General features: G+C 62.2%; 48 protein-coding genes (1 of these 48 running past the window's edge). 19 read left to right on the forward strand and 29 right to left on the reverse strand.

Annotated elements, in window-relative coordinates; all coding sequences use genetic code 11:
• Window positions 1-145: 145 nt before the first annotated feature.
• Window positions 146-607 carry a hypothetical protein gene (locus HFK74_RS18360; protein WP_180204676.1) on the reverse strand — a complete coding sequence of 154 codons (462 nt, stop codon included), beginning with the start codon at window positions 605-607 and terminating at the stop codon, window positions 146-148.
• Between the two features lie 380 nt (window positions 608-987).
• On the opposite strand from HFK74_RS18360, the gene HFK74_RS18365 reads away from it, so the two are divergent.
• From HFK74_RS18365 to HFK74_RS18395, 7 genes are all read left to right on the forward strand, one after another.
• Window positions 988-1,524 carry a glyoxalase superfamily protein gene (locus HFK74_RS18365; protein WP_180204677.1) on the forward strand — a complete coding sequence of 179 codons (537 nt, stop codon included), beginning with the start codon at window positions 988-990 and terminating at the stop codon, window positions 1,522-1,524.
• 201 nt (window positions 1,525-1,725) lie between these two features.
• The gene (locus HFK74_RS18370; RefSeq protein WP_180204678.1) at window positions 1,726-2,541 is read left to right on the forward strand and encodes a winged helix-turn-helix domain-containing protein; all 816 of its coding nucleotides are present in this window, start codon (window positions 1,726-1,728) and stop codon (window positions 2,539-2,541) included.
• Complete coding sequence (locus HFK74_RS18375; RefSeq protein ID WP_180204679.1) at window positions 2,538-3,020, forward strand: hypothetical protein; 483 nt, start codon at window positions 2,538-2,540, stop codon at window positions 3,018-3,020. The genes HFK74_RS18370 and HFK74_RS18375 overlap by 4 nt, the downstream gene beginning before the upstream one ends.
• A gap of 110 nt (window positions 3,021-3,130) precedes the next feature.
• Window positions 3,131-3,388, forward strand: a complete 258-nt coding sequence (locus HFK74_RS18380; protein WP_180204680.1) for a hypothetical protein — start codon at window positions 3,131-3,133, stop codon at window positions 3,386-3,388.
• A 123-nt stretch (window positions 3,389-3,511) separates the two neighbouring features.
• On the forward strand, window positions 3,512-3,847 hold the full coding sequence (locus tag HFK74_RS18385; RefSeq protein ID WP_180204681.1) for a hypothetical protein: 336 nt from the start codon (window positions 3,512-3,514) through the stop codon (window positions 3,845-3,847).
• On the forward strand, window positions 3,847-4,737 hold the full coding sequence (locus tag HFK74_RS18390; RefSeq protein WP_180204682.1) for a helix-turn-helix domain-containing protein: 891 nt from the start codon (window positions 3,847-3,849) through the stop codon (window positions 4,735-4,737). The genes HFK74_RS18385 and HFK74_RS18390 overlap by 1 nt, the downstream gene beginning before the upstream one ends.
• Window positions 4,738-4,955: 218 nt before the next feature.
• Window positions 4,956-5,456, forward strand: coding sequence for an outer membrane beta-barrel protein (locus HFK74_RS18395; protein WP_180204683.1), 501 nt, complete (start codon window positions 4,956-4,958; stop codon window positions 5,454-5,456).
• Here the strand turns inward: HFK74_RS18395 and HFK74_RS18400 are convergent.
• From HFK74_RS18400 to HFK74_RS18415, 4 genes are all read right to left on the reverse strand, one after another.
• Entirely contained in the window at window positions 5,443-7,047 is a 1,605-nt protein-coding gene (locus HFK74_RS18400) for a DHA2 family efflux MFS transporter permease subunit (protein ID WP_180204684.1), read from the reverse strand. The two genes, HFK74_RS18395 and HFK74_RS18400, sit on opposite strands and share 14 nt — an antisense overlap.
• On the reverse strand, window positions 7,044-8,141 hold the full coding sequence (locus tag HFK74_RS18405) for an HlyD family secretion protein (RefSeq protein ID WP_180204685.1): 1,098 nt from the start codon (window positions 8,139-8,141) through the stop codon (window positions 7,044-7,046). The genes HFK74_RS18400 and HFK74_RS18405 overlap by 4 nt, the downstream gene beginning before the upstream one ends.
• Before the next feature lie 96 nt (window positions 8,142-8,237).
• Window positions 8,238-8,651: a cupin domain-containing protein gene (locus HFK74_RS18410; protein ID WP_180204686.1), complete on the reverse strand. Its 414-nt coding sequence runs from the start codon at window positions 8,649-8,651 to the stop codon at window positions 8,238-8,240.
• A gap of 41 nt (window positions 8,652-8,692) precedes the next feature.
• The gene (locus tag HFK74_RS18415; protein ID WP_180204687.1) at window positions 8,693-9,445 is read right to left on the reverse strand and encodes an SDR family oxidoreductase; all 753 of its coding nucleotides are present in this window, start codon (window positions 9,443-9,445) and stop codon (window positions 8,693-8,695) included.
• 205 nt (window positions 9,446-9,650) lie between these two features.
• Between HFK74_RS18415 and HFK74_RS18420 the strand changes: the two genes are divergently transcribed.
• Window positions 9,651-11,228: a winged helix-turn-helix domain-containing protein gene (locus HFK74_RS18420; protein WP_180204688.1), complete on the forward strand. Its 1,578-nt coding sequence runs from the start codon at window positions 9,651-9,653 to the stop codon at window positions 11,226-11,228.
• A gap of 18 nt (window positions 11,229-11,246) precedes the next feature.
• Here HFK74_RS18420 and HFK74_RS18425 read toward each other — a convergent pair whose 3' ends face one another.
• From HFK74_RS18425 to HFK74_RS18495, 15 genes are all read right to left on the reverse strand, one after another.
• On the reverse strand, window positions 11,247-12,389 hold the full coding sequence (locus HFK74_RS18425; protein WP_180204689.1) for an acyl-CoA dehydrogenase family protein: 1,143 nt from the start codon (window positions 12,387-12,389) through the stop codon (window positions 11,247-11,249).
• A gap of 12 nt (window positions 12,390-12,401) precedes the next feature.
• The gene (locus HFK74_RS18430; protein ID WP_180204690.1) at window positions 12,402-13,595 is read right to left on the reverse strand and encodes an acyl-CoA dehydrogenase family protein; all 1,194 of its coding nucleotides are present in this window, start codon (window positions 13,593-13,595) and stop codon (window positions 12,402-12,404) included.
• A 142-nt stretch (window positions 13,596-13,737) separates the two neighbouring features.
• Entirely contained in the window at window positions 13,738-14,820 is a 1,083-nt protein-coding gene (locus HFK74_RS18435) for a Zn-dependent alcohol dehydrogenase (protein WP_180204691.1), read from the reverse strand.
• 27 nt (window positions 14,821-14,847) lie between these two features.
• Window positions 14,848-16,200, reverse strand: coding sequence for a coniferyl aldehyde dehydrogenase (locus tag HFK74_RS18440; protein ID WP_180204692.1), 1,353 nt, complete (start codon window positions 16,198-16,200; stop codon window positions 14,848-14,850).
• A gap of 130 nt (window positions 16,201-16,330) precedes the next feature.
• Window positions 16,331-18,511 (reverse strand): LuxR C-terminal-related transcriptional regulator, encoded by a 2,181-nt coding sequence (locus HFK74_RS18445; RefSeq protein WP_180204693.1) that lies wholly within the window; start codon window positions 18,509-18,511, stop codon window positions 16,331-16,333.
• Between the two features lie 135 nt (window positions 18,512-18,646).
• Window positions 18,647-20,014 (reverse strand): DUF1329 domain-containing protein, encoded by a 1,368-nt coding sequence (locus tag HFK74_RS18450; RefSeq protein ID WP_180204694.1) that lies wholly within the window; start codon window positions 20,012-20,014, stop codon window positions 18,647-18,649.
• 26 nt (window positions 20,015-20,040) lie between these two features.
• A complete protein-coding gene (locus HFK74_RS18455; RefSeq protein ID WP_180204695.1) occupies window positions 20,041-21,873 on the reverse strand; it encodes a DUF1302 domain-containing protein in 1,833 nt (610 codons plus the stop codon).
• 167 nt (window positions 21,874-22,040) lie between these two features.
• Window positions 22,041-22,829, reverse strand: coding sequence for a crotonase/enoyl-CoA hydratase family protein (locus HFK74_RS18460; protein ID WP_180204696.1), 789 nt, complete (start codon window positions 22,827-22,829; stop codon window positions 22,041-22,043).
• Window positions 22,830-22,837: 8 nt separating this feature from the next.
• Window positions 22,838-23,833: an acyl-CoA dehydrogenase family protein gene (locus HFK74_RS18465; protein ID WP_180204697.1), complete on the reverse strand. Its 996-nt coding sequence runs from the start codon at window positions 23,831-23,833 to the stop codon at window positions 22,838-22,840.
• A 24-nt stretch (window positions 23,834-23,857) separates the two neighbouring features.
• Window positions 23,858-25,015 (reverse strand): acyl-CoA dehydrogenase family protein, encoded by a 1,158-nt coding sequence (locus HFK74_RS18470; RefSeq protein WP_180204698.1) that lies wholly within the window; start codon window positions 25,013-25,015, stop codon window positions 23,858-23,860.
• Window positions 25,012-26,220 carry a lipid-transfer protein gene (locus tag HFK74_RS18475; RefSeq protein ID WP_180204699.1) on the reverse strand — a complete coding sequence of 403 codons (1,209 nt, stop codon included), beginning with the start codon at window positions 26,218-26,220 and terminating at the stop codon, window positions 25,012-25,014. Before HFK74_RS18475 ends, HFK74_RS18470 begins: the two co-directional genes overlap by 4 nt.
• Window positions 26,221-26,243: 23 nt before the next feature.
• Window positions 26,244-27,383, reverse strand: a complete 1,140-nt coding sequence (locus HFK74_RS18480) for an acyl-CoA dehydrogenase family protein (RefSeq protein ID WP_180204700.1) — start codon at window positions 27,381-27,383, stop codon at window positions 26,244-26,246.
• A 253-nt stretch (window positions 27,384-27,636) separates the two neighbouring features.
• On the reverse strand, window positions 27,637-29,238 hold the full coding sequence (locus HFK74_RS18485) for a long-chain fatty acid--CoA ligase (RefSeq protein ID WP_257230358.1): 1,602 nt from the start codon (window positions 29,236-29,238) through the stop codon (window positions 27,637-27,639).
• 15 nt (window positions 29,239-29,253) lie between these two features.
• The gene (locus HFK74_RS18490) at window positions 29,254-30,057 is read right to left on the reverse strand and encodes an enoyl-CoA hydratase/isomerase family protein (protein ID WP_180204702.1); all 804 of its coding nucleotides are present in this window, start codon (window positions 30,055-30,057) and stop codon (window positions 29,254-29,256) included.
• 35 nt (window positions 30,058-30,092) lie between these two features.
• The gene (locus HFK74_RS18495) at window positions 30,093-31,247 is read right to left on the reverse strand and encodes a CaiB/BaiF CoA-transferase family protein (protein WP_180204703.1); all 1,155 of its coding nucleotides are present in this window, start codon (window positions 31,245-31,247) and stop codon (window positions 30,093-30,095) included.
• A 196-nt stretch (window positions 31,248-31,443) separates the two neighbouring features.
• On the opposite strand from HFK74_RS18495, the gene HFK74_RS18500 reads away from it, so the two are divergent.
• The 7 genes from HFK74_RS18500 (at window position 31,444) to HFK74_RS18530 (ending at window position 41,051) form a co-directional block, all read left to right on the forward strand.
• On the forward strand, window positions 31,444-34,257 hold the full coding sequence (locus HFK74_RS18500) for a LuxR C-terminal-related transcriptional regulator (RefSeq protein WP_180204704.1): 2,814 nt from the start codon (window positions 31,444-31,446) through the stop codon (window positions 34,255-34,257).
• Window positions 34,258-34,574: 317 nt separating this feature from the next.
• Window positions 34,575-35,675 (forward strand): acyl-CoA dehydrogenase family protein, encoded by a 1,101-nt coding sequence (locus tag HFK74_RS18505; RefSeq protein ID WP_218953733.1) that lies wholly within the window; start codon window positions 34,575-34,577, stop codon window positions 35,673-35,675.
• 28 nt (window positions 35,676-35,703) lie between these two features.
• A complete protein-coding gene (locus tag HFK74_RS18510; RefSeq protein ID WP_180204706.1) occupies window positions 35,704-36,888 on the forward strand; it encodes a lipid-transfer protein in 1,185 nt (394 codons plus the stop codon).
• Window positions 36,889-36,917: 29 nt separating this feature from the next.
• A complete protein-coding gene (locus HFK74_RS18515; protein WP_180204707.1) occupies window positions 36,918-37,358 on the forward strand; it encodes a MaoC family dehydratase N-terminal domain-containing protein in 441 nt (146 codons plus the stop codon).
• 14 nt (window positions 37,359-37,372) lie between these two features.
• Window positions 37,373-37,789, forward strand: coding sequence for a MaoC family dehydratase (locus HFK74_RS18520; RefSeq protein ID WP_180204708.1), 417 nt, complete (start codon window positions 37,373-37,375; stop codon window positions 37,787-37,789).
• A gap of 30 nt (window positions 37,790-37,819) precedes the next feature.
• A complete protein-coding gene (locus tag HFK74_RS18525) occupies window positions 37,820-38,644 on the forward strand; it encodes an SDR family NAD(P)-dependent oxidoreductase (protein ID WP_180204709.1) in 825 nt (274 codons plus the stop codon).
• 823 nt (window positions 38,645-39,467) lie between these two features.
• Complete coding sequence (locus HFK74_RS18530; protein WP_180204710.1) at window positions 39,468-41,051, forward strand: arylsulfatase; 1,584 nt, start codon at window positions 39,468-39,470, stop codon at window positions 41,049-41,051.
• Window positions 41,052-41,099: 48 nt separating this feature from the next.
• Here the strand turns inward: HFK74_RS18530 and HFK74_RS18535 are convergent, their stop codons facing one another.
• From HFK74_RS18535 to mexE, 3 genes are read right to left on the reverse strand one after another with little or no spacing between them, the layout of a single operon-like run.
• On the reverse strand, window positions 41,100-42,518 hold the full coding sequence (locus HFK74_RS18535) for an efflux transporter outer membrane subunit (RefSeq protein WP_180204711.1): 1,419 nt from the start codon (window positions 42,516-42,518) through the stop codon (window positions 41,100-41,102).
• A complete protein-coding gene (locus HFK74_RS18540; protein WP_180204712.1) occupies window positions 42,515-45,694 on the reverse strand; it encodes an efflux RND transporter permease subunit in 3,180 nt (1,059 codons plus the stop codon). The genes HFK74_RS18535 and HFK74_RS18540 overlap by 4 nt, the downstream gene beginning before the upstream one ends.
• A 12-nt stretch (window positions 45,695-45,706) precedes the next feature.
• On the reverse strand, window positions 45,707-46,966 hold the full coding sequence (mexE, locus tag HFK74_RS18545; RefSeq protein ID WP_180204713.1) for a multidrug efflux RND transporter periplasmic adaptor subunit MexE: 1,260 nt from the start codon (window positions 46,964-46,966) through the stop codon (window positions 45,707-45,709).
• 242 nt (window positions 46,967-47,208) lie between these two features.
• On the opposite strand from mexE, the gene HFK74_RS18550 reads away from it, so the two are divergent.
• Entirely contained in the window at window positions 47,209-47,766 is a 558-nt protein-coding gene (locus HFK74_RS18550; RefSeq protein WP_180204714.1) for a TetR/AcrR family transcriptional regulator, read from the forward strand.
• Window positions 47,767-47,851: 85 nt separating this feature from the next.
• Here HFK74_RS18550 and HFK74_RS18555 read toward each other — a convergent pair whose 3' ends face one another.
• Genes HFK74_RS18555 through HFK74_RS18565 form a run of 3 tightly spaced genes read right to left on the reverse strand, consistent with a single transcriptional unit; the run spans window position 47,852 to window position 51,386 of the window.
• Window positions 47,852-49,084 carry a nucleoside permease gene (locus tag HFK74_RS18555; RefSeq protein ID WP_180204715.1) on the reverse strand — a complete coding sequence of 411 codons (1,233 nt, stop codon included), beginning with the start codon at window positions 49,082-49,084 and terminating at the stop codon, window positions 47,852-47,854.
• A gap of 44 nt (window positions 49,085-49,128) precedes the next feature.
• Window positions 49,129-50,181 carry a sugar phosphate isomerase/epimerase gene (locus HFK74_RS18560; RefSeq protein WP_180204725.1) on the reverse strand — a complete coding sequence of 351 codons (1,053 nt, stop codon included), beginning with the start codon at window positions 50,179-50,181 and terminating at the stop codon, window positions 49,129-49,131.
• A 38-nt stretch (window positions 50,182-50,219) separates the two neighbouring features.
• Complete coding sequence (locus HFK74_RS18565; protein ID WP_180204716.1) at window positions 50,220-51,386, reverse strand: Gfo/Idh/MocA family protein; 1,167 nt, start codon at window positions 51,384-51,386, stop codon at window positions 50,220-50,222.
• 190 nt (window positions 51,387-51,576) lie between these two features.
• On the opposite strand from HFK74_RS18565, the gene HFK74_RS18570 reads away from it, so the two are divergent.
• Window positions 51,577-52,581: a LacI family DNA-binding transcriptional regulator gene (locus tag HFK74_RS18570; RefSeq protein ID WP_180204717.1), complete on the forward strand. Its 1,005-nt coding sequence runs from the start codon at window positions 51,577-51,579 to the stop codon at window positions 52,579-52,581.
• Window positions 52,582-52,795: 214 nt separating this feature from the next.
• On the opposite strand, the gene HFK74_RS18575 is transcribed toward HFK74_RS18570, so the two are convergent.
• The 3 genes from HFK74_RS18575 to HFK74_RS18585 form a co-directional block, all read right to left on the reverse strand.
• Window positions 52,796-54,778 carry a methyl-accepting chemotaxis protein gene (locus HFK74_RS18575; RefSeq protein ID WP_180204718.1) on the reverse strand — a complete coding sequence of 661 codons (1,983 nt, stop codon included), beginning with the start codon at window positions 54,776-54,778 and terminating at the stop codon, window positions 52,796-52,798.
• A 235-nt stretch (window positions 54,779-55,013) separates the two neighbouring features.
• Complete coding sequence (locus tag HFK74_RS18580; RefSeq protein WP_180204719.1) at window positions 55,014-55,352, reverse strand: hypothetical protein; 339 nt, start codon at window positions 55,350-55,352, stop codon at window positions 55,014-55,016.
• A 118-nt stretch (window positions 55,353-55,470) separates the two neighbouring features.
• On the reverse strand, window positions 55,471-55,989 hold the full coding sequence (locus HFK74_RS18585) for a helix-turn-helix domain-containing protein (RefSeq protein WP_180204720.1): 519 nt from the start codon (window positions 55,987-55,989) through the stop codon (window positions 55,471-55,473).
• Window positions 55,990-56,088: 99 nt separating this feature from the next.
• Between HFK74_RS18585 and HFK74_RS18590 the strand changes: the two genes are divergently transcribed.
• Complete coding sequence (locus HFK74_RS18590) at window positions 56,089-56,712, forward strand: isochorismatase family cysteine hydrolase (RefSeq protein WP_180204721.1); 624 nt, start codon at window positions 56,089-56,091, stop codon at window positions 56,710-56,712.
• Window positions 56,713-56,720: 8 nt separating this feature from the next.
• Window positions 56,721-57,671: the 5' portion of an aldehyde dehydrogenase (NADP(+)) gene (locus HFK74_RS18595; RefSeq protein WP_180204722.1), read on the forward strand. The gene runs 615 nt beyond the window's last position; only the first 951 of its 1,566 coding nucleotides appear in the window; the start codon lies at window positions 56,721-56,723; the stop codon falls past the right edge of the window.

Genomic DNA, 57,671 nt, shown 5'->3' on the forward strand with positions numbered 1-57,671 from the left:
CATCAAAAACAGTATTGCAGAAAAGGGGGTAACCATAGATGTAAGAGCGAAACCATAAGAGGCTGTGACCGCAGGAATGGATATGTACACAAAAAAACCTCCCCAGGAAAATCCCAGGGAGGTTGTTCACCGCTACAACGCGTAATCAGCTCTTGGCCTTGCTCATCTGGGTAAACAACTCCGTAGGCACTTTCTTGCCATTGGAGGTGAACTGGTTGGTGCGGAATTTGTAGACCTCGCCTTCGGAGAGGAAACCGTCTTTATTGGTGTCCATGGCCTTGAACTCTTCACCGCCCTGCGGGGCTACGGTCAGCAGTTCCTTGAGCGAAACGCGGCCGTCGTGGTCGGCGTCGGTACGGGCGAACGAAGCATCGCCGCACTTGCCTTCACCGCACTTGCCTTCGCCGGCCTTGGTCACCTTGGCGCCGGACTCTTCAGCGCCACACTTACCTTCGCCACACTTGCCTTCACTGGTTTTTTCCGCCGAGGCCAGTTGGTAGCCCTGCGGCAGCGCGTCTGCGGCAAAAGCGTTCGAAGCAAGGTTGAGGCTGCCGGCCAGTGCAACAGCGATCAGGCCAATACGGGATTTGTTCGACATACGGGACATGGTGATTCTCCGGATACTGTGTGCGGCCGAGCCGCGAAGGTCTATGCCACAAGGGCGATAAGCCGTGGTGCGAGGCGCGGTTGCTTTCTCGCTAAGGCAGGGCTATTTGACTGCAACCGTGTATCCCGGATGTATCCGGTTGCCGGGGCATTTGTAAGCCAGTCTGCGTACGACGGGCCTGGATACACAGCGATACACAGGCGCAGGTCTTCCCGTCGCTGGAGTGGCTATGTACTATCGGCAGCGGGCCAATGCTGCCCGCCGCTCGCTCCCGAAGGGAAAGGTGAAAGCATCGCTTCCTCATACGAACCCTGTCGTATCTCTTGACGGTCGAGGTTTGGCAACGCGGGCACCAAGGCATCTCGGCTACAGGAGCAACGATGTTTTCAATCGAACAAGCCAAGCAGATGGCCAAACAGTTGCGCGCCTCGCTGGAGGAACGCAATCAGGGCCTGTCTCACTCCACCGCGCTGGAACTGGTCGCGCAGCAATTGGGCTACAAGGACTGGAATACCGCGTCTGCGATGCTTGCCCCGGCAGCCCCCCAGCCCACGCCCACGGTGACCTTCGACAAGCCCATTCCCATATTGCGGATGTTCGACGAAGCCAAGGCCCGTGAGTTCTATCTCGATTTCCTGGGCTTTCACGTCGAATTCGAGCACCGGTTCGAAGCCGACCTGCCGTTGTACCTGGGCATCAGCCGCGACGGCCTGCAACTGCACCTTTCCGAGCATCATGGCGACGCCAGCCCGGGTTCGACGGTGTTTGTCCCAATGAACAATATCGAACTGCTTCGCGATGAATTACTGGCCAAGCGCTATGGCTATGGACGCCCGGATATTGTCCAGCAGGGCTGGGGGCAAGTCCTGGAAGTCTACGATCCGTTCGGCAACCGGATCCGCTTCTGCCAAGGCTGATCGACGCAGCCCTGAGACCTGCAAGGCTGGGCTTTTAACCGCCCTGCCTTGCAGTTTTCGGATAGCGCAGAGCGCCCGATCCGAGCATTATCGCCGCCCCCGCTTATAGCCGTTCACCCCCGACTAGCATGCCCTGCGTCAAATCCGGTCAGTCAAAACCGTCTCTATACTCAGCCAGAACCACCTGAACGGAGGATACCCATGCGCTACGCCTTCACATTGAAAAATGGTGCCATGGCCCTTTTCGATCCAGATACCGCCTTGCTTACCATCACATCAACCCATGGAGAAGTTCAAAGCACTACGATAGGCAGGGCCGAATCGCGTCTACTGGACCTGCTGCTCATGGAGCCCGGCCAGACCAAAAGCCGCGAGGAGATCATCGACTACACCTGGAATGACCGCGTCGTTGCCTCCGGCAGTTTGAACCAGGCCGTTTTCTCTCTTAGAAACCTGCTCAACGACAGTCGTGATCACGAAATAGTGATGACGGTTCCGCGCAGAGGCTATTGCTTCAACCGCCTCTATGTAGTGGATGCGCATACAGACTTGCCAACGTCTTCAGATGAAGCCATGCCTGCGCCTGCCACTGAAGAGCCGGCGCCACAGGGCAATGATGATCTGCCGGTGCCTGCAGCAATAACCAGAACATCAACTTACATTACAAAAGCCCAGTTGATCGGCTACGTCGTGACCTTGGGAGTATGCGCCTTCACCGGTTTCCACTCTGGCTTCGACACAACGAAAATAGAAGTTTCCAGCGCAAAACATCATGAACTGGCCATCCATGCGGTAGGTCAAAGCGTGGCAGAGGCCGATGCGCTGAGGGATCTTTCGGTTACGCAGGCGCAACAACTTCCGGCCAATTTAAAAGGTGATGTCTGGCTGAACCTGTTTAAAACAAACTACTCGATTTCGTGCATTCGCCCGGATCAAAGTACTGCAAACCTGCAATTGAACAGCGAACAAAAAGACCTTGCACTGATGATCCGGCAATGTCTGGAAGCCACCCTATGAAGTCAATGACATCTTCAACCGCGCACTGGATTGCACTTGCAATCATCAATGCCGCCTGTGTCTTTTCCTTGATGTACTCGCCCTCTCACTACATGGAAAATATCAGTTATCAAACCATTACCCGACAATGGCTTGAGGACTCGAATCAACTCAACACTGAAGAGTACCTGACCATCGGGCACGGTCGACTGACACAAACCACCTTGGAAAGCCTGAACGGTAAAATCCGTAACGCGACCATTTCGGCGCAGGTGATCCGGGAAAGCAATCATCATGTGCAGATAAAAATCAACAACGTCAAACTGAGCCAGGACAACGAATTATTCGCCATTGAAAAAACGCCGGACCTGTTTTTCAGGCGTCAATTCGTTCTACAGGAAGGCACTATCCTGAACTACGAACTACTCCCTACCGCCGACAAGAACAGCGTCTGTTTTTATGTGCATGACATTGGCCGTTTGCGCTGCATGAATCACTGAGGCATCCGCATCAAATCACGTCACAATAAAAATAATAATTACTGATTTGAATCAAACACCCCTCCCCCATCAGGATCCCGCCTTTATAGTGTTCGCGAGCCGTCAATTCAATGATGACCAAGATCCTGGCAGTTCTATTTCTAGCCGCCATACCCTTCCATTCAATGGCGCACAATGAGCACGCCATCGGCAGCACGGAAATCGAGTTCTACGAAATAGAAATGAGTCCGAACGAAAACATCAAATTGAAACACCTGAAAATCTATTCCGAGAATGAGCGCAATGAAGGTGAAGGGGCGCTTGATAACGCATTGCCTCCCCCACCACAAAACAACGAGAGCGATGAACTTTCGCTGACGCCCGTTTGAAAATATGGATTATTGACTTCAACAAGCCTCGTGAGCACAGGACTATCCGATGGCCACGCCGTGACAGTGATGCGGCTGACACACTGCACTGCCTGAAAAATCATCAACAAGGAAAGCACCTCAATGCTGCTTAAAAACCTCGCAAGCGTATCCTTTGGTGTATTGCTTTCACTCAAGGCCTGGGCCGATGACAAGGCACTTTATAGCGCCGACCTGACGCACATTGAAAGCAACGAAAACAAGCTGATCGATGAACAATCCAGTTACAAGATTTGCACCGATTATCGCGTCGATGATTTTTTTGCCTTTGACGCCGCAGCCCTCGGCCCGGCAAACCAGACAGCCATCTTTGGCTCGAAAATAGCGCCGTGCAAACTGCAGAGCCTGGTGGAGTTAACCACGAGCGACACGTACGTCTTTGCTGCGGCATTGGAGCTCATGCGGGAGTCATCGACGTGATGAGCCTCGCCCCCGCAAACCACGAAGCCAGCTTTCGCCAGCAAAAACTCATTGATGGTTGCAGGCGCCCATGCAGTCGACTGCAGTTTGATTCAGCCGTCACGCTGATCGGCTCTGTTCCTCAAGGCTGTGTAACCTTGGCCATCTCCCGGACTTCTGTCGGTCGACCCACTGTCAACAACCATCAATTGCGGCCTAACGAAATCATCGTGTTGTATAGCGGTGAGCCCGTGCACTACACCTGCGAGCCGAATGAAACTCTTTTCACCCTGACCACGACGTTAGAACATTACGCACAATGCGTGAAAAACCACTCATTGATCGACGTACTTGCCCATCGACAGGCGCACCACTTCCAGGTGGCCAATTTCAAACTGGTAAAATCTGCGATTGACGTCTTCAACGCTCATTTGATCGACATTAATGAGCCTGATATGAATCAACGCGACCACCATGAACAATCAGCCGCTGACGGTGAATTGCTGGTTGCCCTGTTACGGGCCCTGACACCTATTGGACGCTGCGCGCTCAAGCCCCCGACCAGAAGAAAGATCGCGACCGAGGCCATTGAGTACATCCATCAAAACACCAACAGGCCACTGAACATGAAGGTGCTGGTAAAACAACTGAAAACCACCACTCGCAGCTTGCATCATGGTTTCGTTGAAACATTTGGAACTTCGCCGATCGCCTACATCAGAAACCTCAGGCTCGCCCATGTCCGCCGAGACTTGGTCCGCAATACCTGGCCGACGGTCACTGAAACCGCTATGTATTGGAATTTTCATCATCTGAGCCGGTTCTCCAAGGTGTATCAGGAAGCTTATGGTGAAACACCCTCGGAAACGGCCAGGCGCAACAGTTCCAAACTGGCAGCGGTCAACAAATAACAATCAATGACTTTCAGTTCACTCGCTGCATGGCCAGGATTGTTCAGGTCTACCCAAGGGGAAAAGCATGCGCTATCGATTAAATACGCTGCCACTCAAACAGAAAATCATCCTGTGCCTTGCCGCTTATTTATGTGGCGTCGCGCTGGCCTGGATGATCGACGCCTATTAACACCCTACACCTGATAACCAACAACCTGTACAAGGATCCACCTCACATGTTACTTCGAAACATTGGCTTCGTTTCGCTGCTCTCGCTGCTGTCTTTTCAGGCGCTCGCCGATGACAAGGGTTTATACCTTGGCGCTGGCGTCAGTAACATTGAAACCGACAAAACCCATTTGAACGATGAAGACAACAGTTATAAGGTTTTTGCAGGTTATCGTCTCAACAGCTATCTGGCCTTTGAAGGCGCTTTCGTGGATCTTGGCCAGTTCAAGGACAAGAATCTGGACTTCGACGGTAAATCTGTCCAGGCCAGCGCGCATCTCGGTATTCCTCTGGGAGAGCGGGTACGAATCTTCGGCAGTGTCGGTGCCCATGCCTGGGATGCGGACGGCAATGCCGCCGATGATGATACGGGCGTCAACCTGACCTACGGTGCCGGTGTTGAAGTTGATGTATTTCGCAACATCGGTGTCCGCGCTGAATATGAAGTACTGGAAGTCGGCAACATCAACCTGAATCAAACAACGGCCTCTGCTTTTATTCTGTTCTAATACCCACTTCAATTGAGCGGCGATGCCGGTCGTAGCGACCCAAGGCAATCTTGATGCCGACCAGCATGGGCGCGGCCACGACAAACAGCAGGGCCACGGTGAAAAACGCCGTATCGAAGGCGATCACCGTGGCCTGCGCCGACACCGCCTTGCCCAGCAGGCTGGTCGCGCCCCGGGCGGCGGCCAGTTGATCCATGCCCTTGCCCGCCAGCATCGCCGTGCTGGCGATCATCCGTTCGATCAACGCGCTTTCCCCAGGGGTGACGTTGGCGCCGAGTACCGCGGCATTGCTGACGATGTGGTGCTCGATCAGGGTCTGCAGCCCGGCGACGCCCATCAAGCCACCCAATTGCCTTCCTGTATTGAACAGGCCGATGCCCGCGGCAAGATTGCGGCTGTTGAGGTTGCTGAACGCGATCAGGGTGATCGACAGGAACAGCAAGCCCAGGCCCAGGCCGCGCAGGAGGATAGCCGCCATCATGTCGTCGCTGCCGCTTTCGCTGGTGGAACCGGACAGCATCCACATTGCCGCCATGATCAGCAGGATGCCAAAGGGCACGGTCGCAACCGGAGGAACGCGTGCGAATTTGAAGGCAATGGCTGCGATCAGCAGCGAGCCGACAAACAAACCGCCGCTGGGCAACAGCAGCAGGCCGGCATCGGTCGGCGTGAACGCGAGCACCGACAGGGCGAACGCCGGAATCAGGTACGCGCTGCCAAACAACGCGGCACCGGCGACGAAACTGACGAAAAAGGCAAAGGTGAAATCGCTGGACCTGAACACCGTGAAATCGAACAGACCCCGGCCTTCGGCCAACACTTGCTGGCCGAGAAAGGCCAGCAGCGCAGCGCTGCCGATGACCGTCAGCCACTGGATGCGCGGTTCCTCGAACCAGTCCCATCGGCTGCCCTGGCTGAGCACGTAGGTGAAACAGAACAGGGTCACGGCGATCAGGCACAAGCCCGGCCAGTCAAAGCCCGGTTGCCGCACTTTGGCGGGCATGGGGTGGTCGGCGATGAGCAAGAGACCGCTCGCCGCCAGTGCCAGCGGCACCACACTGAAGAAAATCCAGGTCCAGGACTGGCTGTCGATCAACCACCCTTGCAGGGCCGGTGCGAGGGTGCCGGGCGCGACCACGGCGCCCATGGCGAACAGCGCTTGCAGGATCGGCTGCAGCGAATGCGGATAGGCGCGAAAAATGATCGCCTGCCCCGCCACCAGCAGGGCGCCGCCGGCGAACCCTTGAATGAGGCGCAGCGCGATCAGCAGCTCCAGCTGAGCCGTGAACGCAGCCATGCAACACGCCAGGCCCATGGCCAGGGTGGCGCCGATGAGCACGTGACGGGCAGAAAACCGTTGCATCAGCCAAGGCGCAGTCATGAACCCGATCAGCTTGAGCGCAATGTAGCCAACATCCAGCCAGGCGAATTCGTCAGGCGTGGCATAGGTGTCGCCAAGAATGTCGCTACGCCCGAGCGCGAGCACCGTTCCGGCGATCGCCTCCGTCAACGCGGCCAGCACGATGCCCAGCATGAGCAGGATGCCGGTGGGGGTCCTGCTGTTCAAAGTGGCCTTGGCGAGGGTGTTCATGAACCTTCCCCTTGCGCCACCTCCACCCGCGCGGACAGGCCCGGCACGATGCGCCCGGGCAGCGGATTGTCGGCCAGGCGGATCTTCACCGGAACCCGCTGCACGACGCGCACGAAGTTGCCGGTAGCATTGTCCGGTGGCAGCAAGCTGAACGCCGCGCCACTGCCCGGTGCGAAGCTGTCGACCACGCCGGCCAATGCCGCGTTGGGGTAACCATCGACCGTGATGCGTACGCGCTGGCCGGGGCGGATATGTTCGAGCTGGGTTTCCTTGAAGTTGGCCACGATCCACACATCCTTGACCGGCACGATATCGAGCAGGGCCCCCCCCGGCGTCACGAAGCGGCCGAGACGTATCTGCCGGTTACCGACCACGCCATCCACGGGCGCGCGCACCACGGTGTGCTCAAGATCGATCCGGGCAAGCTCTCGTGCCGCCTCCGCCTGGGTCACGGCCGCCACGGCCGCCTCTCTTTGCGCGACAAACACGGCGATGTGTTGCTGCTGCGCCTCAACCGTCGCCGCCGCTGCCGATACCGATGCCGCGGCCCTGGATTGTGCGGTGCCGGTTTCATCCACCAGGGCCTGGCTGACCGCGTTGCTGACGATCAGCTTGCGGCTGCGCTCGTGGGTCTTGGTGGCCAGGTTCATGTCGGCGCTAGCCGAACGGCGCTGGGCCTCGGCCTGGCGGATCAACGCCCGTTGCAGCTGGATCTGCGCATCGACATGGCTCAGGCGCGCCTGGGCGGCGCTGACATTGGCCACCGCTTGCGCGAGTTTGGCGCGATAGTCGCGGTCATCGATGCGAAACAGCACGTCACCGGCGCGCACGGTCTGGTTGTCCCCGACCTCCAGCGCCGTGACATAACCGGCGACCTTGGCAGCGAGCGAGGTGACGTCGCCACGGACATAGGCGTTATCGGTCGAGGTCACGCCGCTGGAAAATGCCTGGGCGCCCCACGCCGCCACGACCACCACAGCCCCCACACACAACAAGATACCGAGGGTCTTGCGCTTGCTACGCCGCGCCACGACGACAGGGGGCGCGGTACTTGCGCCGGCGGCGATGGCGGACTTGTCCTGGAGCGCGTTCATTTTTTCATTTCCTCTGTGATGCCTGGAACTGCGCCAGCCACGGGGCGGCAGCGGTGTGCCGCCCGGCTGTCGAGGATGCCTGAGCGGGTAACCGGCTCACTTTTCAATGGGTGTCACCAGGGGCGTTTTATCGGTGTCGAGGACGAACACGGCCAACAGGCGTGCAGGTTCGGTGGCGCTGGCGTTGGCGCTGACTTCGTGCACCGAGCCCGGCTCCTCTACGAAGTTTTCGCCGACCTTGTAGATCTTTTCTGGCTGGCCTTTGATTTTGATGCGAAACGCACCTTCCAATACCGTTGCATAGATAAAGGCAGTTTGCGGATGGGTGTGGGCCGGTGAAGCGGCGCCTGGCCCGTACTCGACGACCACGCCCTTCATGCTCTTGCCAGGAATGTTGGGGATGGGCCGGTCGAACACCACCGTCACCTTGCCGGCGGGTGGCTCGGCGGCCGACACGGCGCTGGCCATCAGCGCTGCGAAAACCGCGGCCAAAACAAATCGGGTAACCATGGCATTGCTCCTTCTTGATTGGGGATGGGTGGCGCGAACCGTTAGCGGATCGTCGACCGGGCGAGCCAGTCTTCGAAGCGGATCGCGCCCAGGCGTGCGTCCTTGCCGGCGGTCAGCGATCGATCGTCGAGCACCGAGCCGAAATAGCGCGCGTTGACGTCCGGCACGACCTTGCGCTGGTCCTGGGTTACCTGCATGAAGCGCCTGGCCAGGTCGTCGGTCGGCATGGCCTCGGGCCCTGCGACTTCGACCGTGCCATTGACCGGCGCTGCCAGCACCACATCGGCCAGCGCCGCCACCACGTCGTCGGAGGCGATGGGCTGGATCAGCGCCGGCGAAACGCGAATCTCCTCGCCGACGGCGAACGACTGGACGATGCCGCCGACGAATTCGAAGAACTGCGTGGCGCGCAGCAGGGTGTAGGGAATGCCGGAGGCCTTGATGAGGTTTTCCTGGGCGACTTTGGCCCGGAAGTAGCCGTTCTCCGGCAGGCGTTCAGTGCCGACGATCGACAGGGCCACGTGATGGCGAACGCCGGCCGCGGCTTCGGCGGCCAGCAGGTTGCGGCTCGAGGTTTCGAAGAAATCCAGCACGGCCTGGTCTTCCCAGGACGGCGCGTTCGCGACGTCGACCACCACATCGGCGCCATCCATCGCTTCGGCCAGGCCTTCGCGAGTGATGCTGTTCACCCCCGTGCTCGGGCTGGCGGCGAGTGCCTCATGACCGCGCTCGCCAAGGGTTTTCACAAGTTTCGATCCGATGAGGCCGGAGCCTCCGATGACGACGATCTTCATGGGCTTTCTCCACTTGTCGACGGCAAACATTGCGTCGGTGTAGAGAGATTGCCTGCGCGCGTGAGGCAAGTCCTTGCGCCGGGCTTGGGATTGCCTTGGCGAAATCCTTAATTTACGTCCAAAGCTGCCGTATGATCGGCATCTGGTACTAATCACCAGTCGCCTGGGACACGGAGTTGAAGGCGCTTCGCCAGGGGATTTCACCTTGCCATTCGCGTTTGAAGACTACGTGCTCGATCAGGAGCGCCGGGAGCTGACCTGGCGCGGGCAGGTCGTGGCCGTCGGACCGCAGGTCTTCGATCTGTTGCTGCTGTTCGTCAGCCAACCCGAGCGCGTGGTCAGCAAGGACGACTTGCTCGAGGCGGTGTGGAGCGGCCGGATCGTCTCGGAATCGACGATCACCAGCCACATCAATGCGGTGCGCAAGGCCATCGGTGATAGCGGTGAAGAACAGCGCCTGGTGCGCACGGTCGCGCGCAAGGGCTACCGTTTCGTCGGGCAGGTCAGGGTCGACCCTGGCGACCAGGCGCGGCCACCTGACACCGAGCAACCCGCTGTCCTGAAGCCTGCGCCAGCCCTTGTCCTGCCGGACAAACCCTCGATCACTGTCCTGCCCTTCCAGAACCTGAGCGGCGATCCCGAGCAGGAATACTTCGCCGACGGCGTGGTGGAGGACATCATCGCCGCGCTGTCGCGGATCCGCTGGCTGTTCGTAATCGCGCGCAACTCGAGCTTCACCTACAAGGGCCAGGCGGTGGATGCCATGGGTGTCGGCCAGGCACTGGGCGTGCGCTACGTGCTCGAAGGCAGCGTACGCAAATCGGCGAACAAGGTGCGCATCACCGGGCAGCTCATCGACGCCACGAGCGGCACGCATATCTGGGCGGAACGTTTCGAAGGCCTGCTCGACGATATCTTCGAGCTGCAGGACCAGATCGCTGAAAGCGTCGTCGGTGCCATCGCGCCGCAACTGGAACGGGCAGAAATCGAACGCGCAAAACGCAAGCCGACGGAAAGCCTGGACGCCTACGACTACTACCTGCGCGCCATGGCGAAGCTGCACAGCGGCAGCCGGGAAGCCATCGAGGAGGCGCTGCCGATGTTCTACACGGCCATCGAACTCGATGCGGAATTCGCTTCGGCCTATGGCATGGCTGCCTGGTGCCACTTCTGGCGCAAGCTCAACGGCTGGATGGGCGATCGCCCGGCCGAAATCGCCGAGGGCATACGGCTGGCGCGCCTGGCGATATCACTCGGGCGCGATGATGCCGTCGCGTTGACCCGCGGCGGCCATGCACTGAGCCACCTGGCCGGCGAAGTCGACGCCGGCATTGCGTTGCTCGACAGGGCGCGCCTGCTCAATCCCAATCTCGCCCCCGCCTGGTACCTGGGCGGCATCCTGCGCGCGCTGCACGGCGAAACGGATGCCGCGATCAAGGACTTGAACCATGCCCTTCGCTTGAGTCCCCTCGACCCGGAAATGTTCAGGATGCAGGTCGGCATGTCCCTGGCGCACTTCTTTGCCGGGCACTTCGATGCGGCAGCGGACTGGGCGGAAAAAGCCCTGGGCAACCTGCCCAGCCTGCTCCCCCCGGCAGTCCTGGTGGCGGCCAGTCATGCCCTGGGCGGACGCATGGACAAGGCCAGGCTGGCGATGCAACGCCTGCACGAACTCGCCCCCTCGTTACGCGTCTCCAACCTCAAGGACTGGCTGCCGATCCAGCGGCCCGAAGATTTCGCCCGGCTCGCCGATGGCCTGCGGCTGGCCGGGTTGCCGGAGTAACGGCAGTCGCAACCCGGCTCACGCCACCTGCATCAACTTCGCATAAGCCTGCAGATGGTGATCGTCATCGCCCATCTGACGGGCCACCATCAGCAAGTGTTTGGCATGGTGCGACAGCATGTATTCCCAGGTCAGGCCGATGCCGCCATGCAGCTGGATAGCCTGGTCCGCGACGAAGCGGCTGGCGCGGCTGACGATGAATTTGGCGGCCGCCAGCCTGCGACTGCGTTCGTCACTATCGGCCTGATCGGCCACACACGCGGCCAGCAGGGTCATGGAGGTGGCCTGGTCCAATTCGATGCGCATGTCGACCATGCGGTGTTGCAACACCTGGAACTTGCCGATCGGCTGGCCGAACTGTTGGCGGGTCTTCAGGTAGTCGAGGGTCAAGGCGCAGGCGGCTTCCATGCTGCCGACGGCTTCGGCGCACTGTGCAGCGATGCAACGACCTTGCTGGTAACGCAACGCGGGCAAAGCCTGTCCCGGTTCGCCGAGTAGCGCGCTGGCGTTGACGAACACGTCCTCAAGGTACAGCTCGCAGGCCTTGCGCCCGTCCATGGTGGCGAAATCGCGCCGAGACACACCGGCCTCCTGCGGGTCGAGCAGAAACACACTGATGCCCTGCTCGTCACGCACCCCGTGGCTGGTGCGCGCCGACACCAGGAGCAGCCCGGCACTCTGGCCGCCGATGATCACCGACTTGCGGCCATTGAGCTTCCAGCCCCCGGTCACCGGCTCGGCGCGGGTCTGCACATCATTGAGCCGGTAATGACTCTGCGGCTCGTCAAGGGCGACCGCCAGTTGCAGGCTGGCGTTGCCGACCTGGGGCAACAACCGGTCTTTCTGGGCTTCGCTGCCCAGTTGGGCGAGCAGGCCCCCGGCAAAAATCACCGATTGCAGATACGGCTCAAGGCACAGGCCCCGGCCCAGCTCGGTCATGACCAGCATGTTCTCCACGCCGCTGCCACCGTAGCCGCCATAGGCTTCGGCGAAGGGCACAGCGCACAGGCCAAGTTCGCCCAACTGCTGCATGAACCGGGCGCTGAAGCCCTGTTGGCTCTGGCGATATTGCTCACGCCGCTCGAAACCGTAGACGTCACGCACCAGGCGCGCGGCGGTTTCCTGCAGCATCAGTTGTTCTTCTGTCAGTTTGAAATCCATGATCGTGGCGCCTTACAGTTCGAGGATCATTTTCGCGATGATGTTCTTCTGGATTTCGTTGGCCCCGCCATAAATCGAAGCCTTGCGCGCATCCAGGTACTGATAGGTGGCCGTGCTGCCGTAGTCGGTGTAGAGCGACGGTTCGCCGCCATAACCGAGTTCATCCTCGATGAACGGCAAGGCATACGGGCCCACCGCCTTGCTGATCAGGTAGGTGATGGCTTGCCGGATTTCAGTGCCCTTGATCTTCAGGAACGAGCTTTCGGCACCGGGTGCATCACCGTTGCGGGTGGCGGCCAGGGTGCGCAGGCTGCTCATCTCGGCGGCCAGCAACTGCATCTCGACTTCGGCGATCTGAGCGCGAAACAGCGGGTCTTCGATCAATGGCTGGCCGTCACGGAGCTCCTGGCTGGCAATGCGCTTGAGCCGGTCAAGCAATGCCTTGTTGTGGGCAATCCCGCCGATACTGGTGCGCTCGTGGGTCAGCAAGTACTTGGCGCAGGTCCAGCCTTGATTCTCTTGCCCCACCAGATTCGCCACGGGCACCCGGACGTTGTCGAAGAACACTTCGTTGACTTCATGTTCGCCATCGAGGGTGATGATCGGGCGCACGGTGATGCCCGGGGTTTTCATATCGATCAACAGAAAGGAAATACCCCGCTGCTGACGGGCCTCGGGGTCGGTGCGCACCAGGCAGAACATCCAGTCGGCATAGTGCGCCAGGGTGGTCCAGGTTTTCTGGCCGTTGACCAGGTAGTGATCGCCCTCACGCACGGCGCGGGTTTTCAACGACGACAGATCAGAACCCGCGCCGGGTTCGGAGTAGCCCTGGCACCACCAGTCTTCGCAGGAAAGAATGCGCGGCAGAAATTGCGCCTTCTGCTCGGTGGTGCCGAACTTGATCAGCACCGGCGCGACCATCTTCAAGCCGAACGACACGACTTTCGGCGCCCCTGCCGCAAAGCACTCTTCGTCGAAAATATGCTTTTGCACAGCGCTCCAGCCGGTGCCGCCCCATTCCTCGGGCCAGCCCGGCGCCAACCAGCCTTGCCGGTTGAGCGTCTGCATCCATTGCACCTGATGTTCCTTGCTCAGGCGTTTGCCCAGGGATATCCGCTTGGACAGTTCACTCGGCAGGTTGTCGCGCAGGAACGCCCGGACGTCCTGGCGGAAGGCCAATTCGTCCGTGGTGAAATCAATATCCATCGATCAACTCCAAAAGCAATTGGGCATACCTCCCCCTGTAGGAGCCAGGCTTGCCGGCGAACCGGGCGCTGCGGTCTATCTGCCGCACCGCGTTATCGTTCTTCGCGGGCAAGCCTCGCTCCTACAGCGAGGATGGCGGGGTTTATTCAAAAACGATGACCGAGCGCGCCAGTTCACCGTGGCGCAACTCATCAAACGCCTCGTTGATCTGCTCCAGGCGGATGCGTTGGGAAATCATTTCGTCGAGCTTGAGCTTGCCGGCCATGTAGAAATCCACCAGGCGCGGCATGTCCACCGGGAAGCGGTTGGAACCCATCAGCGAGCCCTGGATGCGGCGCTCATGCAGCAACTGCAGTGGATCGAGCTCGATTTTCAAGCCCGGCTTGAGCATGCCGATCACGGTGGCGGTGCCGCCGCGGGCCAACATGGCGAACGCCTGCTCGGCGGTCTGCTTGAGGCCGATGCATTCGAAGGCATGGTGCACACCGCCACGGGTCAGCTCCAGCACCTGCTTGGCCGCATCACCGTCCCGGCCGTTGATCAGGTCGGTGGCGCCGAACTGTCGGGCCAGATCCAGTTTCGAGTCGAGCATGTCGATGGCGATGATGCGTCCTGCCCCGGCCAGCGCCGCGCCGTTGATGGCGGCCAGGCCGATGCCGCCGCAGCCGATCACGGCCACGGTCTCGCCCGGACGCACCTTGGCGGTGTTGAATACCGCACCGGTGCCGGTGGTGACGGCGCAACCGAGCAGTGCGGCGCGGTCCAGCGGCATGTCACGGCGGATCGCCACGCAGGCGTTTTCGTGCACCAGCATCTGCTCGGCGAAACCGGACAGGTTGACGAATTGCGGCATCGGTTTCTGCACGTAGGTCAGGCGCGGCTCATCGTCTTTGTCGCGTTTGGTTTCCGGGGACACGCAGCGCGCCAGATGGCCGGTCACGCAATGTTCGCAATGACCGCAGAACACCGTCAGGCAGGTCACCACGTGATCGCCGGGCTTGACCGAGCGCACTTCGCAGCCGACCTGCTCCACCACGCCGGCGGCTTCATGGCCCAACACCATGGGACCCGGGTAGGGAAAGGCGCCGTCAATGACGTGCAGGTCCGAATGGCACACCCCCACCGCTTTGGTGCGGATCAACACTTCACGCGGACCCGGTTTGCTGATGCCCACGTCCTCAATGACCAGCGGGGCTCCAACCTGATGGAATACGGCAGCTTTCATGGCATATCTCTCAATGATGATCGGGGTTCAGGCCGGGTTGGCCGCAGTGCGCAACACCGCTTTGGCGTGACTGAAGGTGCGGAAACCATCGATGCCGTGATAGGCGCCCATTCCGCTCTGACCCACGCCACCGAACGGTAGGCCTTCAGTACTGGCGTGGCTCAATACGCCATTGAGGGTCACGCCGCCGGAACAGGTCCGGGTGAGCACCATGGCCTCTTCGGCGGCATCGTTACCGAAGTAGTACAGCGCCAACGGCCGCGGCCGGGCGTTGATCTGGGCGATCACGTCCGTAATCGAGTCGTAGGGTTTGATCGGCAGCAGCGGGCCAAAGATTTCGTCCTGCATGACTTGCAGATCGTTCGCCGGATCGCGCAACAGCGTCGGCACGATCTTGTTCAGCGTGGTCTGGCTGAAATCCTCGTCGGAGGCGTTGAGCTCGATCAGTTCGACTCCGGCCTCGCGCGCTTCACGCAGATAGCCCTGCAACCGCTCGAAATGCCGGGCGTTGATGATCGAGGTGTATTCGGGGTTGTCCCTGAGCGTCGGGAAGAATCTGGCTACCACCGCTTGAGCTACGCCGATGAAGGCGTCGACCGATTCGCGCGGAACAAACACATGGTCCGGCGCCACGCACAACTGACCGGCATTGAGCAGTTTGCCGATGACCACCTTGGCCACCGCCTCGTTGAAGTCCGCCGTGCGCGAAATGATGGTGGGCGACTTGCCGCCCAGCTCCAGGGTCACCGGCACCAGGTTTTGCGCCGCCGCGCGCAACACGTGCTTGCCGATGCTGGTGGCGCCGGTGAACAGCAGGTGATCGAAAGGTTGAGCACAGAAGGTCTGGCCAACGTCCGCGTCACCCAGCACCACCGCCACTTCGTCTTCGGCATAGACCGAGCGAATTAGCCGGGCGATCAGCGCCGAGGTGTGCGGGGTGAATTCCGAGGGCTTGATCATCACCCGGTTGCCGGCCGCCAAGGCACCGGCCAGGCCGCTGAACACCATGTAGCCGGGTACGTTCCAGGCGGTGACGATGCCCACGACGCCCATCGGCTGGTACTGCACCCAGGCTTCGCCGGCCCTGGCCTGACGTGGTTCAGGACGCATCCATTGGGCCAGTTCGGCCTTGGTCTGCTTGAGCGTGGCCAGCGGCGACAACACTTCACTACCTCTGGAGAACCCCGGGCTGCGATGGCCGAAATCAGCGGTCAGGGCATCGATTATGGACTGTTCGTGGTCGACCAGCAGGCCGATCGCCCGGTCGAGCAACTCACAGCGTTCTTCGAGGGTGAAAGGTTCGCGAGCGAGGAAGGCTGCTCGCTGTTTTTCCAGGAGGGTGCGGATGTCGGTACTCGGTGAACTCTCGATGGCGCTCATCACTGGCTCTCTTGTCATTGTCAGGACGCGCCGTGCTCTGGAAGCGACGCGTGGGTCTGGCTGCATGGTTGACCATCACCGGCGTGACGCCGCCACCCGGATCAGGTGGCTGGCGGCAGTCGGCAGGGTCTCAGGCGAGAATGCCCATCGCCTTGGCGCAACTGATCGCCTGGGTGCGGCGGCAGGCACCAAGCTTGACGTTGATGTTCTTGGCGTGGGACTTGACCGTGTTCTCTGAAATGCACAGGCGACTGCCCACTTCGCGCACGGACATGCCCTCGGCCAGCAGCTTCAGGACAGAGACTTCGCGGGGTGTCAGGTCATCCTGGTAATCCGGTACGCCGCTCGAGCGCGCCGGCGCCTTGGCGCTCTCCAGCGTTTTTTCGCGCTGCACGATCCGGGCTTTTTGCGCGGCGATTGGCCCCTGGTAACACGCGCGGTCGATCTTGCCCCAATGCATGCGCCGCTCGGCTTCGTAGAGCATCAGGTGAGCCTTTTTCGGATCCTGATTGCGCGAGGCAATTTCGGACAACAGCAGATACCCGTGGAGGACAAAGGGCGCGCAGCAGTCGCGCACTTGCACAAACCCGGCCTGGGCAACCTGCTCGGCTTCGCCGGTTTGTCCCTGCTGCAAGAGCCATTCGCCGTGCAGGAACAGCAGTCGCCCGAGCAATGGACAAGGCTTCGCCCGGCGACCGCCCAGCCGCGCAAGCTCGGTGCACAACAGCGAATGCGCCTGGTCCGGATCGCCCTGAAGCATCATCAATCGCACCCTGTCGATGTTCACCAGCACTTCAGATTCGTGGCAGCCCTGGCGTCGGGCGAGCTCCAGCGAATGCTGCAAGAGCGCCTGGGCCTCGGCCAGGTCAGCGGTTTGCATGGCGATGCGCGCCAGGATGCAATGACACAACAGTACTGACAGCCAGTCTTGGGCACTCAGGTCCTGCAGGGCCGCACGGCAATGCAGGCGTGCCTGTTGCGTGTTGCCGCGCAGGGCTTGCAAGGTGCCGAACAAGCCCTGCCAGTTGGCCAGCAAGCGTCGATTGCGTTGCGGATCGGGTAGCGGCAGGAAGTGTCCCAGGCCTTGCAGGCAGGCCTGGGCTTCATCCAGCCGACCGCTGAACAACAACGCCTTGGCGCACAAGTAGATCAGGCGCGGGCTGCTCTGCAGCAGCTGCGGCTCGATGCGTTCGCGCCAGTCCATGAACCGGTCCAGATGGCGCTCGCTCAAAATCCAGCTCAGCCACAACCGTTCCATGTAGGTCGCGGCTACCTCCGGTTGATCAGCACTGAGTGCCTGCTCGACAGCGTCATCAACCTGACCCAAAACATTGAGCAACTGACAGGCGCGCAAGCGCAGCCGATTCAACGGCGCGCCGCTGAGTCGGCCCTGCAAGGCCTGCGCAACGGCCGGCAGCAAGCGATACCAGCCGGGCTGATTGTCGATCGGCAAGAGAAAGGCCTGGTTATCCAGCAGGCACCTGAACACCCGGCCCCCCTGCTGCCCTTCCCAGAGTTGCTCGCAAAGGTCGGCACTGGCCTTGGACAAATGCGCCAGCCCAAAAAGGACTTCCTGCTGCTCTTCGCTCTGACGCGTCAGCAGTTCGCGTTCAAGGTAGGGGCTGAGCAATGACGAAGGTAGCAAGCGGACACCCGCGCACCATCCGCCGGTCTGATGCCACAAGGTTTCGCGTGAGGCGGTATCAGTCTCGGGCGCGAGCAGACTGACCAGCGATTCGAATTCATCAGGACGCAGTGCCAGTTGCCGCGCATCCAGCTCCAGCAGTTGGTTGGTGAGCAGCAGGTGCGGGAGGTTCCAGTCTGGGCGTCGGCGGCAGGTGACCAGTACTTGCAGGTTCGGGTTTTGCAGGGCCAGGAGTTGATCGAACCAGTGGTTCAGGTCTGTCGGCATTTGCGCTGGCAAATCATCGAAGACCAGGCGCAGCATTAGATCTTGATTGTCTGGACGGGCCTCATCGCTGGCAAGCCAGCTCCTACAGGGGAACGCGGTCAACTGTAGGAGCTGGCTTGCCAGCGAATGCGATTGGCCAGTCTCCAAATTCCTTGAATCGAGCATTGCCAGCAAGACATCAGGTTCTGTATCTGCTGCCAACCCAAGTGCACAGGCCAGCATGCCACTCAAACCGTCCAACGTTTGCGGCAACCCAGCCAGGCTTAACCAAATCGCCTCGCCCCGCAAATACTCGCGCAGCAACGCGGTCTTCCCATAACCGGCAGGTGCACAAAGCAGTTGCAAGCGGCGTTGTTCACGCTTGAGCAGATCGCTCAGATGCGGCCGTGGCACATACATGACGGACCTCCTGGGTGAAGAGAGGACTGCATCATTGGGCCAGGCGACCGGATAGGCGCCACCCGCATCAGGTGGGTCACTCGCAAACGCACAACGCCCTGCGAACAGGGCGTTGTTTCCAGCCAGGGCGAGCCCTCAGCGGATACCGGCGTTACGCAAGGCTGACGGGGTGAAGTCGGTCATCTTAGCGGTCATGCCATAGGTCGTGGCATGCTTGGCCTGGTTGGTCATCGCCAGCACGTTGTAGCGACCGGCGATCAGGTCATAGATCCCGAGCATGGCGAAGTTGGGTGCGCCGCGCTCGTAATCGTTGATCGCATACCCTTCCGCCACCCGCCACAGCTGGCCACGACCGTCATAGTGATCGACTTCGGCCAGTTGCCAGGTGTCCTCGTCGAAGTACATGTCACGTTTGGCGTAGACATGACGTTGGCCTGGCTTGAGCGTGGCCTCGACATGCCAGACACGGTGCAACTCGTAGCGGGTCAGGTCCTGGTTGATGTGCCCTGGCTTGATGATGTCGTCGTACTTCACTTTCGGCGACTGCAGGCGATAGTTGTTGTACGGGATGTACAGTTCCTTCTTGCCCACCAGCTTCCAGTCATAACGATCCGGCGCGCCGTTCATCATGTCGGTGTTATCGGCGGTGCGCATGCCGTCGGAGCCGCTGCCCGGGCCGTCGTACGCCACCTGCGGGGCGCGCCGCACCCGGCGCTGGCCGGCGTTGTAGACCCACGCCAGGCGCGGTTCCTTGACCTGGTCGATCGTCTCGTGGATCAGGATCACACTGCCGGCCATGCGCGACGGCGCGGTGATTTCCTGCTTGTAGTAGTACAGGACGTTGTCGCCCTCGCCCCCCGATACGCCTTCCATCAATTGCGGGAACGCCAGCTTGTCGTCGTACTCGACGATGGAATAGGAACCGTTGGCTTGCGGTGCCGCCTGCGCCGCCTGGCGCTCCATGTTGCCGCCGCGATAGCGGTTGGTGTGGTTCCAGTAGACCTCGACGCCGCTCTTTGGAATCGGGAACGGGTAGTAGCGGGTTTGGTTGAAATTCAGCAGGCCATTGCCGTCGGGGGTCAACTCGGTGGTCACCGCGCTCTTTTTCGCCAGGTCGTAGATGTTCTGCGGCGCCGCGGCGCTGCGCTGGGTCTTGTACACGGGGATCTTGTAGCTGTCCGGGTAGCGCTTGAACATCGCCAGCTGGCCCGGGGTCAGCTTGTCCTTGTACTGCTCGGCGTTGGCCGCGGTGATCACCAGTTGCGGCTTTTCGCCGACAAACGGATCACCGAGAAAGCCGTTGTCGAGGGCCGCCGCGCCGGGCTTCAGGCCACCGCTCCAGGCCGGAATGCTGCCGTTGGCATTGCCTTCTTTCTGAGCGCCCAACGGGGTCAGAGTGGTGCCCAGCTGGGCAGCCTCCTGCGGCGAAACGGCGGCCATCACACCACTGGCCAGCAACGACAGGCTCAGTGCGCTGGCGCGAAGAATAAAACGTGCGTTCATGTTCAGTTTCCTCTGGCAGGGTTGCATCAGAAATTCACGCCGAAGCTGAGCGCAACGTAGTCACGGTCAACGTTGGTGTTGAAATCGCCACCGAAGTAATTGGTGTAACTGAGGCTGGCGTTGTAGGTGTTCAGGTAATCGGCATCCACCCCGACGCTGACCGCCTTGGACCCTTCATCGAAGTTCGGGCCGTAGCCTTCCACGTCATGGGACCAGGCCAGGTTCGGCGACAGGTTGATGCCGGCGATCACGTTCGGGTAATCGAGCTTGCCGCGCAGGCGATAGCCCCAGCTGTTGCTGGTGTAGAAGCCATCGTCATTGCATTCCTGCGCCGGGTTGCTGGCGGTCGGCGTGCCCACGGCGGTGCCTCGGCACGTGGCCGCGCCCGCGGCGCCCTGCAGTTCACCGGAACCGAACGCCGGGCTGCGACCAAAGCGCAGGTCGCTACCGTCGGCCTTGCCCAGGCCATTGATGTGGTTGTAGCCCACCTCGCCGACCACGGTCAGGCGACTGGCCCCCAGCACCTGATCGAAGAACTGGGTCGCGGTCATTTGCGCCTGGGTCACCGGCATGCGCTTGTAGCCGTTGACCTCGGCCCCCAGGTTGCGACCGGCGAAACCGGTGGTGATCAACGGCGAGGTGGCGCCGAACGTCGCGGCAGACAGCAGGTCAGCGGTGTTCAGTTGCAATGGCATGTTCGGCCGGTAGCTGACCTCGCCGCCCAGTGACACGCCGGCAACGTTGGTCTGGAAGCTCAGGCCATACAGGCGGATATCTTCCGGATAGTCGATGAAATACCGCACGCTGCGCGCCGAGGTCACACCCCCTGCCGCACTGGTCATCTGGTTGATGCTCAGGTACGGGCTGCGGCTGTGGTAGTTCATCGCGTAGGCACCGAACTCGGTGTCGTTCGCTTCCGGCACGTACCAGCGCAGGGCGACGCCATACTGGCCGCTGTCGCTGGCATCGTTGTCCTTGAGGCGCGGAATGAACGCATCGTCAGTCCCGGCGGCGATGGCGGCCAGGCCACCAGTATTGCGCGCGGCACCCGGTGGCAGGTCGAGACCGGCGACCACCAGCCGGTCGTTGCAACCCTGGGGTACGCCGTCGCTGCCGAAGAAGGTGCCGCAGTTGTCGACCACCGACTTGTCCCACTCCAGCTGGTAAAACGCTTCGGCGGTGATGTTGTCGGCCAGGCCTTGGGATACGTAGAGCAGGTTGACCGGAATCAGGCCTTCCTTCACTTCCGCACCCGGACGGCGCAGCGCGGCGACGTCGACCGGGTTGATGCTGTTGATCGAGTTGCCGATGAACGTACTCTCGCCCCAGCTCACCACTTGCTTGCCCAGGCGTACGTTGCCCACCTGGTCGCCGATCGTGTAGTTGTGGTAGACGAAACTGTCGAGGAACATCGCCCCCGACGACTTGGCCGCCCGGTCACGCCCCGCGTCGTCGATGTCGTAGAACGGACGGCTTTCGTCCATCAGCTCGAAGTCATACCAGTACTTGCCGCGCACGAAGGCACCGCTGTCGCCGTACTTCAGCTCCAGGTCATGCACACCCTTGAAGATTTTCGAGAAGGTTTCACCTTTCTTGAAGTTCAGCCGGTTGTCGTCGGTGGTCCGCGAGGACGACTCGCCACCAGTCACGCCCTGGGAGTTGAAGTTGGAAATGAACTGCTTGTCCGGATCGCTGGTAGACCAGCTGGCGCCGACCGACAACGATGAATCGAAGCTGCCCTGAATCTCCCCGATGTTGAAATCAACAGCGTTTGCCTGATTGCTCGCACAGGTGGCAAGCATCACGGCGACGGCCAGCAGACTTGGCTGGAAGACTCCGCGCATTGTTGTTTTTGTCATGCGGTTTCTCCGGTTAAGGATAAGTGTTGGAGAGCCCATGCTAGCGAGGCTCTCGTGGGGTACTGACACCCGAACGGGTGATTTGAAACGGTGAAATCGGTGAGGATTTGCCTGGCGTAACAACCCGGTTTGAGCACGGCTCGCCGGGCGTTACGCTCGGTGACACCTCACCCGGTAAAGCTCGGTACTCGCTTGTCGATGAAGGCCGCCACGGCTTCGCGGTGATCCGCGGTCTGGTGCGACAACACCTGGAAGGTCGCGGACATTTCCAGCAGCGTGTCGAGTCGCGTGTGCAGGGCTTCGCGCAACAGGCGCTTGGCCAGGCGCACGGCATGGGGCGGGTTGGCGGCAATCGATGCTGCAAGGTCGCGCGCCGTGTCCAGCAGTTGTTCGGCCGGCACGACCCGCGACACCAGGTTCCATTGTTGCGCCTGGTGCGCGTCGATCATTTGCCCGGTCAGGGTCAGCTCGCTGGCGCGGGACAAACCGATGATCCGCGGCAACAACCAGGCACCACCGTCGCCGGGAATAATCCCCAACTTGACGAAACTCTCGGCAAACTTCGCCTGCTGCGACGCCACGCGGATGTCGCACATGCACGCCAGGTCGAGACCGGCACCGATGGCCGCGCCATTGACCGCAGCGATCACCGGTACTTCCAGATTGAACAGCGCCAGGGGCAAGCGCTGGATGCCGGTACGGTATTCCTGGCGCAATTGCATGCCCGACATCCGGGCATAGCGGTCCATGTCGCGGACGTTGCCGCCGGAGCAAAACGCGCTGCCGGCACCGGTGATGATCACCGCGCGCACACTGCTGTCGCATTCGATTCGCTCGATGGCTTCGAGGAACTCGGGCACCGCGCTATTGCCGGTCAGCGGGTTGCGCCGCTCGGGGTCGTTCATGGTCAGGGTGACGACGTGACCGTCCTGTTCGTACTTCAGAAACTGGCTCATGGGAGTCCTCAAGCGATGTGGGATGAGGCGCGCGCGAACTCACTGGCGCAGGCATCCGGCAGCGCCAGGAACACCTGGCCGACGATGCCGTTCCAGTAGTGTTCCGAGCCTTCGCTGATGCGCCATTCGTGCAGGCGTCGAGTGAACAATTGCAGGTCGAGTTCTTCAGTCACGCCGATGGCACCGAACAGCGCATGGGCGGTGGCAGTCACCTGGGGCACCGCCATGCTGGTACGCGCCTTGGCGATGGCCGCCGCAATCAGCTGCGGCACTTGAGCGTCGCCGGCAAACGCCAGTTGCGCGGCGATGCGCGAGGCGGCGACCTGCTCCGCCATCACGCTGAGTTGATGCTGGACGGCCTGGAACTTGCCGATGGCCTTGCCGAACTGGACCCGGTCGTTGCAGTACTCGAGGGTCATGTCGAGCACCCGTTCCATGGCCCCGGCCATGGACGCTGCGTGGATCGCGGCGCTGAACCGGCGAACTGCTTCGCCGTTTTTGCCAACGGCGGCCCCCACGGCTTGCGCGGGCCAGTACAAGGTGGCGCACTGGCTGGCGTTTACACCGACAGGCTGGCGACGCGCGACGCTGCAATCGAGCAGCAACATATCGCCATCCAGGTTGACCAGGGCAACGTCAGCCAGCAGCCCGAATGCCACGCGTGGTGCGCAGAACACGCCATCGGCTTGTCGATAAGCCGTACCGGCCAGGGTCAACATGCCGGCCGGCGGCACGTGTGGACAGTCACGCAACAAGGCCCGGGCAGCGATGCTTTGGGCGGCCGGAACCGGCAGCGCATGGCGGCCGAACGCGAGGCAGATCGGGAACAGTGCCGCGAGCGACAGCCCCGCGCCATCGGCCTCTTCCGGAGTCAGCAACTCCAGGAAGCCGCCGTCCTCCAGCGCCCGCCACACCCGAGCGGCGTCGCCACCGCTTTCTACCGCGCGGACCAACGCCGGCGTGCACAAGTCCGTGAGAATTTTTTCAATGGCTTCAGTGAACATGATGGGGTTCCTATTCGAGGTGCATCAGCGCAGGCCGAGGCCGCGGGCGATCATGCCGCGCAGGATTTCCCGAGTGCCGCCGCGCAACGAGAAGGTCGGAGCGACCTGGTTCAGGTACGCGACGGTGCGGTACAGCTCCTCGTCGACCGGTGCATCCGGATGGGCGCTGATCGACGCGGCAATTTGCGCCGGGATCGCCTGTTCGAACTCGGTGCCGATGTCCTTGACCAGCGCCGCTTCCACCACCGGGCTTGCGCCGCGCGCAAGCAATGCCGTCAGTGCCAGCGAAAGGTTGCGCAGGCAGGTGAGTTGGGTGAGGAAGCTGCCGAGCAACGACGTCTGCGCAGCGCAGGCGCCGTTGCGGCGCAAGGTATTGGCCCACAGGTCGAGCAAGACCACGCTGGAGTAGAAACGCTCCGGCCCGCTGCGCTCGAAGGCAAGCTCGGCATTGACCTGTTTCCAGCCGCTGCCCTCCTCGCCCACCAGCGCATCCTCGCCTAGCAATACATCGTCGAAGGCCACTTCGGAAAAATGCGCATCACCGGCCAGATCGACGATGGGACGCACGCTGATACCGGGCTGCCTAAGGTCGATGATGAATTGCGAGAGCCCGTTGTGACGGTCTTCCGGAGCGCCACTGGTGCGCACCAACGCGATCATGTAGTCGGCGTGATGGGCATTGGTGGTCCAGATCTTGCGCCCGCTCAGGCGCCACCCTTCAGGGCAACGGATGGCACGGCTGCGCACGCTGGCCAGGTCCGAGCCGGCGTTCGGTTCGCTCATGCCAATGCAGAAAAACGCTTTACCGGCGCAGATGCGCGGCAGGTAGAAGTCCTTCTGGGCATCGCTGCCGAATTTCAGGATCAGCGGCCCGCTCTGGCGGTCGGCGATCCAGTGCGCCGCCACCGGCGCACCGGCAGACAGCAACTCCTCCACCAGCACAAAGCGACTGAACGCATCGAGCCCGGCGCCACCGTAGGCGGCAGGCAAGGTCAGGCCGACCCAGCCACGTTGCGCGAGTTTGCGACTGAACCCCGCATCGAAACCGGTCCAGCTGCGGGCGCGCACATCGGCCGCCCCCTGCGGCAGGTGTTCGGCGAGAAAGCTCTTTACGTCGGAACGAAAGGCCTCGGCGTGTGCCGGCAGTGCGGTCAAACGGAAGGCGTCGAGCAGGCTGCTCACTGGGCACCTCCGTTGACTCTGCCGTACAACGTCACCACGCAAGCGCCACCCAGGCCGAGGTTGTGCGCCATGGCCAGGCGTGCACCGTCGACCTGACGCTGATCGGCATTGCCGCGCAGTTGCTGGGTCAGTTCATAACATTGCGCCAGGCCGGTGGCGCCCAGTGGGTGCCCCTTGGACAACAGACCACCGGACGGATTGATCACGACTTGCCCGCCGTAGGTGTTGTCGCCGTCCATGACGAACTTTTCCGCGCCGCCCTCGGGGCAAAAACCCAGCGACTCATAGCAGATCACTTCGTTCTGGGCGAAACAGTCGTGCAATTCGCAGACATCGATGTCCTGCGGGCCGACACCCGCCTTCTCATAGACCTGGCCCACGGCGGCGTGGGTCATGTGCGTGCCGACCCAATCGAGTAGCGACGGCTTGTCGAAGTTGAAGGATTGCGGGGTGTCGGTGGTCATCGCCTGGGCGACGATCTGCACGTCGCGGCGCAGGCCATGCTTTTTGGCGAAACGCTCGGACACCAGGATCGCTGCAGCGCCTCCACAGGTCGGCGGGCAAGCCATCAGGCGGGTCATGACGCCTGGCAGGATCACCGGGTCGTTCATCACGTCTTCGACGCTGAGCACCTTGCGAAACAACGCGAGCGGGTTGTTGGCTGCATGACGGCTGGCCTTGGCGCGGACAGCGGCGAAGGTTTCCATTCTGGTGCCGTATTTGTGCATGTACTCGCGCCCGGCACCACCAAAGGTACGGATGGCCTGAGGCATGCCATCCATATCGGCAGTGAGGCCGCGCAGGATCGGCAGGAAACGCTCGCGGGTCGGCGGGCGGTCGTCCCAATGGGATTTCAGGGCGCCGGCCTGCATCTGCTCAAAGCCCACCGCCAGCACGCAGTCGGCGGAACCGGATTCGATGGCCTTGCGCGCCAGGTACAACGCGGTGGAGCCGGTGGAGCAGTTGTTGTTGACGTTGACCACCGGGATCCCGGTCATGCCGACTTCATACAGCACGGTCTGGCCACTGGTGGAATCGCCGTAGACGTAACCGGCGTAAGCCTCCTGGACCAGGCTGTAGTCAATCCCCGCATCGGCCAGGGCGCGGCGCACCGCTTCGGCGCCCATCTGCACGTAGGTCGGGCTCTCGCTGGGCTTGCGGAACGGGATCATGCCGACGCCGGCCACCAGTACTTTTTCGCTCATGGAATCACCTGAAAGATAAGAGGTCACAACTGGCGCGCGATCAGCTCGCGCAACACTTCACTGGTGCCGCCGAAAATCCGCGTCACGCGCATGTCGACGAAGGCCCGGGCGATCGGGTACTCCATCATGTAGCCGTAGCCGCCATGCAGCTGGACCATGTCGTCGATGCACTTCCATAGGGTTTCGGTGGCCAGGAGCTTGGCGATGGCCGACTCCTGCACCGTGAGGCGACGACGCATGTGTTCGCCGATGTAGTGATCGATGGTCAGGCGCACGGCGGTGGCCTGGGCCTTGATGTCGGCGAGCTTGAATTTGCTGTTCTGGAAGTCCCACACCGTCTGGTTGAAGGCCTTGCGGTCCTTCACGTACTCGACGGTCTGTTCCAGCAGGCGTTCGAGCTTGGCGGCGCTGTACAACGCGATCACCAGGCGCTCCTGGGGCAGCTCTTCCATCAGGTGCATGAAGCCTTTGTTCTCTTCGCCCAGCAGGTTGCCCACCGGCACGCGCACGTCATCGAAGAACAGCTCGGCGGTGTCGGCGGCGTGCTGGCCGACCTTGTCCAGCTTGCGCCCGCGACGGAAACCTTCACGGTCGCACTCGACCATGATCAGGCTGCAGCCCTTGGCGCCGGCACTGGGGTCGGTCTTGCAGACGACCACCACCATGTCGCAGGTCAGGCCATTGCTGATGAAGGTCTTGCTGCCGTTGATCACCCACTCGTCACCCTCACGCACGGCGCTGGTGCGGATCGCCTTGAGGTCGGAACCGGTGCCCGGCTCGGTCATCGCGACGGCCAGGACGGTTTCGCCGGAGCAGATTTTCGGCAGCCATTTGTGCTTCTGCTCTTCAGTGCCCAGGCGCACGATGTACGGCGCGACGATGTCGGAGTGCACGCCCAGGCTCCAGCCTGAAACCCCGGCGCGGTACAGTTCTTCGATCAACACCGCCGAGTGTCCGAAATCGCCGCCACCGCCGCCGTATTCGGTCGGCACGGTGAGGCACAGCAGGTTATGGCGTCCAGCCTTGAGCCAGGTCTCGCGGTCGACCTGCCCGGCCTCGTCCCACTGCGCCTGCTTGGGCAGGCATTCACGTTCGAAAAAACGCCGCGCGGTTTCACGCAGCATTTCGTGGTCTTCGCGGTAGACGGTACGGTTGATGTGCATCGGACTCTCCAGTGGATGGCCAGGCAAGGCTTGCGCCTGGTTCGTGAGTCCAATGTATTGAGCGGGGTGGGGATTCTCGCCACCCGGATCGGGTAGCGAATGGCTGAAGAAAAAACCTGTGCGGGAAGCACGCAAAACCCTGTAGGAGCGAGCCTGCTCGCGATGGACTCGAGAGCGCCGCGTTAACCGGTAAGCACGCGTAATCGTTCACGACCATCGCGAGCAGGCTCGCTCCTACAGGGCTATTGCGGTGTCAGCTCACGCCTCGGTCCCTGTCGGCCCAGAACGGTTCGCGCAGGTCACGCTTGAGCACCTTGCCCGCACCCGACAAGGGCAAGGCCGTGCGGAACTCCACCGACTTGGGGGTCTTGTACCCGGCGATCTGGCGCCGGCAGTGTTCGATGATCTGCGCGCCGGCGACTTCGTTGTCCGGCTTGAGCACGACCACGGCGTGCACCGCCTCGCCCCACTGGGCACAGGGAATGCCGATGACCGCACAGGCGGCAACGGCCGGGTGACTGGCAATCGCGCTTTCGACCTCCCCGGAATAAACGTTCTCGCCACCGCTGACGATCATGTCCTTGAAGCGGTCGACGATGTAGAGATAGCCGTCATCGTCCATGTAGGCGCCGTCGCCGGTGTGCATCCAGCCGCCACGCAGGGCCTGGGCGGTTTCTTCGGGCTTGTTCCAGTAGCCGAGCATGATGTTCGGGCCACGGACCAGGACTTCGCCGACCGTACCGCGCGGAACCTCGTTGTCATGTTCGTCGACGATGCGCACCGTGACGCCCAGCCCAGGGCGCCCGGCCGAACGCAGGAGACCATTGGCGATGCCCTCGGCGCTGTGGTTTTCCGGGCCGTTGGCGCTGATCGGCGGCGCGGCTTCGGTCATGCCGTAGCCCTGGGTGAACTCGACGTTCGGCAAGGCTTTAAGGGCCAGTTCCAGCAACGGCACGGCAATCGGCGAGGCGCCATAGGTCAGGCTGCGCAGGCAGCCAAGATCGTGCCTGGCAAACTGCGGGTGCATGATCAACGCCTGCAGCATGGTCGGCACGATCAGGATGTCGGTGATCCGCTCACGCTCGATGGTTTGCATCACCGCCAGCGCATCGAAGGCCGGGACAAAGATGTTCGGTAACCCCAGAAGCGAGATCAGGATCACCCGCGACAGCGCCGCGAGGTGAAACATGGGTGCGATGTGCAGGGTCAGCGCATCCGCCGGTACCGGCACATCGGCCGCGCGGGCCACCGCCGCCGTCCACAGGTTCATGTGCGATTGCATCACGCCTTTCGGCCGGCCGGTGGTGCCGCCGGTGTACAGGATGCTGGCCAGGTCGTCGCCACCCCGGAAGGCGTCGTCGACAGGCTCGGCGTCATGGATCAGCCGTTCGTAGGAGAGCATGCCTTCGGGGGCCGGACCGTCACCGACATGGATCAACAGCGGTCGCACCCTGGCCGTGCTGGCGATCGCCTCGGCCATGGGCAGGAAGGTGTCGTCGATCATCAGGATGCGCGTGTCGCAATCGTCCAGGGAGTAGACGATTTCCGCCACGCTCCAGCGGATATTGACCGGGTTGACCACGCCACCGCCCCACCAGGTGGCCAGGTAATACTCGAGAAAACGATCGGAGTTCAAACCGAGCAGCCCCACGCGGTCGCCGGTCTGCATGCCTAGTCGCTGCAAGGCGCCAGCGAGACGGGCTACACGGTCAGCCAACTGTGCATAGGTGTGACGCCGGTCATGGAAAACTGTCGCCAGCGCATGGGGGCGCTGCTGCAAGACACGGTGCAGTCCTTGGGTCAGATACATGGTGGTTTCCTGTGAATTATTGTTGTCAGGTAAGGCCGCATACAGTGGCTGGGCGGTGCGTCACGCCCCGCGGTAGCTGGGCGCGCGTTTCTCGGACAGGGCCATGCGCCCTTCGAGGTGATCCTCGCTGTCGCGCAGCACCCCCCAGTGCAGGTGCGCTTGAATCGCAAAATCCCGGGGCGTCAGGTGGGCGGTCCGGACCGCCAGTTGCTTGATCGACTGCACCGCCAGCGGCCCGTTGACGGCGATGCGTTCGGCCAGGTCCAGGGCTGCGCAGAGCAACCGCTCCTGTGGCAGGAGCTCGATGACCAGGCCGATGCGCAAGGCTTCCCGGGCGTCGATCGGCTCACCGGTCAGGGCCATTTTCATGGCGTGGGTAGCGGGCACCGCGCGCAGCAGATATTGCACGCCGCCCGCCGCGGGAATCGTCGCATCGCGGACTTCGGGCAAGCCGAACGAGGCACTGTCGGTCGCGATGCGCAGGTCACATTGCAACGCCAGCTCAAGGCCACCGGCCAGGCAGGCGCCGTTGATGGCGGCGATGATCGGCTTCCAGATGTCCAGGTCGCTGAGGTCGAACAGACGGGCGTAACCGCCCTCCTCGGCTTCGGTCTCGCGGCTCTTGAGGGCACTGGCTACAAACCCGGGCAGCATGGGAGACGATTCGCGCGCAATCGCACCGCAGCAAAAGCCTCGGTCAGCGGCACCGGTGAGCACGATGACCCGCACCTGCTCGTCATCCTGGCAAGCCACCAGCGTCTTGCGCAGGTGCATGAGGTCGCTGATGGTCAGCGCATTGTTCGCCTGTTGCGCATCGAGCGTGATGACTGCCACGTGATCGATGATCTTGAACTGAATGGCCATGGGCTAACCTCTGGGTTGTTGTTATGGGAGGGAAGTCAGGCCTTGAAGCCCAGGCCCAGTGAATGCAGGCGCTCGATGGCGACGCTGTCGAAACCCCAGTCACGCAGCGCATCAAGGCCCTGCTCGCCGCGTTGCGGTGCCATTCGCGGCTGCGCGGAAGGCGTGCCGAGAAAACGCGGTGCCGGGACCGGCTGGATCACGCCGTCGACCTCAATGAAGCTGCCGCGGGCACGGCTGTGGGGATGCTCGGCGGCCTCGGCCAGACCGAGCACTGGCACCACGCAGGCATCGCTGCCGGCGAACGCTTGCGCCCACTGCTCTCGGGTACGGCTGAGAAAGGCCGTGGTGAACGCCTCACGTAACCGCGGCCAACCTGAGCGGTCGTGCTGGTCAGGAAGGCCTGCGCCCGCCAGACCGAGGATCTCCAGCATCCGGGCGTAGAAGCGCGATTCGATCGGACCGATCGACATGTGCAGGCCGTCGAGGGTCTCATAGGTGTCGTACCAGGGCGCACCGCCGTCGAGCAGGTTGCTGCCGCGCTGTTCTTTCCAGTGACCGCCAGCCAATAGCCCCCAGATCACCGACCCCAACTGCGCCGCGCCTTCTGTCATGGCCGCATCGACCACCTGCCCGGCGCCGCCGCGCTGCACGTTGACCAGCGCCGCCAGTACGCCCATCGCCAGCAACATGCCGCCACCGCCGTAGTCGCCCACCAGGTTCAGCGGTGGAACCGGCCGACCAGCGGCCGGGCCTATGGTGGACAGCACGCCGGACAAGGCGATGTAGTTCAGGTCATGCCCGGCGCGATCAGCCATCGGCCCGGTCTGGCCCCAACCGGTCATGCGCGCATACACCAGCCCCGGATTGAGCTTGAGCGCCACATCCGGACCAAGGCCCAGGCGCTCCATGGTCCCGGGGCGGAAACCTTCGACCAGCACATCGGCCCGTTCGATCAGCGCCAGTGCGGCGGCGATACTTTCGGGGCGTTTCAGATCCAGGGTCACCGAACGACGATTGCGCCCGGTGATGTCGGCCCGCTTGCCTTCAAACCTGGGCCCCAGGTCACTGGCCTTCACCGGGCGGTCGATGCGCACCACATCGGCGCCCATGTCCGCCAATAGCATGGTGCCAAACGGCGCCGGCCCGATTGCTTCAAACTCCACCACCCGAATGCCGCTTAGTACACCCATCGCCAACGCTCCATTGTTCTGACGGAGCGCCGCAGCACCCCGATTCTTGTGCCTTGCAGTAGATCAATCGGTTCAATCGCGACCACCACCCGCATCGGGTGGTGGCCGCCAAAGACAGGGTCATGCCGCCCATGGTCTGGGTTACACTCGAAGGGATTCGACGCACTCACACAATAAAAAAGAATCGGAAAGCCCCATGGACAAACACCGCAAGTCCAATGCATCGGACACCCTTGCCAGCCAGGTCTTCACTGCGGTCCAGTCTCCGATCGTCAGCACCAAACTGACGCCACCGCGCAGTGCCGGGCGCCTGATTTCCCGCGACCGCCTGCAGGAGCAAATGCTCAAGGCTCGCCGTCAGCGCTGTATCGTGCTCAAGGGCCCGGCCGGATGCGGCAAGACCTCGACGCTGATCGCCTGGCGCCAGGGGTTGCTTGCAGTGGGTTTCGATGTGGCGTGGCTGACGCTGTCTGCCGACGACAACGAGCTGACGCGGTTTCTCGACTATCTACTCGCCAGCCTCGGGCAGATCGACCCGAATCTGGTCTACGAAGCCACTCAACTGGAAGGCCGCGGCATCGACGGCGAGGCCGTGGAGCGCACGGTCATCACCCTGGTGCGCAGCATTGCCAGTCGCGCTCGAGAACTGGTACTGGTGCTCGACGACCTGCATCACCTGACCGACGTCGGCATTCACCAGGCCCTGCAATGGTTGATCGACTACGCACCCGCCAATCTGCACCTTGCCCTCGTGTCGCGCAGTGCCGTGCCCCTTTCGTTGGCGCGCTTGCGCAGCCAGGAGCTGGTGCTGGAACTGAACTTGCGCGATTTGCGCTTTACACCGGCTGAGTCCGAGCAATTTCTCAAGGCACAGCTGGGCGACATCAGCGCCCGCGATGCCAAGTTGATGCATGAACTGACCGATGGCTGGGTTGCCGGGCTGCAACTGCTCGCTGTCAGCCGCAAGAAAAACCGCCCGGCCGTGGCCTCCACCGACCAGGTGCGGGACGACCAGGCGTTCGCAAGGTTTTTCGAAGTCGAGGTGCTGTCCCATCTGTCGCCGACGGACCTGGACCTGATGCTGCTCATGGCGGTCTGCAACCGCTTTTGCGCCTCGCTGTGCGCCGCCCTCAGCGGCAACCCGGAGGCCGTCAGCGAGGCCAATGCGCTTCTCGCACGCCTGGAGCGGGATAACCTGTTCCTGATCCCGGTGGACAGCGCCGCACGTGAAACCTGGTATCGCCTGCACCCGCTATTGCGTGAAACGCTGCTCAAATACTTCGATTCGCGCAGCGCGGGCGAACAACAGGCCGTGCATGCGCGGGCATGGGCCTGGTTTCGTGATCACCAGCTCCTGGATGAAGCGGTGCACCACGCCGTCATGGCCGGCGACCCCGAGGGTGCCGCGGACCTGGTGGAGCAACACGCCGAAGCACTGTATGCCCATGGCGACTTGCGGATACTGATCGAGCTGGTTCGACTGTTGCCGGTCGAACAGGTGCTGGCGCGGGTAAAACTGCGCATTCTCAAGGCCCGGCTGCAGCTTTATGCCCGGGATTTCAGGGAATGCGCCCACAGCCTCGATCAACTGTTCCGGGACGTGCCCGAAAACGAAGTCCATGATCGTTTCATGATCGCGCTGTTGCGGGCCTCCCTGGCTCTGCAACGTGATGACACGGACGCGGCGATGACCGTACTGCCGCAACTGCTCAACCCGCCGCCCGCCAGCAATGCCGTTGCGATTGGCTCCTGCGCCAACATCCTGTCCTGGCTCTATATGCACCGGGGCGAGTACGAACAAGCGCGTCAGGTGCAGCTCGATCGGCCTGCCCTGCTGATCAATGGTGAGCCGCTGCTGGGCACAACGGCAGGCAGCCTTCAAGGGCGCTGCATGCTGGGATTGACCCACGCCCTCGAAGGCCAGATGAAACAGGCCGAACGGGTTTACCGGGATGTGATGCATGAAGCTGCCGATTGCGGCAAGGCCGGTGCCGACGCGACTTACCTCTCTGCCGCGTTGTTGGGCGAAGTGCTCTACGAAACCAATGATGTGGATGCTGCGTTCAAACTGCTGTCGGGCTGGGTCGATATTCTCGAGCGGATCTCGATTCCCGATTCGGTATTGCGCGTCATGCAGGTGCTGTGGAATGTGCAATGGCTGGCGGGCAACCATCAGGAAGCCCTGGCCTACGTCGAGCGGCTCGACGAGTACGCGATCAAACTCGGACTGGAGCGCCTGCAAGCGTACTGCCTGACCTGGCAGGTGAGGTGGTTGTTGATCCTGGGTGAATCCGCGCAGGCCCACGCGAAACTGACGCGGCTTGAGGCCATTGATGCGCGCCACCCGGATGCCGGGCAAACGGCACTCAAGGAAATCCATGTCCTGGCCGAAAATGCACGAGCGCGTTGGCAACTGGCCCAAGGTGATCTGGACGGGGCGTTGAAGCGTATCGAACAGCTGATACAAACCTGCGAATTGTACCGTCGCCAACTCGGCGTGGTGCGCCTGCTGGTGCTCAGCGCAGTGATCGAGTCCCAGCGCGGCAACCCGCAGGCCGCCCGCGACAAAGTCCTGGAAGCCCTGCGACGCGGACAGCGATACGGACTGCTGCGCAGCCTGCTCGACGCCCACCCCGATGCACTGGACCTGATCTGTGACATCGCCAGCAAGGAAGCACTCGACCCGGTGCTGGCGTTCTATGTCGAACGCCTGCAGGAAGCCCAGGTCAAGGCGCCTGCGGTACCCACGGCAAAACCCTCCGCGGCCACGCCAAGCAAACCGCTTGCCACCGGCATGGAGCCGTTGAGCGAACGGGAAATCGAAGTGGTGCGCCTGCTCGCCCAGGCCCTGCCCAACAAGAAGATCGCCCGAGCCCTGGGGTTGTCCCCGGAAACCGTGAAATGGCACCTGAGCCATATCTACAGCAAGCTGGGCGTCAGCAGCCGCGATGAAGCGGTGGCGCGGGTGCGCGACCTGGAATCGCAGGGCGATGCCGGCACTCCTCCCTAAAATCTCCAGACCAGAAACAACCCCTGTGGGAGCCAGCCTGCTGGCGATGGCGGTGTGCCAGGCAACATCGATGTGGGCTGACACACCGCCATCGCCAGCAGGCTAGCTCCCACAGTGGATTGCAGTGCATTCCGATCACTGATTCTTGTCCCGCCACCCGCCTCGGGTGGCGTTCCCGCCAGCCTCCCCACCCTATCGTAACCCTCAGTCCAAAGGCGCAACTCGCGCCTGCGTCGAAGCCTGGCCCAGGCCGGCCCGTGATCATTGAGGAGTCTTGCGTGCACATTGCCCGAACCGTTTTCCGCGACGACCATGAGATGTTCCGCACCACCGCCCGACGTTTTTTCGAGCGTGAATGCCTGCCGCGCCAGGCGGCCTGGGACAAGGCCGGCCAGGTCGACCGTGAAACCTGGCTCAAGGCCGGGCGTGAAGGTTTGCTCGGCATCACCTTGCCGATCGAATACGGCGGTGGCGGCGGTGATTTTGGCCACTGCGCGGTGTTCAACGAAGAGTTCGCCCGGGCCGGGGTGAGTGGCGCCTACTTCGGCATGCACTCCGACGTGATTGCCCCGTACATCAATCGCTGCGGCAACGAAGAACAGAAGCGCAAGTGGCTGCCGGGCATCTGCGCCGGCGAGATCATCCTCGCCATTGCCATGACCGAACCCGGCACCGGCAGCGATCTCAAGGCTGTGCGTACCACTGCGGTGCGCGATGGCGACGAGTACGTGATCAATGGCAGCAAGACCTTCATCAGCAACGGCCTGACCGCTGACCTGGTGATCGTCGTGTGCAAGACCGATCCGGCCGCCGGTGCCAAGGGCATCAGCCTGATCGCCGTGGAAGCCAGTCGCACCGGCTTCAAGCGCGGTCGCAAACTGGAGAAGGTCGGCCAGCATGCGCAAGACACCGCCGAGCTGTTCTTCGACAACGTCCGCGTACCGGTCGGCAACCGCCTCGGCGAAGAGGGCCTGGGCTTCACCTACCTGATGGGCGAGTTGCCGCAAGAGCGGTTCTCCATCGCCGTGTCCGCCGCCGCCAAGCTGGAGCGTCTGCTGGAACAAACCGTCGAGTACGTGAAGGACCGCAAGGCCTTCAACCAGACCGTCTGGGACTTCCAGAACAGCAAATTCAAGCTCGCCGATATCAAGGCCCAGGCCACCGCCATGCGGGTGATGGTCGACTACTACCTGGGCGAACACATGCGTCGCCGGCTGACCCTCGAAGAGGCGGCGATCGCCAAGCTCTACACCACCGAAACCCTGTGGAAATGCATCGACGACATGGTCCAGCTGCATGGCGGCTACGGCTACATGATGGAGTACCCGATCGCCCGCGCTTTCGTCGACATGCGCGTCAACCGCATCTACGGCGGCACCAGTGAAGTCATGCGCGAAATGATCGCGCGCAAGCTCTGACCCTCAAAAACAAAAAAGGAAAATCACGATGAGCAACAAGGTATTCGTGGCTGGCGTCGGCATGATCCAGTTCAAGAAACCGGGGACCAACGCGCCCTACGACGTCATGGGTGAACAGGCGATTCGCCAGGCCCTGGCCGACTCGGGACTGGACTTCAATGACATCCAGCAAGCCTATGCCGGCTACGTCTACGGCGACTCCACCTGCGGCCAGAAAGCCCTGTACCGCGTGGGCATGAGTGGCATACCGCTGGTCAACGTCAACAACAACTGCGCCACCGGTTCCAGCGCCCTGTTTCTCGCCCGTCAGGCCGTGCAGAGCGGCGCGGTCGAGTGCGCCCTGGCCTTTGGTTTCGAGCACATGAACCCGGGCGCATTGAAATCCGCCTGGACCGACCGCGCCCCGGCCACCGAACGTGCCTTGCTGCTGGCCAACGAATTGATCGGCATGCCGGACCTGCCCAATGCGATTCGCCAGTTCGGCGGCGCAGGCTTTGCGCACATGCAGAAGTACGGCACCCGCCTGGACACCTTCGCCAAGATCCGCGCCAAGGCCAGCCGCCACGCGGCCAACAACCCGCTGGCGGTGTTCCGCAACGTGGTCAGCACCGAAGAAGTCATGGCCGCCCCGATGTTGTGGGAAGGCGTGATGACCCGACTGATGGCCTGCCCGCCCACCTGCGGCGCCGCTGCGGCCATCGTGGTGTCCGAGGCGTTCGCGAAAAAACACGGCCTGCGCACCGATGTGTTGATGGCCGGCCAGGCGCTGACCACCGATCTGCCGAGCACCTACGACGCCAGGGACATGATCCGCGTGGTCGGTTTCGACATGACGCGCATGGCCGCCGACATCGCCTACAACCAGGCCGGCATCGGCCCCAAAGACATCGACGTGATCGAACTGCATGACTGCTTCGCGCAAAACGAACTGCTGACCTACGAAGGCCTGGGTTTGTGCGAAGAAGGCGCTGGCGAGCGCTTGGTCAACGATGGCGACAACACCTATGGCGGCGAATGGGTGACCAACCCGTCCGGCGGCCTGCTTTCCAAGGGCCACCCACTGGGCGCCACCGGCCTGGCCCAGTGCTTTGAACTGACCCACCAGTTGCGCGGCACCGCCGAGCAGCGCCAGGTGCACAACGCGCGTGTCGCCGTGCAGCACAACCTCGGCCTGGGCGGCGCCTGCGTGGTGACCGTGTACCAGAAGAACTGACGCGCCTGCCAGGCAAAGGAGCCATTCAGATGATCGACAAAAAACACATCGGCAGACAGCTGCCCACTTTCCTCGTCACCGCCGAAGCCGGGCAACTGCGTTTCTTCGCCAAGGCCACCGGGGAAACCAACCCGATCTACTTCGACGAGCAAGCCGCCCGCGATGCCGGTTACCCCAACCTGCCGTTGCCGCCGACCTTCCTGTTCTCGCTGGAGTTCCAGATTCCGTCCAACGCCTGGCGCGACGAACTGGGGATCGTCACCGCGCGCATCCTCCACGGCGAAGAGTCGTTCCGTTATCACCGCATGGCCCATGCCGGCGACACCTTGCGCTTCGATGTGCGCATCGCCGACATCTACGACAAGAAAGCCGGCGCCCTGGAGTTCGTGGTGCGCGAAACCCGAGTCACCAACCAGCACGGTGAGCACGTCGCGGACCTGCGCAGCGTGCTCGTGCAGCGCAACAGCTGAAGCGGAGAACCCTGATGAACGCGATAAGCCTGGAAAAAATCAATATCGGCGACAGCCTGCCAGCGCTGGCCCTGCCACCGATCAACCGCACCACCCTGGCGCTGTTTGCCGGTGCGTCGGGTGATCACAACGCCATCCATATCGACACCGATTACGCGCGCCGCGCCGGCATGCCCGATGTGTTCGCCCACGGCATGTTGTCGATGGCCTACCTCGGCCGCCTGCTGACCCAGTGGGCCGATCAGCGCCAGTTGCGCGAGTTCGGCGTGCGCTTTCTCGGCATTACTCACCTGGGTCACCAGATCACCTGCACGGGCACCGTGGTCGACCGCTTTGAGGTCGACGGCGAGCAACGGATCAGGGTCGAAGTGCGCACCACCAATCAATACGGCGAGACCAGGATCGTTGGCGACGCCGTGATCGCTCTGTAAACACACCCCATCATTGAGGAGCAACACCCCATGGCAAAACTCGACGGAAAAGTCGCACTGGTCACCGGTTCCGGCCGTGGCATCGGCCAGCAGATCGCCCTGAAACTGGCAAGCGAAGGCGCACGCATCGTGATCAACGACCTGGACGCCGACCCGGCCCACGAAACCGCTGAAATGATCCGCCAGCTGGGCGGGCAGGCCGCTGTCTGCCACGGCAACGTCAGTGCGCCGGACTTCGGTGATCGCTACGTCAAGACCGCGATGGACCACTTCGGCGGCATCGACATCATCGTCAACAACGCCGGTTACACCTGGGATGACGTGATCCAGAAGATGAGCGACGAGCAGTGGTACGCGATCCTCGACTGCCACATGACCGCGCCCTTCCGCATCCTGCGCGCCGCCTACCCGATCATCAAGGCCCAGGCCCAGGCCGATGCGGCGGCAGAGCGCGAGGTGTTCCGCAAAGTAGTGAACATCTCCTCGGTCTCGGCCCTCAACGGCAACGCCGGGCAGATGAACTACTCCTCGGCCAAGGCCGGTGTGATCGGCATGACCCGCGCGCTGGCCCGTGAATGGGGGCGCTTCAAGGTCAACGTCAACGCCGTGGCCTTCGGTTTCATCGAAACCCGCATGACCAAGGCCGACGCCCATGCCGGCGCCACGGTGAACATCGAAGGTCGTGACATTCGCGTCGGGATCAGCCCGGAGGCCGCCAAGTCATTCGCCCAGCGCAACCCGCTGGGCCGCCCGGGTACCGTGCAGGAAGCGGCGGACGCGGTGTACCTGTTCTGCTCGCCGGAGTCGAACTACATCACGGCGCAGACCATTGCTGTGGCGGGCAATCTGCAGTAGGCAAAATTGTAGGAGCGAGCGTCCGTCCGGGCTTCCGATCAGGCCGGCCGCCTCGCTTTGCTTTTGCTTTGGCTTTGGCTTTGGCTTTGGCTTTTGATTTTCTTGCCCCATCACGCCCTGAGTCTGGCCGTCAACCTGTAACGACCTCCATCGGGGCCTCTACCAACGTTGATCCATACCGCGTCAAAGCCTCTGGGAGATTGTTGTCTGAGTACATATCCATTCCTGCGGTAACGGCAGCTTATGGTTTCGCCCTTACGGCGAGTCCCTTTTTCAAACGCCAAAAAGGAACCAAAAGGCTTTGCCCCACCACTCGGTGCCTCGCTTAGGCTCGGCATGCCCTCACTCCGGCATTGCTCCGTGGGTCGCCGCGATGGGCCCACGGAGCAGGACCGGAGCGAGGGTACCCCGAGCCCCAGCGAGCCACCGAACGTCAGGGGCAAGAGCCCTTGGTTACTTAGGGCCGGGCGGCGTTCCGTTTTTCCAAGTGACTCGCCGTAAGGGCGAAACCATAGGTGGCCGTTACCGCAGGAATGGATATGTACCCAGTCAACAAAATCCAGGTCGGCTGTCAGGCCGCCATCGCCGGCAAGCCGGGCTCCTACAGTAAATCGAGTACATCCGCGAGTGGCTGGTCGGCTGTCAGGCCGCCATCGCTGCGATGCGGAGTTCCGACAAACCATAGGGTTTTCAACCACCTTGAGAATCAAGACGATCTCTACCGGTCACAGCCACCTGATATGGGTGGCGCAGTCTTATTGACGAGGTTTGAACATGGCCACTGGTCGCTCTCCGCGACGCCCGTCAACAAGGAGCCAGTCAAATGACTCGCATAACAAAGTGGCTGCCGAAACTCGCCCTGATGGCGACGACGGTGATGGCGCTATCGGCAACCGCCGGGGCAGCCGAAAAACCCAACATCCTGGTGATCTTCGGCGACGACATCGGCCAGACCAACATCAGCGCCTATTCCATGGGCGTGGTCGGCTACAAGACGCCCAACATCGACCGCATCGCCCACGAAGGCATGCTGTTCACCGACTATTACGCGGAGAACAGCTGCACCGCCGGACGCTCGTCGTTCATCACCGGCCAGTCACCGCTGCGCACCGGCCTGACCAAGGTCGGCGTACCGGGCGCGCCGATCGGCATTCAAAAGCGTGACATCACCCTCGCCCAGGCGCTCAAGTCCCAAGGTTATGCCACCGGCCAGTTCGGCAAGAACCACTTGGGCGACCGCGACGAGTACCTGCCGACCAACCACGGTTTCGACGAGTTCTTCGGCAACCTGTACCACCTCAACGCCGAAGAGGAGCCTGAGCGCCCCTACTGGCCCAAGGACGATCCGGAGTTCGTCAAGTCCCGCACGCCCCGTGGCGTGATCCACAGCTACGCCGATGGCAAGATCGAAGACACCGGCGCCCTGACCGCCAAACGCATGGAAACCATCGACGACGAAACCACGGCGGCGGCGCAGGTGTTCATGGAAAAACAGGCCAAGGCGGACAAGCCATTCTTCGTCTGGATGAACACCACCCGCATGCACCTGTTCACCCACGTGCGCGAGTCGATGAAGGGCCAGAGCGGCATGCCCGGCAACGATTATGCAGACGGCATGCTCGAACATGACGGCGACGTCGGCAAACTGCTGAAAACCCTCGACGACTTGAAGATCGCCGACAACACCATTGTCGTCTACACCACCGACAACGGCCCGAACCAGTTCTCCTGGCCGGACGCGGCGACCACGCCGTTCCGCAACGAAAAGAACTCCAACTGGGAAGGCGCCTACCGCGTGCCGGCGATCGTGCGTTGGCCGGGCAAGATCAAGCCCGGCGAGGTATCCAACGAAATGTTCTCGGGCATGGACTGGTTCCCGACCCTGCTCGCGGCGGCGGGTGAAACGGACGTAAAAAACAAACTGCTCAAGGGCTGGGCGCCCACTGCGGGCGGCACCAACTTCAAGGTGCACCTGGACGGCTACAACCAGTTGCCGTACCTGACCGGTGAACAACCCAAAGGTGAGCGCAAGGAGTTCTACTACTTCAACGACGACGGCGTGCTGGTGTCGATGCGTTTCGGCAACTGGAAAGTGGTCTTCGCCGAACAACGCGAGCCCGGCGGTTTCGCGGTCTGGAGCAGCCCGTTCGTGCCGCTGCGCGTGCCCAAGCTGTTCAATCTGCGCATGGACCCCTATGAGCGGGCAGACAGCGTCTCGAACCAGTATTACGACTGGACGGTGAAGAACTCCTACCTGCTGGCCCAGGGTGTGGGCAAGGCCGCCCGCTTCCTGCAAACCTTCGTCGAATACCCGCCCAGCCAGAAGCCGGCCAGCTTCAGCATCGATCAGATCCGCACGGCGGTGGACGCGAAAATCGAAGAAATGAAAAACCAGCCCCGACCCTGACCTGCGCCCGCCAATCACCCTTGGGTGGTTGGCGGACCGGCCCTGGCATCAGTTGATCGAGGCCACCTTGCCGCCGCCACTGTCCCACCCTCCTCCCAGCGCCTTGTAGATCGCGACAATCCCCCGGTACTGGTCGACCTCACCCTGTGCCTGAGCATCCTCTGCATTCAAGCGCTCGCGCTCGGCATCGAGCAACACCAGGTAATCGACAGAACCTTCCTTGTACTGGATCGCCGCCAGGCTGGCCGCCGCGCGACTTGATTCGCTCTGCTTGATCAACGACAGCAGCCGCTGTTGGCGTTTGCCATAGTCGCTGAAGGCGTTCTCCGATTCTTCCAGTGCCAGCAACACCTGCTGTTCGTAGGTGGCCAGGGCGCCTTCGGCGTCGGCGTTGGCGCCACGGATGCGAGCGCGCACGCTGCCCAGATCAAAGGCGGCCCAGGTGATGCTCGGGCCCAGGCTCCAGGCGCGGGCGGCGCTGGAACCGATTTGCGAACCGCGCCCGGCGGTGAAGCCAAGGAAGCCGCTCAGGCTGACCCGGGGAAACAGGTCGGCGGTCGCCACGCCGACATCCGCGGTCGCCGATGCCAGCCTGCGCTCGGCCGCCAGCACATCAGGACGACGCTGCAACAGCTCGCCGGGATCGCCGATCGGCAGCGCCTTGGCAATGGCCGGCAGGTCCGCCGGGCTCAATGACACGCTCAACTGGTCCGGCCGTTCACCGAGCAAGGTGGCGATCCGATTTTGCTGCCGGACCTGCTCCGCCTGCAGTTGCGGCACACTCGCTTCGACCGCGGCCAGACGCGCGTCGGCACGCACCACATCGAGTTCATTGCCGACGCCGGCATCGCGCAGGCTGACGGTGACCGCCCGTGAATCACTCTGGTTCTTGAGGTTGGCCAGGGCGATTTTTTCCCGCAGTTGCGCGCCGCGCAGTTGCCCGTAAGCGTCGACCAGTTCAGCGATCATCGTTACCCGCAGTTGATACAGATCTGCCGCAGCCGCGTCTTCCCGGGCATCACTCGACTCCAGCGCACGCTGAATGCGTCCGAACAGATCGATTTCCCAGGCCATGTCCAGGCCCAGGTCGTAGCGCTCAGTATTGACCCGACTTTCGCTCAGGCCCGGTACTTGTGATTTGCCTTGCACGCTGCTGACGCGACTGGTAACCACCGGCAGGTTGTCGTTGCTGATGTCGTCGCGAATCGCTCGCGCCGCTTTCCAGCGGGCGAACGCCACGCGCAGATCGCGGTTGCCTTCCAGGGACTTGCTCACCAGCTGGTTCAGCGTGGGATCGTCGAACTGCTGCCACCAAAGGCGTTCAAAACGCGACTGATCGTAGTTGGCCGCCCGGGCATGCACGCTGTTGGCCGGCGGCGTATCCGGGGTCTTGTAGTCCGGCCCCACCGTGCACGCCGCCAGTGCGCTCACCAGGAGGCTGGGCAAGAACAACTTCAAGGCTTTCATGGTTGCACCTCCAGGTTCAGAGCATGGGCTTGCTTGCGCACATGCTTGCGTTCGATGTAACGGCGAATCAGCACAAAGAACACCGGTGTCAGCAGCAGGCCGAAGAAGGTCACCCCGAGCATCCCGGAGAACACCGCCACCCCCATGGCCCGGCGCATTTCCGAACCGGCACCGCTGGACGTCACCAGCGGCACCACGCCCATGATGAAGGCGAACGAGGTCATCAGGATCGGCCGCAAACGCATGCGGCAAGCGTCAAGCACGGCGTCCAGCGGCGACAGGCCCTGCTCCTGTTTGTCCTTGGCGAACTCGACGATCAGGATCGCGTTCTTGCACGCCAGGCCCACCAGCACGATCAGGCCGATCTGGGTGAAGATGTTGTTGTCACCCCTGGAAATGATCACCCCGGCAATCGCCGACAACAGGGTCATCGGCACGATCAGGATCACCGCCAGCGGCAGGCTCCAGCTTTCGTACAACGCCGCCAGCACCAGGAACGCCAGCAGCACGCAGAGCGGGAACACCAGCAATGCAGTGTTGCCGGACAGGATCTGTTGGTAGGTCAGGTCGGTCCACTCGTAGGTCATGCCATTGGGTAACTCTTCTTTCAGCAGTTTTTCAATCGCGGCCTGGGCCTGGCCGGAGCTGTAGCCGGGGGCTGCGCTGCCGTTGATTTCCGCGGTGAGGAAACCGTTGTAGTGCGAGACCCGGTCGGGGCCCGAGGTCGGGCTGACCTTGACGAAGGTCGCCAGCGGAATCATTTCGCCGCGATCGTTGCGCACCTTCAACTGGCCGATCTGCTCCGGCTCCTGGCGAAACTGTTGCTCGGCCTGCACGTTAACCTGGTAGGTGCGGCCAAAACGGTTGAAGTCGTTGGCGTACAGCGAGCCCAGGTACACCTGCAAGGTGTCGAAGATGTCGTTGATCTTCACGCCGTGGGTCTTGGCCTTTTCCCGATCAATGGCGGCTTCGACTTGCGGCACGTTGACCGTGTAGCTGGTGAACAGGTTGGCCAGCTGCGGAACACTGCGGCTCTTGGCGATGATGTTCATGGTCTCTTTGTACAGCTCGTCGTACCCCAGGTTGCCGCGGTCTTCGATCTGCAGGCGGAAGCCGCCGATGGTGCCCAGGCCTTGCACCGGTGGTGGCGGGAACACGGCGATGTAGGCGTCCTGGATCTCACCGAACTTGCCGTTGAGCGAGGCGGAAATCGCCTTGGCCGACAGGCTCGGGTCCTTGCGCTCGTCGAACGGACTCAGGCCGATGAAGGCGATGCCGGCGTTTGGGCTGTTGGTGAAGCCATTGATCGAAAGGCCGGGGAACGCCACGGCGCTGTCGAAGCCCGGTTCGTTCATGGCGATGGTGCTCATGCGCCGGATCACCGATTCGGTGCGATCCAGGCTTGCGGCATCCGGCAGTTGCGCGAAGGTCACCAGGTACTTCTTGTCCTGGGTCGGCACGAAACCGGTCGGCGTGGTGCTGAAACCCATATAGGTCATGGCGATCAGGCCGGCATAGACCAGCAAGGCCACGCTGCTGCCACGAATGATCTTGGCCACGGCAATCACGTAGCCATGGCTGGCCTTGTCGAAAAAGCGGTTGAAGGGTTTGAACAGCCAACCGCCCAGCAATCGATCCAGCACTTTGGAGAAGCGGTCTTTCGGTGCGCCGTGGGCCTTGAGTAGCACAGCGGCCAGCGCTGGCGACAGGGTCAGGGAGTTGAACGCCGAGATCACCGTCGAGATGGCGATGGTCAGCGCGAACTGTTTATAGAACTGGCCTGTCAGGCCGGAGATGAAAGCGGCCGGCACGAATACCGCGCACAGCACCAGCGCGGTGGCGATGATGGGACCTGTCACTTCGCCCATGGCTTTCTTGGTGGCTTCAACCGGTTCCAGCCCGGATTCAATGTTCCGTTCGACGTTCTCCACCACCACGATCGCATCGTCGACCACGATACCGATCGCCAGCACCAGGCCGAACAGCGACAGCGCGTTGAGCGAGAAGCCGAGCAAATGCATCACCGCAAACGTACCGATCAGCGACACCGGCACCGCCACCAGCGGAATGATCGAGGCGCGCCAGGTTTGCAGGAACAGGATCACCACCAGCACCACCAGGATCAGTGCTTCGAACAGCGTGTGCACCACCGCTTCAATCGAGCTGCGCACGAAAATGGTCGGGTCGTAGACGATCTCGTAGTCCATGCCTTCCGGGAAGCTCTTCTTGAGCTCGGCCATCTTCGCCCGCACCTGGTCGGAGACGTCGATGGCATTGGAACCCGGGCGCTGGAAGATCGGCATGGCCACCGCTTCCTGGTTGTTGAGCAAGGCGCGCAAGGCGTATTGGTTGGAACCCAGCTCGATGCGGGCAATGTCCTTCAAGCGAGTGATTTCGCCATCCGGGCCACTGCGGATGATCACGTTCTCGAACTCTTCTTCAGTGACCAGCCGCCCCTGGGAGTTGATCGACATCTGGAAGCTGGTGGCATTCGGCGCAGGCGGCGAACCCAGTTGCCCGGCGGCGACCTGACGGTTCTGTTCGCGCACTGCGTTGACCACGTCCGTGGCGGTGAGATTGCGCGACGCGGTTTTATCCGGATCGAGCCAGATGCGCAGCGAGTAATCGCCGATACCGAACATCTTCACATCACCGATGCCGTTCAGGCGCGACAGCTCGTCCTTGACGTTGAGGATCGCGTAGTTGGACAGGTACAGCATGTCGTAGCGCTTGTCCGGCGACACCAGGTGCACCAGCAGGGTCAATTCCGGCGAGGCCTTGTCCACGGTGATGCCGATGCGCGTCACTTCTTCGGGCAATTTCGGCTCGGTGCGGGTCACGCGGTTCTGCACCTGGACCTGGGCGTTGTCCAGGTCGGTGCCCAGGGCGAAGGTCACGGTGAGGGTCAAGCGCCCGTCCGCCGTCGACTGAGAAGACATGTACAGCATGTTCTCGACGCCCGTGATGGCTTGCTCCAACGGGGCCGCCACGGTTTCGCCGATGACCTTGGGGTTGGCGCCCGGGTAGTTGGCGTGAACCACCACGGTCGGCGGCACCACTTCGGGGTATTCGCTGATCGGCAACTGGAACAGCGAGATGGCGCCGGCAATCAGGATCAACAGCGACAGCACCGCGGCGAAGATCGGCCGCGTGATGAAGAACTGGGAAAATTTCATGTCGGTGCTTCCTTATCCGCGAGGGCTGGGCGCCGCATCCGTCTTCACCAGGGCCGGTGATTTGACGGAGGTGGAGGATGGGCTTGCAGGTTGATTACCCGCCTCGATGGCCTGGCGTTGGCGGGTCAGGGTCGCGACCGTTTCCGGGTCGGCCATGGGTGCGTCCTGCGGGGCGACCACGGCGCCGGGACGGACCCGCTGCAGGCCGGTGATGACGATGCGATCGTCTTTTTGCAAGCCGCTGCGCACGATGCGCAGGCCTTCAAGCTTGGGCCCCAGGTCGACGCTGCGGTACACGGCCTTGTTGTCCTGATCGATCACCAGCACGAACTTCTTGCCCAGGTCGGTACCCACCGCCTCGTCCTTGATCAGCAGGCCGGCATAGGCGGCGCTGCCCACCAGTTTCAGCCGGGCGTACAAACCCGGGGTGTACTGGCCGGCGGTGTTGTCGAACACCGCGCGACCGCGGATGGTGCCCGTCTTGGGATTGACCTGGTTATCGACGAAATCCATCTGCCCCAGGTGACTGTTGCCCTCCTCGTCCGACAACCCCATGTACACCGGCGTGGCCTGGCCGCGCTGGCCCTGGCGTGAGAGCTGGCCGTACTTGAGGAACAGGCGTTCGTCGGCGTCGAAGTAGGCGTACACCTTGTCGGTGGAAACCACGCGCGTCATTGCGCTGGTGTCGGCGGTGACGAGGTTGCCGGCGGTGATTTCAGCGCGGCTGATACGGCCGCTGATCGGCGCGGTGACGCGGGTGAAGCTCAGGTTCAGTCGGGCAAGATCGAGCTGCGCCTGCACCGCATCGACACCGGCCCGGGCTTCCTGGGCGGTGGTATTGCGGGTGTCCGCCAACTCCGCGGAAATCGCGTTGCTGCCGAGCAGACGCTGACCACGCTGCGCTTCATTGCCGGTACGGATCAAGGTGGCGCGGGCCTGTTGCAACTGCGCTTCGAGGCGATGCACTTCATGTTCGAACGGCCGCGGATCAATCTGGAACAGCAGATCGCCCTTGTTCACCAGCGCCCCGTCGGTAAAGGCCACCCTTTCGATCTGCCCTGATACCCGTGGCCGGACCTCGACGGTTTCCGGTGCCTCCAGCCGTGCGGTCACTTCATCCCATTCGGTGATGGGCTGCTCGATGACCTTGGCGACAGTGACGTGCGGCGCCCCCGGGGCATTGGCGGCGACCGGTGCACGATCGCAAGCGGCAAGCATCGTGAGTGCCAGGGCGGCAAGTGGATAACGCAAAGGTTTGAGTGACTGTTCCATGGGGTGGTCCGCCTGACGGTTATGGTTTTTTTGCGCAGTCTCGGCTTCGCGCGGGGCAACGACGAATCGAACGCAATGAACTTGGGTATCAGTATTGATGATAGTTATCATGTATAAAGGCAAAAAAAAGGGAATTACCCTGCCCGCACATTTGCGCCAACAATATATGATGACTATCATAATTACTACCCTCTCAGCGACGACCTGCCAATGGCCCTTCACGCTGGCCACAGGAGCACCTCATGAAAGTGACGAAAGACAAGGCTGCGGCCAACAAAGAAGCGATCCTTACGGCCGCCTCACGGCTGTACCGCGAGAAAGGTCTCGACGGCATCGGCATCGGCGAACTGTCCCGCTCAGTCGGGCTGACCCACGGCGGGTTTTACGGGCAGTTTCCGGGCGGCAAGGAACAGCTGGCCTGCGAGGCCGTCAGCAGGACGTTCGAGACCAATATCCAGACATGGCAAACCGCCAAATCGATTCCTGAGTTGGTCAAGGGTTACCTGACCCAAAAGCACCTGGACAACTGGACCGAAGGCTGCCCGATTCCCGCGCTGGCGACCGACGTTGCGCGTACCGGCGGCACGGTCAGCCAATCCTTCACCCAGGGCATCGAGCGCTTGATCGAAATACTGATGCCGCTGGTGGAAGGCGAAAGCCAGGAGGAAAAACATCAGCAGGCGTTGCGGGTCATTGCATCGATCGCCGGCGCCATGCTGATCGCCCGGGCGGTGGATAAACCGGAGTTGTCCCAGCAGTTCCTGACGTCGGTGATCAACACCTGGCAGGACTCCCCGTAGGAGCGAGCCTGCTCGCGATGGGCGTCAACGATAACGCATGCTGCCTGAATGAACGCGTTGTCCGGACCACCATCGCAAGCAAGGCTCAGACCGTGGTTTGCACCGCCACCGCCTGTCGCCCCTTGAACGCCAGGGAAAAACAGAAAAAGATCGCCAGGGCAAAACCGGCTGGGAACAGCCAGATGTTTTTCCAGTCATGGCCGCCCGCCGACGCGGCGTAGTGGTCGGTCACCTGCCCCGCCACCCAGAAACCGATCAGCATGCCCAGGCCGTAGGTCGCCAGGGTAATCAAACCCTGGGCGGAACTCCTGAAGCGCTCCGAAGCCTTGGCGTCGGTGTAGATCTGGCCGCTGACGAAGAAGAAGTCATAGCAGATGCCGTGCAAGGCGATGCCGGTGAACAGCATGAAAGCCAGGTCGCCGTTGTTGCCGTAGGCGAACAACAAGTAGCGCAACGCCCACGCCAGCATTCCCACCAGCAGCGCAATCTTGATCCCGAAGCGCTGGATGAACAGCGGCAGAAGCAGCATGAACAGGACTTCGGAAACCTGCCCGATGGCCATTTTCGCCGTAGGGTTGGTTACGCCGATTTCCGCCAGGAACGGGTTGGCGTTCTGGTAGTAGAACGCCAGCGGAATGCAGATCAGGATGGAGGCGATGAAGAACACCAGATAACTGCGATCCTTGAGCAAACCCAGGGCGTCGAGCCCGAGCATCTGCTTGAGACCGCCGCCCGATTCGCCTTTGAGCGGTGCGGTGCGCGGCAAGGTGAAGCTGTAGAGGCCCAGCAGCAGTGACGCAGTCGCCGACATCAGGAAGGTGTTGCGCAACCCGCCTGACGATATCGCCGCCTGTGAGTCCCAGGCAAACACGAAGCTGATCACCACGCCGGCGACGATCCAGCCAAGGGTGCCCCACACGCGAATGCGCGAAAATTCCAGCGCCGGGTCGCTCATCTGGCGGAACGCGACGGAATTGACCAGAGCCAGGGTCGGCATGTAGATCATCATGTAGGCCAGCACGAACGGATAGAAGGTGCTGAAATCCGGCGCTCGATACAGTTGGTACAGCAACACCGCGCCCACCAGGTGCAACACTGCAAGAATGCGCTCGGCGTTGAAGAAGCGGTCGGCGATCAAACCGATCACGAACGGCGCAATGATCGCCCCCCATGACTGGGTCGAGAACGCCATGCCGATCTGCCCGCCAGTGGCGCCCAGGTTACTGGCGAGAAAGGTCCCGAGGGTGACGAACCAGCCACCCCAGATAAAGAACTGCAGGAACATCATTGCGCTTAGCCGCGCATTCATCGTGGTCATGATTGTCACCGTCTTATTGTTGTTTTTGTGCGAGAGAAAAATGTTCAGGCGTCAGGCAGCCCCAACAATCGTCGATTGAACGCCGCGTCGGAGGACACACTGGCGAAATCGTCGAACGCCTTGCGGGTCTTGCTGATCATGTGTCGCTCGATGAACGCCGCCCCCTCCGCGGCGCCCTGCGCGGAGTCCTTCAGGCAACATTCCCACTCCAGCACCGCCCACCCGGCGAAGTCGTATTGGGTCAGCTTGCTGAAGATCGACTTGAAGTCGATCTGGCCATCACCCAGTGAGCGGAAACGCCCCGGCCGCTCGACCCAGCCCTGATAACCGCCGTAGACACCGGAACGGGCATCGGGCCGGAATTCGGCGTCCTTGACGTGGAACATGCGGATGCGCTCGTGGTAGCGATCGATGAAGCCCAGGTAATCCATTTGCTGCAGCAGCAGGTGGCTCGGGTCATACAGGATCGCCGCGCGGGGATGGTGATCGACCGCCTCCAGGAAGCGCTCGAATGAAGCCCCGTCGTGCAGGTCTTCCCCAGGGTGAATCTCGTAGCAAAGGTCGACGCCGGCCGCTTCAAAACAATCGAGGATCGGCAACCAGCGCTTGGCCAGTTCGGCAAAACCTTGCTCCACCAGGCCAATCGGTCGCTGCGGCCATGGGTAGATGTAGGGCCAGAGCAGCGCGCCGGAAAAGGTCGCGTGGGCTTTCAGGCCCAGGCGCTGGCTGGCGCGTGCCGCCAGTTTCAATTGATCGATGGCCCAGTCGGTACGTGCCTGGGGCTGGCCGCGCAAATGTGCCGGTGCGAAGTCATCGAACAGCGCGTCGAACGCCGGATGCACCGCTACCAGCTGGCCTTGCAGATGCGTCGATAGCTCGCTGATTTCTACGCCTGCCTGGGCGCACACCGCCTGTAATTCGTCGCAGTAGTCCTGGTCTTCGGCAGCCCGCGCAAGGTCGATGAACCGGGTGCCTAGCGTCGGCAATTGAATGGCCTTGTAACCCTGGGATGCCGCCCACCGGGCGATGTTGGCCAAGGTATCGAACGGCGCTTCGGTGGACATGAATTGCGCGAGGAAAATCCCCGGGCCACGCATGCCGATTGGGGCAGTGTCAATCACGGCAGTCTCCAGACTCATGGGGTGCAGACCAGTTCGGTCCATTTGGCGTCGCCACGGTGGTTGGCGATCACGGTTTCGATGAACGCCATGCCACGCAGGCCGATGTCGATCCCGGGCACCCCGGAAGCATCGTGCCCCGCAACCTCGCCGCGGATGGCGCGGGCAAGATCGCCGTAGAGATTGGCCATGGCTTCGAGATAGCCTTCGGGATGCCCGGCCGGCAAGCGCATGCGCTGGCTGGCGGCCTGGCACAGCCACGGCTGGCCGACGCCGGAACGCAAGACGCGCATGGGTTGATCGAGGGCGCGGTGGATCAGGCTCGCGGGTTCTTCCTGCCGCCACTCCAGCCCCCCCTTGTCGCCATAGACGCGGATCTTCAGCGGGTTTTCCTCGCCTGCGCAGACCTGGCTGGCGATCAGTACGCCGCTGGCGCCCCCAGCCATCTTGAACAGCATCGAGGCGTCATCGTCCAGCTGACGCCCCGCGATGTGCACGCCCAACATCGCGCACAGCTGCTGGATCGGCTGATCGGCGACAAACTCGGCCAGGGAAAAGGCGTGGGTACCAATGTCACCGATGCAGCCGCCCAGACCGGACTGCTCGGGTCGGTCACGCCATTGCGCCTGCCTGTTGCCCTGCCCGGCCACATCCTGGCTGAGCCAGCCCTGGGGGTACTCGACAATGACCTTGCGCACCGCACCGATCACGCCGCTACGCACCATATCGCGCGCCTGCCAGACCATCGGATAACCCAGATAAGTGTGGGCCAGGCCGTACAGGCGGTTGCTGCGCTCGACCACGTCCTTGAGCGCGAGCAATTCGGCAAGGTTCAGTGCCGCAGGTTTTTCGCTGAACACATGAAAGCCCGCGCTCAGCGCCTGGCTGGCAACCGGGGCATGCAAGTGGTTAGGCGTGACGATCACCAGCAACTCCATGCGCTGCTCGGCAGGCAACGCACGCTCGGCCTCGATCATCTGCTGCCAGTCGCTGTAGCAGCGCGAGGCCGGCAAGCCCAGCGCCGCGCCGGTGTTCCGATTGTTCTGGAAGTCACGGCTGAAAGCGCCGCACACCAGTTCAAACCGGCCATCGAGTCCGGCAGCCTGACGGTGGGCCTGAGCGATGAAGGCGCCCTCGCCGCCCCCGACAAAGCCCATTCTTGTTTTTGGCACTGCAGTGTTCATCGCAATCTTCTCTGTTCGAAGCGGACTTTCCAGGCTTGAATCCCGGCGATGATGTAACCGGTTACATCGTGGCGGAAATTTAGGCTCAGTTTTGAGACCTGTCAAACCCGGGATTAAAATCGATGAACATTCCGGCCCATGGCCAACTGCGTTAAGCTCGCCGGCCGCGCGGTTCGATAACGAGGTGATTTTGTCCAATATCCGTGAAGTAGCCAGGCTGGCCGGCGTCTCGGTGGCCACGGTGTCCAGAACCCTGAAATCGCCTGAGCGTGTGCTGCCCGAAACGCGGGCCAAGGTCAACGCGGCCGTGGAAAAGGCCGGCTACAGGCCGAACCTGATGGCGGTGCAGTTTCGCTCCCGGCGCACCGGCAACCTGGTGATTCTGGTGCCGGCCATTGCCAATACGTTCTTCGCCCGGGTGATCAGCGGCGCGCAACAGGCGGCCCAGGCGGCCAACTATCGCCTGCTGCTGTGCGACACCCAGGGCCGCGAGGAGATCGAACGGGAATTCGCCGAGCTGGTGTACAACCATCAGGCCGACGGCGTGATTCAATTGCGCGCCTACGACCCCTTCGAAGCGCCCTTCCCCAACGCCGAGTTGCCGCCCATCGTTAACGCCTGCGAGGTGATTCAAGGCGGCCGTCATCCAACCATCAGCCTGGACAATCGCGCGGCCGCCAAGGCCATGACCGAACACCTGATCGGACTCGGCCACCGCCGCATCGGTTTGATCAAAGGCCCGAAAAGCAGCCCGCTGACCCGCGATCGCGTGGCCGGTTATCAGGATGCCTTGCTTGCGGCCGGGATTGATTGCGACCCGGCGCTGATCTGTCACGGTGATTTCAGTCTGAAGGCCGGTGATGACGGCGCAGCCGCCATGCTGGCCCTGCCCGACCGTGCCACTGCACTGTTCTGCGAAAACGATGAAATGGCTATCGGCGCGTTGAAACGCATCAAGCAACAGGGGCTACGGGTGCCCGAGGACATTTCCCTGGTGGGTTTTGACGATATCCCCTTTGCAGCGTACTGCGACCCGCCGCTGACGACCATCGCGCAGCCCGCCGAAGTCTTCGGCCAGAAAGCCGTCGAGATGTTGATTGCGCTGATCGAAAAGAAACCGCTACCGCAGCGGCATGTGGTGTTGCCGTTCGAGCTGACGCTGCGCAGCAGCACGGCGCCCCGACGGTCATGCTGAATGTGCCGGCCACATATTTCGTGCTCACTGAAGATAAAACTGTGGGAGCGAGCCTGCTCGCGATGGCGGTGGGTCAGTCAACATCCATGCTGAATGTGCCGCCCTCTTCGCGAGCAGGCTCGCTCCCACAGTGGGTCTGCTTTGTGGCTGGTTTTTGTATTCACTGAAGAGAAGTGACCCGAGCCGTTATCGGCTCAGGCTTCGGCTTCTTTTATCAGTCCCTGAACTGCGTCAATTGCTGGCTCAGCGACCCTGCCTGATCGCGCAATTGCACCGACTGTTCGAGCAGGCTGCGGATCGCGTGGTCGTTCTGCTCGGAAATCCGGCTGACGCCCTGGATCGCCACCGACAGCTGCTCGCCCGTCGCCGCCTGGCTTTGGGTCTGGCGCGCCACTTCGCTGATGCGCGTGAGAATGTCCTGGGCATGCTGGCGGATCTGGTCGACGCCCTGGGCCGAGGTGGTCAGTTGCACCACGCCCTGGCGCACCGCTTCGCCGACCTGCTGCACATTGGCCACGGTGTTGCGCACGTCGGAACCGATGGCGCCGATCATCTCGCCGATTTCACCGGTCGAGCGACTGGTACGCTCGGCCAGTTGCCGCACTTCGTCCGCCACCACGGCGAACCCACGACCCTGCTCCCCTGCCCGCGCCGCTTCAATCGCCGCGTTCAGGGCCAGCAGGTTGGTCTGGTCGGCGATGCTGCGAATGACCGCGATGATCCCGGCAATCTGTTGCGAGCGTTTTTCCAGGTCGCCCACCGCGCTGGCCACCACGTCCATGGTCTGGTCGATGTGGGTTATCCCGGCCAGGGTCTGGCTCATCTCCCCGGAAATGTTGGTGGTCAGTACTTCGGTGTTGCGCGCCAGTTGCTCCACGTCTTCGGCTTGCTGGGACATCTCGGTCACCGAGTGCGCCAACGCCGTGACGCCGCTGGCCATCTCCTCGGTGGCGGTGTGTTGCGAGGTCGCCCGTTCGGCAACAGCCTGGGTGGTGTCGCCCAGGTGATTGGAGATCTGCATCAAGGTGCTGCTGCTCTGGCGGATCGATCCCACCAGGTCTCCCAGGCGCTGGATGAACTGGTTGAACGCCCCCGCCAGCTTGCCGGTTTCATCGCCGCTGCGCTGCTGGAAACGCAGGCCCAGCTCGCCGCCCCAGGCCTGGATGCCGACCGTCAGGCCGGATAACGGCCGAATCTGCCACGCCAGCAGGTGCCACAGCACAATGGCCAGCACCAGCAACGCTACAAGGCCGATGACCACCGCGGTGTAGAGGAAGTGATTGATGCCGGCCATGGCTTCGGCCAGCGGATAGGCAACCATCAACGCCCAGTTGTTCGGCGCCTTGCCGATACGCACCGGTTGCAGCACATAGCCCCAGCCATCGCGCTGGAAACTGTAGGAGCGGCCTGCTTTGATCGCGTCCTTGGCGGCGCTCGGCAACTCGTCGGCCGGCTGGCTCAGGCGCTTGGCGTCGGGATGGCTGGCATACAGGCCGTCACTGGAAACCAGGGCGCCATAGCCCTTGAAGGCATCGATGGTCGAGAGCTGGCGGTTGATGCTTTCCAGTGGAATGTCCACCCCGGCCACACCCAACGCCCTGCCTCCCTGCAACAGCGGCACCATGATCGACACCATCATCACCGATTGACCGCTGCCGCTGCTGTACGCAAAGGGTTCGGAAGCCCAAGGCTGACGCGTGTGCAGCGGCCGGTAGTAATACTGGTTGTCGGCGTTTTCCGGAACGTAGCCGCTCAATGCCTCGGCTTTCACCGTGCCACCGGCACGGTTCCAGTAGGTCAGGTAACGGCCCGTGGCGTCGTGGTGCGGCTGGTTGGCAAACTCACTGTCCTTGCCATCGAAGGCATTGGCTTCCCAATACTGGCCGAGCCCCGCCAGCCTGGGGTTGGCTTCGAACAGTTGCCGGGTCAGGGCGTCGGCGGTCTTGCGATCGACCTGTTGCTGCTGCATCGCCGTGGCGACACTGGCCAGCGACTCGGCCACGGTAAACCCGGCACCGAGTTCGACTTCCACTTCCTTGGCATTGGCCTTGACGATGGTTTCGACCAGGGCGGCGGTTTCCTTGACGGAGGAGCCATAGGCGATATAGGCGATGGAACCCAGGAGCAGCGTCATGACGACGACGGTGCCGATCAACGCGGTCCAGAACAGCTTGAAGTGAAGGGAGCGATTAGGCATGAGCATTCTCGAATGAGCGATACGTCTGCCAGCACAGCGTGCCACAGCTCTGCTGGCGGCTTGTTTATAGTTGATATTATTTAGCCACTATATCGAGGCGAACGGGCCCGATGCAACACAATTGAACGTTCGATCAGCTGGGAAGAATAAGCGGGGAAAAGCCTATGCCACACAGCCTCGGCGCGCTATTGCAGCGCACCGATGCGGGGGAAACAGGCCGGATGCAGGGGCTTGCTTAAAGGCAGGCTTGAGCCGCACGTTCAAGGCTCGATGGCCCGAACGTCGAAGCCAGCAATGTGCGTTCGTACAGGAACACCTTGCCGCCGTTCGAGGCCTTGTAGGCCTCGAGCACATCGTCCGCGGCGACTTTGCTCGACACGACGATTCGATAGCTGCGCTGGGTTTGCGAGATCGTTGCGCTCAGCGCGTCTTCCTGCAGTTTCGGCAAGACACAGTTGGCATAATCCGCCGGTGCCTTTTTCGTCTGCAGCGTCAGTGTCGGGTCATTGGGGGCAGAGGCACACCCCGCCAGCAGCAAGGGGGCGAACAGCGCCAGTCGAGTCAACATCTTCATCACAAGGTCCCGGATAAGCGTTTTCAATGCACGCCATGTTCCTTGTTTGCCGGCCACAACAGAACTTGTGATGGATGATGATCACTATCAGTGCAACGAATAGTTAAAGACGCCGCCTTTACTGTGCGGATTTGGCGACCGGCCCCCGCTTGAAGGCCTCGCGCCGTTCCTGGCGCTCCAGGGCATAGGCCGCGCTCGGCTCGGCGGCCAGTTCATCCCGGCGTAACAGTTCGCCGCAATGCTCGCACAGCGGCCCCAGCCCGGCGGGCTGCCCGCAACGCTGGTGGGTATAGCGCACGGCCAGGCCCTCTTGCGGCGACTTGCACCAGGTTTCACCCCAGGCACGCAAGGCCAGGACGACTGAATAGAACGCCTGCCCCTTGGCCGTGAGGTGGTACTCGTAGCGTGGCGGCCGCTCGCTGTAGGCGCGGCGCTCGACCATCCCGTCAGCCTCCAGGCTTTTCAGGCGTGCCGCGACCATCTGTGGGGTACCGCCCGTCTGCGCCTGGATCTCATCGTAGCGATGATTGCGCATGAACAATTCGCGCAACACCAGCACGGTCCAGCGATCGCCGACGACGTCCTCGGCCCGTGCAATCGGACACAAGGTTTCAGGACTAGTCTTTTTTAACGCCATAGGGGCTTGTCTCTTTCCAAGTAACTATGATTATCATATCTACACGTTGCCAAGGCAAGGCCATGGCACCGCCCAACCCATTTTCCTGGAGCATTGATCATGTCGAACACCCCCTACCCTCTGGCTCGAACCGCCTACCTGCTGGTCGATCCCTACAACGACTTTCTGTCCGAAGGCGGCAAGATCTTCCCGCTGATCGAGCCGATCGCCCAACAGGTCGGCCTGCTCGACAACCTGCGCACCCTCGACCGTACGGTCCGCGCCCTCGACCTGCCGGTGTTCATCGTACCGCACCGTCGCTGGGAGCAAGGCGACTACGAGAACTGGGATCACCCCAGTCCCACCCAATGCAAGGTCCAGCACATGCACCACTTCGCGCGCGGCGAATGGGGCGGTGAATGGCACCCCGATTTCGCGCCCCAGCCAGGCGACATCGTCGTCCAGGAACATTGGGGGTCGAGCGGCTTTGCCAACACCGACCTGGACTTTCGCCTGAAGCAGAAAGGCATCACCCACGTGATCATCGTCGGCCTGCTGGCCAATACCTGCATCGAGGCCACCGCCCGCTACGCCCAGGAACTGGGCTACCACGTCACCCTGGTGCGCGATGCCACCGCCGCATTCAAGCCCGAAATGATGCACGCCGCCCATGAACTGAACGGCCCGACCTTCGCCCACTCGATCGTGACGACCGAGCAACTCATCGCCGCCCTCAAGTCGTGAGCACACCCATGAATTTGACTGGAAACCTGTTAATCGGCGCCAACGAAGTCCCTGCCAGCGCCGGGACGATGAAAGCGCTCAACCCCGCCACCCATCAGCTGATCGAGCCGGATTTCGCCTTCGGTGGCGCGGTCGAAGTGGACATGGCGGCGCAGCTCGCCGACGCCGCGTTTGACCGCTACAGCCATACCTCGCTCGCCGAGCGCGCGGTATTTCTGGAACGCATCGCCGACAATCTGGATGCCGTCGCCCAGCCGCTTGCCGCACGGGCCGCACTGGAAACGGGCCTGCCCGAAGCACAGCTGCAGGGCGAAGCGGCCAGGGCCGCCAGCCAGTTCCGGCAATTCGCCGAGGTCGTGCGCCGGGGACGCTTCCTCCAGGTGGCGATCGATCCGGCCCAGCCCGGACGCCAGCCGCGCCCGCGCATGGATCACCGCCTGCAAAGTATCGCCCTCGGCCCGGTGGCGGTGTTTGGCGCGAGCAATTTCCCCATCAGCTACTCGGTGGCCGGAGGCGACACCGCCGCCGCACTGGCAGCGGGCGCGACGGTGATCGTCAAGGCCCACAACGCTCACCCCGGCGCCTCGGAAATCCAGGCACGGGCCATCCGCCAGGCAGTACAGGACAGCGGCTTGCCGGAAGGCGTGTTCTCGATGGTGCGCGGTGCGGGTAACGCGATCGGCGAAGCTCTGGTCGATCATCCATTGGTCAAGGCGGTGACCTTCACCGGCTCCGAACAAGGTGGCATGGCGTTGTATCGCCGGGCGCAGCAACGTCCTGAGCCGATCCCGGTGTTCACCGAGATGGCCAGCGTCAACCCCACGTTCATCCTGCCCCGGGCCCTGGCTGAGCGTGGCGCACAGATCGGCGACGGTTTCATCGAGCGCATGCTGGTGAATGTCGGGCAGGCCTGCCTGAAACCGGCGATCCTGATCGCCATCGCCAGCGCCGGTTTTGAA

Origin of the sequence: Pseudomonas sp. SbOxS1 (assembly GCF_013416725.1) — a bacterium.
In the GTDB taxonomy this organism is placed as follows: Bacteria; Pseudomonadota; Gammaproteobacteria; order Pseudomonadales; family Pseudomonadaceae; genus Aquipseudomonas.

Bases quoted from the DNA above. Each gene is read 5' to 3' on its own strand.
- HFK74_RS18360 (WP_180204676.1), bottom strand. From the start codon at position 607: ATGTCCCGTATGTCGAACAAATCCCGTATTGGCCTGATCGCTGTTGCA.
- HFK74_RS18365 (WP_180204677.1), top strand. From the start codon at position 988: ATGTTTTCAATCGAACAAGCCAAGCAGATGGCCAAACAGTTGCGCGCC.
- HFK74_RS18370 (WP_180204678.1), top strand. From the start codon at position 1,726: ATGCGCTACGCCTTCACATTGAAAAATGGTGCCATGGCCCTTTTCGAT.
- HFK74_RS18375 (WP_180204679.1), top strand. From the start codon at position 2,538: ATGAAGTCAATGACATCTTCAACCGCGCACTGGATTGCACTTGCAATC.
- HFK74_RS18380 (WP_180204680.1), top strand. From the start codon at position 3,131: ATGATGACCAAGATCCTGGCAGTTCTATTTCTAGCCGCCATACCCTTC.
- HFK74_RS18385 (WP_180204681.1), top strand. From the start codon at position 3,512: ATGCTGCTTAAAAACCTCGCAAGCGTATCCTTTGGTGTATTGCTTTCA.
- HFK74_RS18390 (WP_180204682.1), top strand. From the start codon at position 3,847: ATGAGCCTCGCCCCCGCAAACCACGAAGCCAGCTTTCGCCAGCAAAAA.
- HFK74_RS18395 (WP_180204683.1), top strand. From the start codon at position 4,956: ATGTTACTTCGAAACATTGGCTTCGTTTCGCTGCTCTCGCTGCTGTCT.
- HFK74_RS18400 (WP_180204684.1), bottom strand. From the start codon at position 7,047: ATGAACACCCTCGCCAAGGCCACTTTGAACAGCAGGACCCCCACCGGC.
- HFK74_RS18405 (WP_180204685.1), bottom strand. From the start codon at position 8,141: ATGAACGCGCTCCAGGACAAGTCCGCCATCGCCGCCGGCGCAAGTACC.
- HFK74_RS18410 (WP_180204686.1), bottom strand. From the start codon at position 8,651: ATGGTTACCCGATTTGTTTTGGCCGCGGTTTTCGCAGCGCTGATGGCC.
- HFK74_RS18415 (WP_180204687.1), bottom strand. From the start codon at position 9,445: ATGAAGATCGTCGTCATCGGAGGCTCCGGCCTCATCGGATCGAAACTT.
- HFK74_RS18425 (WP_180204689.1), bottom strand. From the start codon at position 12,389: ATGGATTTCAAACTGACAGAAGAACAACTGATGCTGCAGGAAACCGCC.
- HFK74_RS18430 (WP_180204690.1), bottom strand. From the start codon at position 13,595: ATGGATATTGATTTCACCACGGACGAATTGGCCTTCCGCCAGGACGTC.
- HFK74_RS18435 (WP_180204691.1), bottom strand. From the start codon at position 14,820: ATGAAAGCTGCCGTATTCCATCAGGTTGGAGCCCCGCTGGTCATTGAG.
- HFK74_RS18440 (WP_180204692.1), bottom strand. From the start codon at position 16,200: ATGAGCGCCATCGAGAGTTCACCGAGTACCGACATCCGCACCCTCCTG.
- HFK74_RS18445 (WP_180204693.1), bottom strand. From the start codon at position 18,511: ATGTATGTGCCACGGCCGCATCTGAGCGATCTGCTCAAGCGTGAACAA.
- HFK74_RS18450 (WP_180204694.1), bottom strand. From the start codon at position 20,014: ATGAACGCACGTTTTATTCTTCGCGCCAGCGCACTGAGCCTGTCGTTG.
- HFK74_RS18455 (WP_180204695.1), bottom strand. From the start codon at position 21,873: ATGACAAAAACAACAATGCGCGGAGTCTTCCAGCCAAGTCTGCTGGCC.
- HFK74_RS18460 (WP_180204696.1), bottom strand. From the start codon at position 22,829: ATGAGCCAGTTTCTGAAGTACGAACAGGACGGTCACGTCGTCACCCTG.
- HFK74_RS18465 (WP_180204697.1), bottom strand. From the start codon at position 23,833: ATGTTCACTGAAGCCATTGAAAAAATTCTCACGGACTTGTGCACGCCG.
- HFK74_RS18475 (WP_180204699.1), bottom strand. From the start codon at position 26,220: ATGAGCGAAAAAGTACTGGTGGCCGGCGTCGGCATGATCCCGTTCCGC.
- HFK74_RS18480 (WP_180204700.1), bottom strand. From the start codon at position 27,383: ATGCACATCAACCGTACCGTCTACCGCGAAGACCACGAAATGCTGCGT.
- HFK74_RS18490 (WP_180204702.1), bottom strand. From the start codon at position 30,057: ATGGCCATTCAGTTCAAGATCATCGATCACGTGGCAGTCATCACGCTC.
- HFK74_RS18495 (WP_180204703.1), bottom strand. From the start codon at position 31,247: ATGGGTGTACTAAGCGGCATTCGGGTGGTGGAGTTTGAAGCAATCGGG.
- HFK74_RS18500 (WP_180204704.1), top strand. From the start codon at position 31,444: ATGGACAAACACCGCAAGTCCAATGCATCGGACACCCTTGCCAGCCAG.
- HFK74_RS18505 (WP_218953733.1), top strand. From the start codon at position 34,575: ATGTTCCGCACCACCGCCCGACGTTTTTTCGAGCGTGAATGCCTGCCG.
- HFK74_RS18510 (WP_180204706.1), top strand. From the start codon at position 35,704: ATGAGCAACAAGGTATTCGTGGCTGGCGTCGGCATGATCCAGTTCAAG.
- HFK74_RS18515 (WP_180204707.1), top strand. From the start codon at position 36,918: ATGATCGACAAAAAACACATCGGCAGACAGCTGCCCACTTTCCTCGTC.
- HFK74_RS18520 (WP_180204708.1), top strand. From the start codon at position 37,373: ATGAACGCGATAAGCCTGGAAAAAATCAATATCGGCGACAGCCTGCCA.
- HFK74_RS18525 (WP_180204709.1), top strand. From the start codon at position 37,820: ATGGCAAAACTCGACGGAAAAGTCGCACTGGTCACCGGTTCCGGCCGT.
- HFK74_RS18530 (WP_180204710.1), top strand. From the start codon at position 39,468: ATGACTCGCATAACAAAGTGGCTGCCGAAACTCGCCCTGATGGCGACG.
- HFK74_RS18535 (WP_180204711.1), bottom strand. From the start codon at position 42,518: ATGAAAGCCTTGAAGTTGTTCTTGCCCAGCCTCCTGGTGAGCGCACTG.
- HFK74_RS18540 (WP_180204712.1), bottom strand. From the start codon at position 45,694: ATGAAATTTTCCCAGTTCTTCATCACGCGGCCGATCTTCGCCGCGGTG.
- mexE (WP_180204713.1), bottom strand. From the start codon at position 46,966: ATGGAACAGTCACTCAAACCTTTGCGTTATCCACTTGCCGCCCTGGCA.
- HFK74_RS18550 (WP_180204714.1), top strand. From the start codon at position 47,209: ATGAAAGTGACGAAAGACAAGGCTGCGGCCAACAAAGAAGCGATCCTT.
- HFK74_RS18555 (WP_180204715.1), bottom strand. From the start codon at position 49,084: ATGACCACGATGAATGCGCGGCTAAGCGCAATGATGTTCCTGCAGTTC.
- HFK74_RS18560 (WP_180204725.1), bottom strand. From the start codon at position 50,181: ATGCGTGGCCCGGGGATTTTCCTCGCGCAATTCATGTCCACCGAAGCG.
- HFK74_RS18565 (WP_180204716.1), bottom strand. From the start codon at position 51,386: ATGAACACTGCAGTGCCAAAAACAAGAATGGGCTTTGTCGGGGGCGGC.
- HFK74_RS18575 (WP_180204718.1), bottom strand. From the start codon at position 54,778: ATGCCTAATCGCTCCCTTCACTTCAAGCTGTTCTGGACCGCGTTGATC.
- HFK74_RS18580 (WP_180204719.1), bottom strand. From the start codon at position 55,352: ATGAAGATGTTGACTCGACTGGCGCTGTTCGCCCCCTTGCTGCTGGCG.
- HFK74_RS18585 (WP_180204720.1), bottom strand. From the start codon at position 55,989: ATGGCGTTAAAAAAGACTAGTCCTGAAACCTTGTGTCCGATTGCACGG.
- HFK74_RS18590 (WP_180204721.1), top strand. From the start codon at position 56,089: ATGTCGAACACCCCCTACCCTCTGGCTCGAACCGCCTACCTGCTGGTC.